The sequence below is a fragment of the Cellulomonas sp. NPDC058312 genome (genome assembly GCF_042880135.1).
Classification (GTDB): domain Bacteria; phylum Actinomycetota; class Actinomycetes; order Actinomycetales; family Cellulomonadaceae; genus Cellulomonas.
Map to the genome: position 1 here is coordinate 1 of NZ_JBHVZE010000005.1, position 55,584 is coordinate 55,584.

At 75.8% G+C, this 55,584-nt stretch carries 54 protein-coding genes, 1 tRNA gene and 1 other RNA gene (1 of these 56 only partly in view); 21 read left to right on the plus strand and 35 right to left on the minus strand.

Features of this window, described 5'->3' with window-relative positions:
• Window positions 1–145: 145 nt before the first annotated feature.
• From ACFVXN_RS15045 to ACFVXN_RS15090, 10 genes are all read right to left on the minus strand, one after another.
• Window positions 146–1,249 carry a diguanylate cyclase domain-containing protein gene (locus ACFVXN_RS15045; RefSeq protein ID WP_389234082.1) on the minus strand — a complete coding sequence of 368 codons (1,104 nt, stop codon included), beginning with the start codon at window positions 1,247–1,249 and terminating at the stop codon, window positions 146–148.
• Between the two features lie 62 nt (window positions 1,250–1,311).
• Window positions 1,312–2,082, minus strand: coding sequence for an ABC transporter permease (locus ACFVXN_RS15050; RefSeq protein ID WP_389234085.1), 771 nt, complete (start codon window positions 2,080–2,082; stop codon window positions 1,312–1,314).
• Between the two features lies 1 nt (window position 2,083).
• Window positions 2,084–3,031, minus strand: a complete 948-nt coding sequence (locus ACFVXN_RS15055; protein WP_389234088.1) for an ABC transporter ATP-binding protein — start codon at window positions 3,029–3,031, stop codon at window positions 2,084–2,086.
• 25 nt (window positions 3,032–3,056) lie between these two features.
• Entirely contained in the window at window positions 3,057–3,848 is a 792-nt protein-coding gene (locus ACFVXN_RS15060; RefSeq protein WP_389234091.1) for a hypothetical protein, read from the minus strand.
• Window positions 3,845–4,753, minus strand: a complete 909-nt coding sequence (locus ACFVXN_RS15065; protein WP_389234094.1) for an ABC transporter ATP-binding protein — start codon at window positions 4,751–4,753, stop codon at window positions 3,845–3,847. Before ACFVXN_RS15065 ends, ACFVXN_RS15060 begins: the two co-directional genes overlap by 4 nt.
• Window positions 4,750–5,148: a GntR family transcriptional regulator gene (locus ACFVXN_RS15070; RefSeq protein WP_389234097.1), complete on the minus strand. Its 399-nt coding sequence runs from the start codon at window positions 5,146–5,148 to the stop codon at window positions 4,750–4,752. Before ACFVXN_RS15070 ends, ACFVXN_RS15065 begins: the two co-directional genes overlap by 4 nt.
• A gap of 160 nt (window positions 5,149–5,308) precedes the next feature.
• The gene (locus ACFVXN_RS15075; protein ID WP_389234100.1) at window positions 5,309–6,379 is read right to left on the minus strand and encodes an aspartate-semialdehyde dehydrogenase; all 1,071 of its coding nucleotides are present in this window, start codon (window positions 6,377–6,379) and stop codon (window positions 5,309–5,311) included.
• Window positions 6,376–7,653 (minus strand): aspartate kinase, encoded by a 1,278-nt coding sequence (locus tag ACFVXN_RS15080; RefSeq protein ID WP_389234103.1) that lies wholly within the window; start codon window positions 7,651–7,653, stop codon window positions 6,376–6,378. Before ACFVXN_RS15080 ends, ACFVXN_RS15075 begins: the two co-directional genes overlap by 4 nt.
• Before the next feature lie 136 nt (window positions 7,654–7,789).
• Complete coding sequence (locus ACFVXN_RS15085; RefSeq protein WP_389234106.1) at window positions 7,790–8,569, minus strand: sulfite exporter TauE/SafE family protein; 780 nt, start codon at window positions 8,567–8,569, stop codon at window positions 7,790–7,792.
• Window positions 8,566–9,183 (minus strand): TetR/AcrR family transcriptional regulator, encoded by a 618-nt coding sequence (locus ACFVXN_RS15090; RefSeq protein WP_389234109.1) that lies wholly within the window; start codon window positions 9,181–9,183, stop codon window positions 8,566–8,568. The genes ACFVXN_RS15085 and ACFVXN_RS15090 overlap by 4 nt, the downstream gene beginning before the upstream one ends.
• A gap of 107 nt (window positions 9,184–9,290) precedes the next feature.
• Between ACFVXN_RS15090 and ACFVXN_RS15095 the strand changes: the two genes are divergently transcribed.
• Entirely contained in the window at window positions 9,291–9,716 is a 426-nt protein-coding gene (locus tag ACFVXN_RS15095; protein ID WP_389234112.1) for an organic hydroperoxide resistance protein, read from the plus strand.
• Window positions 9,717–9,867: 151 nt separating this feature from the next.
• Here ACFVXN_RS15095 and ACFVXN_RS15100 read toward each other — a convergent pair whose 3' ends face one another.
• The 3 genes from ACFVXN_RS15100 to ACFVXN_RS15110 all read right to left on the minus strand — a co-directional run bounded on the left by ACFVXN_RS15100 (window position 9,868) and on the right by ACFVXN_RS15110 (window position 13,844).
• A complete protein-coding gene (locus tag ACFVXN_RS15100; RefSeq protein WP_389234836.1) occupies window positions 9,868–10,437 on the minus strand; it encodes a DUF5063 domain-containing protein in 570 nt (189 codons plus the stop codon).
• Between the two features lie 127 nt (window positions 10,438–10,564).
• Window positions 10,565–11,164, minus strand: a complete 600-nt coding sequence (recR, locus tag ACFVXN_RS15105; RefSeq protein ID WP_389234115.1) for a recombination mediator RecR — start codon at window positions 11,162–11,164, stop codon at window positions 10,565–10,567.
• Window positions 11,165–11,207: 43 nt separating this feature from the next.
• Window positions 11,208–13,844: a DNA polymerase III subunit gamma and tau gene (locus ACFVXN_RS15110; protein WP_389234118.1), complete on the minus strand. Its 2,637-nt coding sequence runs from the start codon at window positions 13,842–13,844 to the stop codon at window positions 11,208–11,210.
• Window positions 13,845–14,271: 427 nt separating this feature from the next.
• Between ACFVXN_RS15110 and ACFVXN_RS15115 the strand changes: the two genes are divergently transcribed.
• From ACFVXN_RS15115 to ACFVXN_RS15130, 4 genes are all read left to right on the plus strand, one after another.
• Window positions 14,272–15,186, plus strand: a complete 915-nt coding sequence (locus ACFVXN_RS15115) for a MetQ/NlpA family ABC transporter substrate-binding protein (RefSeq protein ID WP_389234121.1) — start codon at window positions 14,272–14,274, stop codon at window positions 15,184–15,186.
• A 528-nt stretch (window positions 15,187–15,714) separates the two neighbouring features.
• Window positions 15,715–16,614, plus strand: a complete 900-nt coding sequence (locus tag ACFVXN_RS15120; RefSeq protein WP_389234124.1) for a MetQ/NlpA family ABC transporter substrate-binding protein — start codon at window positions 15,715–15,717, stop codon at window positions 16,612–16,614.
• Between the two features lie 43 nt (window positions 16,615–16,657).
• The gene (locus ACFVXN_RS15125; RefSeq protein ID WP_389234127.1) at window positions 16,658–17,701 is read left to right on the plus strand and encodes a methionine ABC transporter ATP-binding protein; all 1,044 of its coding nucleotides are present in this window, start codon (window positions 16,658–16,660) and stop codon (window positions 17,699–17,701) included.
• A 59-nt stretch (window positions 17,702–17,760) separates the two neighbouring features.
• Complete coding sequence (locus tag ACFVXN_RS15130) at window positions 17,761–18,360, plus strand: methionine ABC transporter permease (RefSeq protein ID WP_389234840.1); 600 nt, start codon at window positions 17,761–17,763, stop codon at window positions 18,358–18,360.
• Window positions 18,361–18,477: 117 nt separating this feature from the next.
• Here ACFVXN_RS15130 and ACFVXN_RS15135 read toward each other — a convergent pair whose 3' ends face one another.
• The 5 genes from ACFVXN_RS15135 to ffs form a co-directional block, all read right to left on the minus strand.
• The gene (locus tag ACFVXN_RS15135; RefSeq protein ID WP_389234130.1) at window positions 18,478–19,881 is read right to left on the minus strand and encodes an FAD-binding oxidoreductase; all 1,404 of its coding nucleotides are present in this window, start codon (window positions 19,879–19,881) and stop codon (window positions 18,478–18,480) included.
• A 114-nt stretch (window positions 19,882–19,995) separates the two neighbouring features.
• Window positions 19,996–21,585: a protein kinase gene (locus ACFVXN_RS15140; protein ID WP_389234133.1), complete on the minus strand. Its 1,590-nt coding sequence runs from the start codon at window positions 21,583–21,585 to the stop codon at window positions 19,996–19,998.
• Between the two features lie 113 nt (window positions 21,586–21,698).
• Window positions 21,699–23,075: an FtsX-like permease family protein gene (locus ACFVXN_RS15145; protein ID WP_389234136.1), complete on the minus strand. Its 1,377-nt coding sequence runs from the start codon at window positions 23,073–23,075 to the stop codon at window positions 21,699–21,701.
• Window positions 23,072–23,794 (minus strand): ABC transporter ATP-binding protein, encoded by a 723-nt coding sequence (locus ACFVXN_RS15150; RefSeq protein ID WP_389234139.1) that lies wholly within the window; start codon window positions 23,792–23,794, stop codon window positions 23,072–23,074. Before ACFVXN_RS15150 ends, ACFVXN_RS15145 begins: the two co-directional genes overlap by 4 nt.
• A gap of 130 nt (window positions 23,795–23,924) precedes the next feature.
• Window positions 23,925–24,021: signal recognition particle sRNA small type (ffs, locus tag ACFVXN_RS15155), an RNA gene on the minus strand.
• Window positions 24,022–24,240: 219 nt separating this feature from the next.
• Between ffs and ACFVXN_RS15160 the strand changes: the two genes are divergently transcribed.
• From ACFVXN_RS15160 to ACFVXN_RS15170, 3 genes are all read left to right on the plus strand, one after another.
• Complete coding sequence (locus tag ACFVXN_RS15160; protein ID WP_389234142.1) at window positions 24,241–24,606, plus strand: hypothetical protein; 366 nt, start codon at window positions 24,241–24,243, stop codon at window positions 24,604–24,606.
• Window positions 24,607–24,674: 68 nt separating this feature from the next.
• On the plus strand, window positions 24,675–25,052 hold the full coding sequence (locus ACFVXN_RS15165; RefSeq protein ID WP_389234145.1) for a roadblock/LC7 domain-containing protein: 378 nt from the start codon (window positions 24,675–24,677) through the stop codon (window positions 25,050–25,052).
• A gap of 100 nt (window positions 25,053–25,152) precedes the next feature.
• Window positions 25,153–25,237 (plus strand) — tRNA-Ser (locus tag ACFVXN_RS15170).
• A 581-nt stretch (window positions 25,238–25,818) separates the two neighbouring features.
• Here the strand turns inward: ACFVXN_RS15170 and ACFVXN_RS15175 are convergent.
• From ACFVXN_RS15175 to ACFVXN_RS15185, 3 genes are all read right to left on the minus strand, one after another.
• Window positions 25,819–26,193, minus strand: a complete 375-nt coding sequence (locus tag ACFVXN_RS15175) for a VOC family protein (protein ID WP_389234148.1) — start codon at window positions 26,191–26,193, stop codon at window positions 25,819–25,821.
• Window positions 26,194–26,281: 88 nt separating this feature from the next.
• Window positions 26,282–27,196: a glycosyltransferase family 2 protein gene (locus ACFVXN_RS15180; RefSeq protein WP_389234151.1), complete on the minus strand. Its 915-nt coding sequence runs from the start codon at window positions 27,194–27,196 to the stop codon at window positions 26,282–26,284.
• 267 nt (window positions 27,197–27,463) lie between these two features.
• A complete protein-coding gene (locus ACFVXN_RS15185) occupies window positions 27,464–28,291 on the minus strand; it encodes a DUF5926 family protein (RefSeq protein ID WP_389234154.1) in 828 nt (275 codons plus the stop codon).
• 102 nt (window positions 28,292–28,393) lie between these two features.
• Between ACFVXN_RS15185 and pgm the strand changes: the two genes are divergently transcribed.
• The gene (gene pgm, locus ACFVXN_RS15190) at window positions 28,394–30,067 is read left to right on the plus strand and encodes a phosphoglucomutase (alpha-D-glucose-1,6-bisphosphate-dependent) (RefSeq protein WP_389234156.1); all 1,674 of its coding nucleotides are present in this window, start codon (window positions 28,394–28,396) and stop codon (window positions 30,065–30,067) included.
• A gap of 121 nt (window positions 30,068–30,188) precedes the next feature.
• Entirely contained in the window at window positions 30,189–30,350 is a 162-nt protein-coding gene (locus ACFVXN_RS15195; RefSeq protein WP_389234158.1) for a hypothetical protein, read from the plus strand.
• A 16-nt stretch (window positions 30,351–30,366) separates the two neighbouring features.
• Here the strand turns inward: ACFVXN_RS15195 and ACFVXN_RS15200 are convergent, their stop codons facing one another.
• Together ACFVXN_RS15200 and ACFVXN_RS15205 are read right to left on the minus strand one after the other, a co-directional pair.
• Window positions 30,367–31,014, minus strand: coding sequence for a DUF998 domain-containing protein (locus tag ACFVXN_RS15200; RefSeq protein ID WP_389234160.1), 648 nt, complete (start codon window positions 31,012–31,014; stop codon window positions 30,367–30,369).
• 117 nt (window positions 31,015–31,131) lie between these two features.
• On the minus strand, window positions 31,132–31,428 hold the full coding sequence (locus tag ACFVXN_RS15205; protein ID WP_389234162.1) for a GNAT family N-acetyltransferase: 297 nt from the start codon (window positions 31,426–31,428) through the stop codon (window positions 31,132–31,134).
• An 81-nt stretch (window positions 31,429–31,509) separates the two neighbouring features.
• Between ACFVXN_RS15205 and ACFVXN_RS15210 the strand changes: the two genes are divergently transcribed.
• The gene (locus ACFVXN_RS15210) at window positions 31,510–32,799 is read left to right on the plus strand and encodes an MFS transporter (RefSeq protein WP_389234164.1); all 1,290 of its coding nucleotides are present in this window, start codon (window positions 31,510–31,512) and stop codon (window positions 32,797–32,799) included.
• A gap of 18 nt (window positions 32,800–32,817) precedes the next feature.
• Here the strand turns inward: ACFVXN_RS15210 and ACFVXN_RS15215 are convergent, their stop codons facing one another.
• Entirely contained in the window at window positions 32,818–36,963 is a 4,146-nt protein-coding gene (locus tag ACFVXN_RS15215; RefSeq protein WP_389234167.1) for an SCO7613 C-terminal domain-containing membrane protein, read from the minus strand.
• Window positions 36,964–37,201: 238 nt separating this feature from the next.
• Here ACFVXN_RS15215 and ACFVXN_RS15220 point away from each other — a divergent pair, with 238 nt between their 5' ends.
• Entirely contained in the window at window positions 37,202–38,974 is a 1,773-nt protein-coding gene (locus ACFVXN_RS15220; protein ID WP_389234170.1) for a pyruvate dehydrogenase, read from the plus strand.
• Between the two features lie 97 nt (window positions 38,975–39,071).
• Here ACFVXN_RS15220 and ACFVXN_RS15225 read toward each other — a convergent pair whose 3' ends face one another.
• Window positions 39,072–39,764: a FadR/GntR family transcriptional regulator gene (locus ACFVXN_RS15225; RefSeq protein WP_389234173.1), complete on the minus strand. Its 693-nt coding sequence runs from the start codon at window positions 39,762–39,764 to the stop codon at window positions 39,072–39,074.
• Between the two features lie 240 nt (window positions 39,765–40,004).
• Between ACFVXN_RS15225 and ACFVXN_RS15230 the strand changes: the two genes are divergently transcribed.
• Together ACFVXN_RS15230 and ACFVXN_RS15235 are read left to right on the plus strand one after the other, a co-directional pair.
• Window positions 40,005–40,568 carry a gluconokinase gene (locus ACFVXN_RS15230; RefSeq protein WP_389234176.1) on the plus strand — a complete coding sequence of 188 codons (564 nt, stop codon included), beginning with the start codon at window positions 40,005–40,007 and terminating at the stop codon, window positions 40,566–40,568.
• Window positions 40,568–41,965 (plus strand): gluconate:H+ symporter, encoded by a 1,398-nt coding sequence (locus tag ACFVXN_RS15235; protein ID WP_389234179.1) that lies wholly within the window; start codon window positions 40,568–40,570, stop codon window positions 41,963–41,965. The genes ACFVXN_RS15230 and ACFVXN_RS15235 overlap by 1 nt, the downstream gene beginning before the upstream one ends.
• A 67-nt stretch (window positions 41,966–42,032) precedes the next feature.
• Here the strand turns inward: ACFVXN_RS15235 and ACFVXN_RS15240 are convergent, their stop codons facing one another.
• Window positions 42,033–42,356 carry a YtxH domain-containing protein gene (locus tag ACFVXN_RS15240; RefSeq protein ID WP_389234182.1) on the minus strand — a complete coding sequence of 108 codons (324 nt, stop codon included), beginning with the start codon at window positions 42,354–42,356 and terminating at the stop codon, window positions 42,033–42,035.
• A 136-nt stretch (window positions 42,357–42,492) separates the two neighbouring features.
• Here ACFVXN_RS15240 and ACFVXN_RS15245 point away from each other — a divergent pair, with 136 nt between their 5' ends.
• From ACFVXN_RS15245 to ACFVXN_RS15260, 4 genes are all read left to right on the plus strand, one after another.
• The gene (locus ACFVXN_RS15245) at window positions 42,493–43,866 is read left to right on the plus strand and encodes an APC family permease (protein ID WP_389234185.1); all 1,374 of its coding nucleotides are present in this window, start codon (window positions 42,493–42,495) and stop codon (window positions 43,864–43,866) included.
• Window positions 43,863–44,684 (plus strand): polyphosphate kinase 2, encoded by an 822-nt coding sequence (gene ppk2 / locus ACFVXN_RS15250; protein ID WP_389234188.1) that lies wholly within the window; start codon window positions 43,863–43,865, stop codon window positions 44,682–44,684. The genes ACFVXN_RS15245 and ppk2 overlap by 4 nt, the downstream gene beginning before the upstream one ends.
• A gap of 37 nt (window positions 44,685–44,721) precedes the next feature.
• Entirely contained in the window at window positions 44,722–45,207 is a 486-nt protein-coding gene (locus ACFVXN_RS15255; RefSeq protein WP_389234191.1) for a GNAT family N-acetyltransferase, read from the plus strand.
• A gap of 97 nt (window positions 45,208–45,304) precedes the next feature.
• Window positions 45,305–45,790 carry an ATP-binding protein gene (locus ACFVXN_RS15260; RefSeq protein ID WP_389234194.1) on the plus strand — a complete coding sequence of 162 codons (486 nt, stop codon included), beginning with the start codon at window positions 45,305–45,307 and terminating at the stop codon, window positions 45,788–45,790.
• Window positions 45,791–45,830: 40 nt separating this feature from the next.
• Here the strand turns inward: ACFVXN_RS15260 and ACFVXN_RS15265 are convergent, their stop codons facing one another.
• Both ACFVXN_RS15265 and ACFVXN_RS15270 read right to left on the minus strand, forming a co-directional pair.
• Window positions 45,831–46,346: a hypothetical protein gene (locus ACFVXN_RS15265; protein ID WP_389234197.1), complete on the minus strand. Its 516-nt coding sequence runs from the start codon at window positions 46,344–46,346 to the stop codon at window positions 45,831–45,833.
• A 91-nt stretch (window positions 46,347–46,437) separates the two neighbouring features.
• A complete protein-coding gene (locus tag ACFVXN_RS15270; protein ID WP_389234199.1) occupies window positions 46,438–47,361 on the minus strand; it encodes a pseudouridine synthase in 924 nt (307 codons plus the stop codon).
• 384 nt (window positions 47,362–47,745) lie between these two features.
• Here ACFVXN_RS15270 and ACFVXN_RS15275 point away from each other — a divergent pair, with 384 nt between their 5' ends.
• The 3 genes from ACFVXN_RS15275 (at window position 47,746) to ACFVXN_RS15285 (ending at window position 49,764) form a co-directional block, all read left to right on the plus strand.
• A complete protein-coding gene (locus ACFVXN_RS15275) occupies window positions 47,746–48,108 on the plus strand; it encodes a PadR family transcriptional regulator (protein WP_389234202.1) in 363 nt (120 codons plus the stop codon).
• Window positions 48,105–48,653: a hypothetical protein gene (locus tag ACFVXN_RS15280; RefSeq protein ID WP_389234205.1), complete on the plus strand. Its 549-nt coding sequence runs from the start codon at window positions 48,105–48,107 to the stop codon at window positions 48,651–48,653. The genes ACFVXN_RS15275 and ACFVXN_RS15280 overlap by 4 nt, the downstream gene beginning before the upstream one ends.
• Before the next feature lie 76 nt (window positions 48,654–48,729).
• The gene (locus ACFVXN_RS15285) at window positions 48,730–49,764 is read left to right on the plus strand and encodes a S41 family peptidase (protein WP_389234208.1); all 1,035 of its coding nucleotides are present in this window, start codon (window positions 48,730–48,732) and stop codon (window positions 49,762–49,764) included.
• A gap of 4 nt (window positions 49,765–49,768) precedes the next feature.
• Here ACFVXN_RS15285 and ACFVXN_RS15290 read toward each other — a convergent pair whose 3' ends face one another.
• The 7 genes from ACFVXN_RS15290 to ACFVXN_RS15320 form a co-directional block, all read right to left on the minus strand.
• A complete protein-coding gene (locus ACFVXN_RS15290) occupies window positions 49,769–50,437 on the minus strand; it encodes a response regulator (protein ID WP_389234211.1) in 669 nt (222 codons plus the stop codon).
• Entirely contained in the window at window positions 50,434–51,672 is a 1,239-nt protein-coding gene (locus ACFVXN_RS15295; protein WP_389234214.1) for a sensor histidine kinase, read from the minus strand. The genes ACFVXN_RS15290 and ACFVXN_RS15295 overlap by 4 nt, the downstream gene beginning before the upstream one ends.
• Window positions 51,673–51,750: 78 nt before the next feature.
• Window positions 51,751–53,400, minus strand: coding sequence for an ABC-F family ATP-binding cassette domain-containing protein (locus ACFVXN_RS15300; protein WP_389234217.1), 1,650 nt, complete (start codon window positions 53,398–53,400; stop codon window positions 51,751–51,753).
• Window positions 53,401–53,417: 17 nt separating this feature from the next.
• Window positions 53,418–54,050: an FtsX-like permease family protein gene (locus tag ACFVXN_RS15305; protein WP_389234220.1), complete on the minus strand. Its 633-nt coding sequence runs from the start codon at window positions 54,048–54,050 to the stop codon at window positions 53,418–53,420.
• A 127-nt stretch (window positions 54,051–54,177) separates the two neighbouring features.
• Window positions 54,178–54,753 (minus strand): dienelactone hydrolase family protein, encoded by a 576-nt coding sequence (locus ACFVXN_RS15310; protein WP_389234223.1) that lies wholly within the window; start codon window positions 54,751–54,753, stop codon window positions 54,178–54,180.
• Window positions 54,754–54,800: 47 nt separating this feature from the next.
• Window positions 54,801–55,394 (minus strand): pyridoxamine 5'-phosphate oxidase family protein, encoded by a 594-nt coding sequence (locus tag ACFVXN_RS15315; protein ID WP_389234226.1) that lies wholly within the window; start codon window positions 55,392–55,394, stop codon window positions 54,801–54,803.
• A gap of 51 nt (window positions 55,395–55,445) precedes the next feature.
• Window positions 55,446–55,584 carry the end of a type II toxin-antitoxin system HipA family toxin gene (locus ACFVXN_RS15320; RefSeq protein WP_389234229.1) on the minus strand. The gene runs 1,097 nt beyond the window's last position, so 139 of the gene's 1,236 nt are visible here — the last part of the coding sequence; its start codon lies beyond the right edge, outside the window; its stop codon occupies window positions 55,446–55,448.

The following is a 55,584-nucleotide window of genomic DNA, read 5'->3' on the forward strand; positions in this document are numbered from 1 at the left end:
TACGAGAGGTCACGACCCGCTGGCCGACGCAGCCGGCGACCCGCGTGTCGTGACCTCTCGTCGGGTGCAGGTGCAGGTGCGGGTGGGGGTCAGGGGCGGGGGCGTCGGGGCGGGGTGGGGTGGGGTCGGGCGGGGTCGGGCGGGGTCACGGCCCCGCGGCGGGGGCCTGCGCGCGGGGGCGGGGGACGATCCGCTCGGTGGCGATCCGGGACCGGTCGCGACCCGCGTTCTTGGCCCGGTACAGGGCGACGTCGGCGGCGGCCAGGGCGCTGCCGGGCGGCGTGCCCTCGGTGATGAGCGCGATCCCGGCGGAGAACGTGACCCCGTGCCCCTCCTCGGCCCACTCGGTCCGCAGCGCCCGCAGCACGTTCACCGCCTGGACGGGCTCGGTGCGCGGCAGGATCAGCACGAACTCCTCGCCGCCGTAGCGGGCGGCGTAGTCGCGCCGGCGCAGGTGCTGGGCGATCGCGTGGCCGAACCGCTCGAGGACGACGTCGCCGGCGGCGTGGCCGAGGGTGTCGTTGACGCGCTTGAAGTGGTCGAGGTCGGCGATCACGACGGTGTCGCCCGGGACGGCCTCGGCGAGCCGCTCGTCCAGGTCGCGGCGGTTCGCCAGCGAGGTGAGCTGGTCGGTGCGGGCGTCGGCGTAGAGCCGGCGGCGCAGGGACCGCTGGTACGCGGTGGTCACCGCGAGGGTCTGCGCGATCGCCCACCAGGTCATGCCGTACACGCCCAGCCGGATCCACGAGGCGGCGTCGAACACCGGCAGGATCGCGAGGTACGCGGCCCACGCGACCGGGAGCACGGCCAGCGCGGTGCGGCCGTGGTGGAACAGCCCGAGGTAGACGAAGCACAGCGGGATCAGGCCGATGAACGCGCTGGCGGTGCCGGTCGTGGTGAGCGCCAGCACGCCGAGCAGCACGAGCACGCCGACGGGGTACGCGACGGTCGCCCGGGGTGACCGGGGGCCGCGCCGGCGGAGGCTGAGGACGACCGCGGCCGCGAGCGCGCCCACGGTGCCGAGCAGCACGCGCGCCTCGTGGGCGTCGACGCCGAGGGCGACCGCGCCGACGACCAGGACCGCACCGCTGAACACCAGCAGCACCCGGCCCGCCGTCGCCGCCTCCCCGCCGACCCGGGCCCACGCCGGGACGCGCGCGGCGAGCCGCACGACGACCGGCGGCCCGTCGGGCGCACCGTCGCCGGCGCGGGGTGAGTCGTCCCGGGCGGCGTCCATACCCGTTGTCATCGGCCGAAGGTCCCGGTTCCTTCAGCCCTCCCGCAGAACTCTCACGTCATCTGCGCGTCCGGTCAGCGCCAGCGGAAGATCCTCGCCGACAGCGGCACGAGCACGACGGTCCAGCCCGCCAGCACCAGCAGCTCGCGGGTGGGGACGCCGGCCCCGACCCACGCGTCCAGCATCGCCTGCGAGCCCGCACCGAGCGGGGTCCACGCGGCGATCTGCTGGATGACGTCCGGCATGATCGGCAGCGGCAGCCAGACCCCGGCGAAGAACAGCGACACGAAGTACGCGGTCATGCCGAACCCGGTGGCCGAGCCCGCGGTGGGCGCCCTCGCCGCGATCAGCGAGCCGAGGCCGAACGTCGCGGTCGCGCACAGCAGGAACGCCAGCAGCGCGACGCCGGGGTCCCGCGGGGCGGCCACGTCCACGACCAGCATCCCGAGGGCGAGCGTCAGCGCGGCCGCGACGAGCAGCGCGACGACGTTCACGGCGATCTGCGCGATCAGCAGCCGGGACGGCGGCAGCGGCGTCGTCGACAGCCGGCGCAGCACGCCCTGGCCGCGGTAGGTGGCGATCGTGATCGGGTACGACGACAGCGCGACCGTGCCGATCGCGAGCGCCAGCACGACGGGGGTGTACCCGGTGATGCCGTTGATCTGCGACAGCAGCGGGTCGTCCTCGCTGAACGGCATCGACCCCCACGGCATCAGCAGTCCGAGGACGGTCAGCAGCACGGGCGGGAAGAGCACCGCGAAGAAGAAGTTCGACGGGTCGCGCAGCGCGAGCCGCCCCTCGACGGCGGTGACCCGGGCGAGCGTGCGGGCACTGGTGGCGGACATGTCAGACCTCCACGGGGAGCGGGGCGTCGGCATCGGCGCCGGTCAGGCGGACGAACGCGTCCTCGAGCGTGCTGCGGTGCACGTGCAGGTCGTCGGGGCGCACCCCGGCCGCGGCGAGCGCGACCATCACGTCCTGCACGACGTTGCCGGTGCCGCGGACCTCGACCGCGCCGTCCGGCCGGGCCTGCGCGGTCGCCACGGGGCCGAGGGCGGCCAGCGCCGCGAGGTCCACCGGCGCGGACGGCCGGAAGACGAGCGTCTGCTCCGCGCCGACCCGGGCGGCCACCTCGGCGGGCGTCCCCTCGGCGACGACCCGACCGGCGTCGATCAGGACCACCCGGTCGCAGAGGCGCTCGGCCTCCTCCATGAAGTGCGTGACCAGGACGACCGTGACCCCACGGGCGCGCACCCCCTCGACGACGTCCCAGGTGTCCCGCCGGGCCTGCGGGTCGAGGCCGGTGGTGAGCTCGTCCAGGATCGCGATCTCCGGGTTGCCGACGAGGGCGAGCGCGATGGACAGCCGCTGCTTCTGGCCGCCCGACAGCGCGGCGTACCGGGTGCCGGCCTTGTCGACCAGCCCGAGGTCGTGCAGCAGCCGGTCGGGGTCGGCGGGGTCGTCGTAGAACCCGGCGTACTCCTCGACGGCCTCCCGGACGGTGATCCGGGCGGGCAGCGCGCTCTCCTGGAGCTGGAGCCCGACCCGGTCGCGCAGCGCGCCGCCGTCCCGCTGCGGGTCGAGGCCGAGCACGGTGACCGCGCCGCCGTCGCGCTCCCGCAGCCCGGCGATCATCTCGACGGTCGTGGTCTTGCCGGCGCCGTTGCGGCCGAGGACGCCCACGATCTCCCCGCGGGCGACCGTCAGGCTGACGTCGGCCACGGCGACCGTGCTGCCGTACCGCTTGCTCAGGTGCTCGACCCGGATCACCGCGTCGTCGTCGTGCGTGGTCATCGGGTCCTCCTCGTCGGTGCGCGGATCAGCCGCGGCGCGGCGGGACGGACCACCGCGTCGCGAGGGCCCAGAACGCGGCGGCCAGGGCCAGGGACAGGACGGCGGCGACGGTGGCGATCAGCGCGAGCGGCGTCCCGCCGTCGGCCGCCGTGCCGAACAGGTGCGAGTACGGCACCCAGTCGTACGGGTTGTCGACCAGGATCATCAGCAGCACGATCGGCCCCACGGTGAGCGGCAGGGTGAGGGTGCCCCACCAGCCGCCGGCGCTCAGGTACACGGTCCCCACCAGCAGGCCGCTGAGGTACGAGACCAGGAACGTCGCGAGGTAGGCGACGAGCACCCCGAGGATGCCGCCGTCGCCGGGCGCGAACCAGCCGTCCTGCAGGCGCCAGCTCCACCCCATCGCGTCGTACCAGGCCCGCTCGGCGAGCAGGCCACCGGACATGATGAGGGCGAACGCCACCGCGCTGACCACGACGGCGACCAGCGCCCCCCGGGCGTAGCTGCGGCGGGTCATCCCGTTGGCGACGTGCACCGCCGGGTACGTGGTGGCGACGCCGATCAGCACCGAGAACGGGAACCAGATCCCGCTCTGCCGCGCGTGCCACAGGATCGACACGTCCACGTCGCCCGCGACGGCGCGCACCAGGAACGGCACGCCGATCACGATGACCAGGACGATCGCCCAGTACCAGAGGGCGACGGCCCAGAACCAGGACAGCAGCGACACCGCGGTCCGCAGCACCGGCCCCTGCCGACGGACCGGGCGGGCGGGGAACAGGGCCGTGCGGCCGCGCTCGGTGGTCGTGGTGCTCATGAGGCCCTCCCCATCTCGCGGGCCGCGTCGGCGGCGCCGTCGGCGGTCAGGTGCACGAACAGGTCCTGCAGCGGCACGGGGCCGATCTCGAGCCCGGCGGCCCGCGCGTCGGCGGCCTCGCCGTCGTCGAGGGTCGCCAGCACCGTCGCCTGGGCGGTGCCGCCGAGCTGCTGGCGGCTGAGCACGGTCCGGCCGACGACGAACCGCTCGACCTCGCGCGTCGGCCCGGTCACCGCGATGCCGCGCGCGGTGACCGCGTCGGTCTCCTGGGCGAGCAGCACCCGGCCGTGGTCCAGCACGACGACGTGCTCGAGCAGCCGCTCGACCTCGCCGATCAGGTGGCTGGACAGCACGATCGTGCGCGGGTGGGCGATGTAGTCCTCGATCAGCGCGTCGTAGAACGCGTACCGCGTGGGGGCGTCGAGGCCGAGGTGCACCTCGTCGAGGATCGTCAGGTCCGCGCGGGTGGCGACCGCGAGGGCGATGCCGAACGCGGACTTCTGGCCGCGGGACAGCTTCTGCGGCTTGCGGGTCGGGTCCAGCTCGAACCGGTCCATCAGCCGCTCGGCCACCTCGCGGGAGAACTGCGGCCGGCAGTCCTCGGTGTACCGCAGGTTGGTGCGCAGGCTCTCGGTGTCGAGCACGTCGCCCGACTCCCGGACCAGCAGCACCCGCGGGACCACGTCCTCGTTCTCCCACGGGTCCTCGCCGCCGACCAGCACCGTGCCCGACGTCGGGCGACGGAACGCGGCGACCACGGACGCGAGGGTCGTCTTGCCGGAGCCGTTGCGGCCCAGCAGGCCGGTGATCGCGCCGGCGGGGAACGTGAGGTCGACGGAGTCGAGCGCGGTCGTCCGGCCGTAGCGCACGGTCAGGCCGCGCACCTCCACACCCAGCGGGTTCATGACGCGGCCCCCTCGGCCTCGGTGGTGGTGGTGGTCGCGCGGGCGGTCCGGGCGCGCAGCCGGGCGACGACGTCCTCGAGCGGGATGCCGAGCGCGCGGGCCTGGTCGGCGACCGGGTCGACGACGTCCGCGAAGAACGACTCGCGACCCTCGGCGCGCAGCCGGTCGGGCGCGCCCGCCGCGACGAACATCCCGACGCCGCGGCGCTTGTAGAGGATGCCGTCGTCCACGAGCTGCGCGAACGCCTTGGCCGCGGTGGCGGGGTTGATGCGGAAGGTGGTGGCGTACTGCGTGGTGCTCATCACCTGCTCCTCGGGCTGGAGGTCGCCCCGCAGGACGTCCTGGCGGATCTGGTCGGCGATCTGCACGTAGATGGGGTCACGGCCGTCGAACACGGGTGACCTCCTCTCGTGCGGGTGCCCGTGGGCTTCTGTGGTTCATTACTCCACTAATGAACCACAGAGCCTCGTACCGCGCAAGACCCCCGGACGCGCGCGAGCCCGGGACCGTGACGGTCCCGGGCTCGGCGTGGTGCGGCGTGGCGCGCTGCGCGGATCAGGCGGTGGCGGCACCCAGCCGCTCGGCGAGCAGCTCCGCGACCTGCACGGCGTTCAGCGCCGCGCCCTTGCGGAGGTTGTCGTTCGAGATGAACAGCGCCAGGCCACGCCCCTCGGGCGCGCCCTCGTCCTGCCGGATCCGGCCCACCAGCGACGGGTCCGCGCCCGCGGCCTCCTGCGGGGTCGGCACGTCGGCGAGCCGCACGCCCGGGGCCCCGGCCAGCAGCTCCTGCGCGCGCTCCGGCGTGATCGGCCGGTCGAACTCCGCGTTGACCGACAGCGAGTGGCCCGTGAACACCGGCACCCGCACGCAGGTCCCGGAGACCAGCAGGTCCGGCAGCCCGAGGATCTTGCGGGACTCGTTGCGGAGCTTCTGCTCCTCGTCGGTCTCCAGCGAGCCGTCGTCGACGAGGTTGCCGGCCAGCGGGATCACGTTGAACGCGATCGGGGCGACGTACTTCACCGGTGCCGGGAACGTCACCGCCGAGCCGTCGTGCACCAGGCCGAGCGTGTCCTGGCCGACCGCCGCGCGGACCTGGTCGTCGAGCTCGCGCGCGCCCGCGAGCCCGCTGCCGGACACCGCCTGGTAGGTCGACACGACCAGCCGACGCAGCCCGGCCTCCTCGTGCAGCACCCGCAGGACCGGCATCGCGGCCATCGTCGTGCAGTTCGGGTTCGCGACGATGCCCTTGCGCACCTCGTCCAGGGCGCCGGGGTTCACCTCGGACACGACCAGCGGGACGTCCGGGTCCATCCGCCACGCGGACGAGTTGTCGACGACCACCGCGCCGGCCGCCGCGAACCGCGGGGCCTGCGCCTTCGAGGTCGCGCCGCCCGCGGAGAACAGGGCGATGTCCAACCCGGTCGGGTCGGCGGTCTCCGCGTCCTCGACCACGACGTCCCGGCCCCGCCAGGGCAGGGTCGTGCCCGCGGACCGCGCCGAGGCGAAGTAGCGGATCTCCGCGACCGGGAAGTCGCGCTCCTCGAGCAGGCGGCGCATCACGGCACCGACCTGGCCGGTGGCCCCGACGACGCCGACCCGCAGGCCGCGCGCGTGCTGCTCGCTCATCGTCCCGACCCCCCGTAGACCACGGCCTGCCCGTCGGCGCTGTCCAGGTCGAACGCCGTGTGCACCGCGCGCACGGCCTCGTCGAGCTGGTCGGCGCGGGTGACGACCGAGATGCGGATCTCGGAGGTCGAGATCATCTCGATGTTGATGCCCGCGTCCGACAGCGCGGCGAACAGCCGGGCCGAGACGCCCGGGTGCGACTTCATCCCCGCGCCGATCAGCGAGAGCTTGCCGATCGTGTCGTCGTACTGCAGCGAGCCGAAGCCGATGTCCGGCTGGTGCTCGGTCAGCGCGGCGGTCGCGGCGGCGCCGTCGGCGGCGGGCAGGGTGAACGAGATGTCCGTCCGGCCGGTCGAGGCCACCGAGACGTTCTGCACGATCATGTCGAGGTTCACGCCCGACCCCGCGACGACCTCGAAGATGCGCGCGGCCTTGCCGGGCACGTCCGGGACGTCGACGATCGTGATCTTGGCCTCGCTGCGGTCGTGCGCGACGCCGGCGATGATCGGCTGCTCCATCGGTGCTCCTTCGACTTCCTCGGTGGCGTCCGTGACCAGGGTGCCCGTGTGGGCGGAGAACGACGAGCGCACGTGCACGGGCACCGCGTACCGCCGGGCGTACTCGACGCAGCGCAGCATCAGCACCTTCGCGCCGCTCGCCGCCATCTCCAGCATCTCGTCGTAGCTGATCCGGTCGATCTTGCGGGCCGTCGGGACGATCCGCGGGTCGGCGGTGAACACGCCGTCGACGTCCGTGTAGATCTCGCAGACGTCGGCGCCCAGCGCGGCGGCCAGCGCCACCGCCGTCGTGTCCGAGCCGCCGCGGCCCAGCGTCGTCACGTCGTTCGTGCTCTGCGTGACGCCCTGGAACCCGGCCACGATCGCGACCGCGCCGCCCTCGACGGCCTGCTGGATGCGGCCCGGCGTCACGTCGATGATCCGCGCGCGGCCGTGCACCGAGTCGGTGATGACCCCCGCCTGCTGGCCGGTGAACGACTGCGCGTCCACGCCGAGGCTGGAGATCGCCATCGCGAGCAGCGACATCGAGATCCGCTCGCCCGCGGTCAGGAGGATGTCCATCTCCCGCGACGGCGGCAGCGGCGTCATCTGCTGCGCGAGGTCGATGAGCTCGTCCGTCGTGTCGCCCATCGCCGAGACCACCACGACCACCGAGTCGCCCGCGCGCTTCGCCTCCGCGATCCGCTTCGCGACGCGCTTGATGCTGTCGGCGTCAGCGACCGAGGAACCGCCGTACTTCTGCACGATGAGGGCCACGAGAGGGAGCTTTCCGGGTGCGGGGTGCGGTCGCGCGCGGCGACCCGCGGGGTCGGGGCGAAGTCTAGGACGCGGGCACGCGGCGACCCCGGGTCCGCCCGCATGGCGGGACCGCCGCCCGGGCACGCGCGCCGGCTCAGAGCAGCTGCCACCCCAGGCGCACGATCAGCACCGCCACCACCACGAGGAACACCACTCGCACGAACCCGCTGCCCCGCGCCACCGCGGTCCGCGCGCCCAGGTACGCGCCGAGCACGTTCGCGGCCCCCATCAGCAGCCCGAGCAGCCACAGCGGCGCCCCCTGCACCGCGAACACGACCAGCGCGCCCAGGTTCGTCGCGACGTTGACGATCTTCGCCTGCGCGGAGGCCTCGAGGAACGCGTAGCCCAGCACCCCGACCAGCGCGATCACCAGGAACGAGCCGGTGCCCGGGCCGAGCAGGCCGTCGTAGCCGCCGATGACGACGCCGAGCCCGAGCGCGACCAGCAGGTGCGTGCGGCCCTGCCAGCGCAGCTCCGTGGCCCGGCCGACCTGCGGGCGCGCGACCGTGTAGCCGGCGACCGCGACCAGCGCGACCAGGATCACCGGCACGAACACGTCCTCGGGCAGCAGCGACGCGAGCGCCGCACCACCCCCCGCACCGGCGAGGGCCGCCGCCGCCATCGGTCCCGCGGTCCGCAGGTCCGGCTGGACGCGGCGGTAGTACGTCGCGGCGCTGACCGAGGTGCCGAGGATGCCGGCGAGCTTGTTCGTCGCGAGCGCCTGCACCGGGCTGATCCCCGGGACCAGCAGCAGCGCGGGCAGCTGCACCAGGCCGCCGCCGCCGACCACCGCGTCCACCCAGCCCGCGGCGAACCCCGCGAGGACGAGCAGCAGGACGGTGCCGAGCGACAGGTCCAGGCCGGAGAGGGTCACGCGCCGGCGGTGCCGGTCGCGCGGTGGGCGGCGACGATCGCCGCGCCCGCGTGCTGCAGCGTCGCGGTGACCACCCGGGCGCGCTCCTGCCCGCCGACGTACCCCGCGACCATCGCGCCGTCCCGGAGCATGACCAGGTCCTCGGCCACGGCGGTGGCGTCGGGGACGTCCAGGTCCGCGAGCAGGTCCGCCGCGGCCCCGACCATCCAGCGCCGGTGCTCGGCGACGACGAGGCGGACCGGGTGCGCGGGGTCGGCGTACTCGGCGGCCGCGTTGATGAACGGGCAGCCCCGGAACCCGGCCGTGCACGACTGCCGCCCGAGCGCGTCGGCGTACCCGCGCAGCACGGCCCCGGGGTCCCCGGGGTGCTCGGCGCGGACGACGTCGAGCGCCGCGCGCTCCGCCGCGTCCACGGCTCCGAGGTACGCCACGACGAGCGCGTCCTTGGTCGGGTAGTGCCGGTAGAACGTCACCTTGCTGACCTCGGCCGCCGCGATCACGCGGTCCGCGCTCACGGCCCGGATCCCGTCCGCGTAGAACAGCCGGGAGGCGGCGTCGAGGATCCGCGCGGCGGCGCCGGCGGGCCGGGGGGCGGCCTCGACGGTGGTCGGCATGCGGGTCCTCCTGGGGTGTGACGTGGTCGACGGCCGCCAGTCTGGCACGGACGCGCGCGGACTCGGCTAGTGTAGACGTACTAGTTCGTCTACCTCTCGGAGGACTCATGAGCGCCATCTACACCGCCACCGCCACCTCGACCGGTGAGGGTCGCCGCGGCGGCCAGGTCACCAGCAGCGACGGCGTCCTGGACGTGACGCTCGCCATCCCGACCGAGATGGGCGGCGCCGGCGGCGGCACCAACCCCGAGCAGCTGTTCGCCGCCGGGTGGGCCGCGTGCTTCCACTCCGCACTCAAGTCGGTCGCCGCCGCGCAGAAGACCGCGATCCAGGACAGCGCCGTCGTCGCCGACATCGGCATCGTCCCCGTCGAGGGCGGCGCGTTCACGCTGACCTCCACGCTGCACGTCGAGATCGGCGGCGTCGACCAGGCCACCGCCGAGGCCCTCGTCGCCCGCGCCCACGAGGTCTGCCCCTACTCCAACGTCACCCGCGGCAACATCGACGTGGTCCTGGAGACCACCGTCGCCTGACCCCCGCCCCCCCTTGCCGGCCGCGCTCTGGCCGGGAGGGCGCACGAGACACCACGAGGGCGTACTCCGCGGAGTACGCCCTCGTGGTGTCCCTGCCGCCCTCGCGGGTGGGGTGCGCGGGTGGGGTGCGCGGGTGGGATGCGTGGGTGGGTCAGGGGTGGAGGGCGTCGTACTCCGCCTCGGCCGCCACGTCGTCCTCGACGTCGAGGCGGAGGTGGGCCAGGAGGGTCTGCAGGGTGCGCAGGACGCTCGACGCCCGCTCGCCCCAGCTCGACAGGTACGAGAACTGCCACCACCACAGGGCCTCGAGGACGTGGCCCCGGTCGTAGTGCCGCAACCCCTGCACCAGCGCGCCGGCGACCGCGACCAGGTCCCCGGACAGCGTCGCCGTCGCGACCTCCCCGCCCAGCACCGGGTCGACGACCTCGGCGTACTCGTCGACGCCCTCGAGCACCCGGCCGAGCGCCACCCGCAGCGGGTCGACGTCCGGGTCGGGCCCGACGTCCGGCTCGTAGCGCTCGCTGGGCACCACGTCGACGATCGCGCCGAGCCGCGCCCCCACGGCCAGCACGTCCGACACCGCGAGCAGCAGCAGCGGGATCGCGGCGTCCGGGTTGCTCCCGGCACCGACCTCCGTGACCGTCGTCAGGTACGCGCGGCACTCGCGGGCCACCGAGTCGGCGACCCCGCGCAGGTCCGCGGACTCCGGGTCCAGCGCCAGGTCGTCCACCCGGGGCGGGCTCGGCTGCTGCGGGAGGTCGTCGGCGCCGGTCACGCCGCCATCGTGCACCGCAGGCTCGCGCGACGCCCGCCGGAGCCTGTCGCGACGCCCTGACCTGCGCGGACGGTCAGGCGCTGATGCGGCGCCGACCCTCGAACGCCCGGCCGAGCGTGACCTCGTCGGCATACTCCAGGTCGCCGCCGACCGGCAGGCCCGACGCCAGGCGGCTGATCGTCAGCCCCATCGGCACCAGCAGGCGCGCGAGGTACGTCGCGGTCGCCTCGCCCTCGACGTTCGGGTCCGTCGCCAGGATCACCTCGGTGACGGTGCCGTCCGCGAGCCGGGTCAGCAGGTCCTTGATGCGCAGGTCGTCCGGGCCGATGCCCGCGATCGGGTTGATGGCGCCGCCGAGCACGTGGTACTTCCCGCGGAACTCCCGCGTGCGCTCGATCGCGACGACGTCCTTCGGCTCCTCGACCACGCAGATCACCGCCGCCGACCGGCGCGGGTCGCGGCAGATCCGGCAGAGGTCCTCCTCGGACACGTTGCCGCACACCGTGCAGAACTTCACGCGGGCCTTGACCTCGGTCAACGCGTCGACGAGGCGCCGCACGTCCGTCGCGTCCGCCGCGAGGAGGTGGAACGCGATCCGCTGCGCGCTCTTGGGACCGACGCCGGGCAGCCGCCCGAGCTCGTCGATCAGGTCCTGGACCGCGCCTTCGTACACCTGTCCAGGGTACGGCCCCCGGCCCGTTCAGCCGGCAGGCGCGTCAGAAGCCCTCGTCGACGAGCTCCTCGACCACGGTGGCGCTCAGCATCTGCACGACCAGCGGCACGCCGGCCAGGCCGTTCGCCCCGATGTCGGGGTCGTCCATCGACGGCTCGTCGTCGGCCCACCGGTTGCGGGCGGGGGCGCTCGGCGCGGCGGACGCACCCGCGCGCGCGGCGGCACGGACCCGGTCGGCACCGCTCGGACGGGCGGCCGGACCAGCACCGGAGCGCGACGCGCCACCGGCGGGCTCGGGCGGGCCGTCCGGGGTGGGCGGCTCGACGGCGGCCCAGTCGTCGTCCGGCGGCGGCTCCGGCGCGCCAGGGACGTCGCCCTCGGGGACGTCCCACGGCGGCGGGACGGCGGACGTCGCGCGGGCGGCGGGGGCGGGGTCGGCCGCGCCCCGGGCAGGGCTCCCGGGGCGGCCGGGAGCGGGGTCGGTCGACGCGCCGGACGTGGACGTGCCGGGCGCCGACGCGTCGGGCCCGGCGTCCGTCGGGGCGGCGGGGGCGTCCGGACGGCGGGCCGGGGCCACGACGCCGACGACCTCGGCGGTGCTCCAGGGATCGACGGCCGCCTCGGGGTCCTCGTCGGGCGACGCGTCGACCGCCACGGCGGCCCCGGGGCCGGAACCGCCCTGCGGCGCCCGCGCGGCCTCGGCCGTGCTGCTGGGCACCGGCGTCGGGCGCGCGGCCGGGGCGTCCCACGACGCGGCGGCCTCGGCGGCGCTGGGCGCACCGGTGCGCGCCGCGGGGGCGGTCGGTGCGCCACCGCGCGGCGCGGCGGACGCGTCGGCGCCCTGGCCCACGAGCACCGGCTCGACCTTGACGGTGAAGCCCAGCGTCTCCCGGACCGCCTGCTGGACGAGGTCCGCGTGCGAGCCGCCGCGGAACGCCGACGCCAGGCCGGGGGCGGCGAACCCGAGCTTGAGGGTGGTCGCGTCGAGCTCGACGACCTGGGCGTTCTGGCTGATCAGCACCCACGTGGTCTTCTTCAGCCGGCCCAGGGTCTCGAGGACCTCCGGCCAGCGACGACGCAGCACCTCGGTGTCGCCGCCGCCGGGCGTGCCGCCGGGGCGCTCGACCGTGGCCTGCGGCTCCGCGGTCGGGACGTCGTGCGGGGCGACGACGGGCTCGGTGGGCTCGGAGGGCGCGACCGGGGCGGGCGCAGCGGCGGCGGGCTCGGCGTCGTCGACGGGCTCGGCGTCGGGCTCGCCGGCCTCGGGGGCGTGCTCAGGCGCCGGCGCCACGAGGCCGGGCTCGGGCGACCCGGGCTCGGCGAGCTCGGGCTCGTCGGCGGCGACCGGCGCGGGCGGCACGGGCGGGGCAGGCGCCGCCACGGCGGGCGTCGACACGGCGGGCGCCGCCACCGCCGGTGTCACCACCGCGACCCGCTCGACGGGCGTCGCGGGCGCGGGCACCGGGGGCGCCGGGGTCACGGCGGCCGCGGCCGCGGGTGCCGTCCCGCCGGTCGCCCCGCGCACGCCCTCGCGCTCGAGCCGGTCGAGGCGCGCCCCGATGCCGGCGGCGGTGTCGTCCAGGGCGGGCAGCAGCAGCCGGGCCATCAGCAGCTCGAGGTGCAGCCGGGGGGAGGTCGCGCCGGTCATCTCGGACAGCGCGGCGTTGACGAGGTCGGCGGACCGGGAGAGCTCCGCGGCGCCGAGCTGGCGGGCCTGGGTCTGCATCCGGGTCATCTGGTCGCCGGGCACGTCGCGGAGCACGGCCGCGGCGGCGTCGCCGGAGGCCGCGAGCACGATGAGGTCGCGCAGCCGCTCCAGCAGGTCCTCGACGAACCGGCGGGGCTCGTGGCCGGTGGAGATGACGCGCTCGACGACCCGGAACGCGCTGGCGCCGTCGCGGGCGGCGACCGCCTCGACCAGGTCGTCCAGCAGGGAGGCGTGGGTGTACCCGAGCAGCGCGACGGCGTCCTCGTACCCGAGGCCCTCGGGCCCGGACCCGGCGATGAGCTGGTCGAGCACCGAGAGGGAGTCGCGGACGGACCCGCCGCCGGCGCGGACGACGAGCGGCAGCACGCCGGAGCCGACCTGCACGCCCTCGGCGGTGCACAGCTGCTCGAGGTAGCCGACCATCACGTCCGGCGGCACGAGCCGGAACGGGTAGTGGTGGGTCCGGGAGCGGATGGTGCCGATGACCTTGTCGGGCTCCGTGGTCGCGAAGATGAACTTCACGTGCTCCGGCGGCTCCTCGACGATCTTGAGCAGCGCGTTGAAGCCCTGCGGCGAGACCATGTGCGCCTCGTCGAGGATGAACACCTTGTACCGGTCGCGCGCGGGGGCGAAGGTGGCGCGCTCGCGCAGGTCGCGGGCGTCGTCGACGCCGCCGTGGCTGGCCGCGTCGATCTCGACGACGTCGAGGCTGCCGGGGCCGCCGCGGGCGAGCTCGACGCAGGACGCGCAGCGCCCGCAGGGGGTGTCGGTCGGGCCCTCGGCGCAGTTCAGGCAGCGCGCGAGGATCCGGGCGGAGGTCGTCTTGCCGCAGCCGCGGGGGCCGGAGAACAGGTACGCGTGGTTGGTCTGCCCGCTGCGCAGCGCCTGCCGGAGCGGCGCGGTGACGTGGTCCTGCCCGACGACCTCGGCGAAGGTCTCGGGCCGGTAGCGGCGGTACAGGGCTGTCGTCACCCCAGAACTGTAGAGGGGGACACCCACACCGCGGGACGGTCCCGGGACACCCCGTCTCACCAAGTGGACGTCGCGTTCCATCAACCGAGACGAATGCGCTAGGTTCCCCGCACAGCGCCGACCGACCGGGTCCGGCGGACCGCCGCACGGGAGGAGGCCGACCGATGCACCACCGCACCGCGCGCCCCGCCGTGACCCTGGTCGCCTGTCGCTGTACCCCCGCGGTCTGACCCTCCCGCGACGACGAGGTGGCCCACGGCCGCCCGCCCGCCGGTCCGACCGCCGCCGCCCGCGCCGACCCGCCGCACCCGCGGCCGCACGGCGCCGGGCGCCACCGGTGCGGCCCGCGCCGCACACCCGCACGTCCCACCCCACCCGCTCCCCGGCACCCCGCCGGGATTCGCACCCCCCGAGAGGCACTCCCCCCATGAAGCGCAGACTGACCGCCTGGATCGCCGCGATCGCCGCCACCGCGTCCCTCGCCGCGTGCGCGTCCGGCGGCAGCACCTCCGCGGGCGACGCCACCGCGCCCGCCGACGCCGACAACCCCGTCACCGTCCGGGTCGGCGTCACCGACAAGGCCCAGGAGTACTGGACGACGTTCACGGACCTCGCCGCCGAGGAGGGGATCGAGGTCGAGCTGGTGAACTTCACCGACTACGCCCAGCCGAACCCGATCCTCAGCTCCGGCGACCTCGAGCTGAACCAGTTCCAGCACCTGCTGTACCTGGCCAACTACAACGTGGCGTCCGACGACGACCTGCAGCCGATCGGCTCGACCGCGATCTACCAGCTCGGCCTCTACACCACCAAGGGCTACGCCTCCCCGGAGGACGTCCCGGACGGGGCGGAGATCGCCATCCCGAACGACGTCGTGAACCAGGCGCGTGCGCTCCTGGTGCTCCAGTCCGCCGGGCTGATCGAGCTGGCCGGCGGCGGCAACGCGTTCTCGACCCCGGCCGAGATCGACGAGGCCGCCTCGCGCGTGAAGGTCGTCCCCGTGGACGCCAACCAGACCGCCGTGCAGCTGCAGAGCCTGGACGGCGCCGTCATCAACAACAACTTCGCCACCGACGCGGGCATCGACCCGACCACGGCGATCTACTCCGACCTGCAGGACACGGACACGGCCCGCCCGTACCTGAACCTCTGGGTCGCCCGGGCCGAGGACGCCGACAACCCGGTGTTCGCGCAGCTCATCGAGATCTACCACTCGAAGGCGGTCACCGACCAGCTCCTGGAGGAGAACGGCGGCACCGCCGTGGTCGAGGACGTCCCCGCGGAGGAGCTGCAGTCCGACCTCGCGGACCTCGAGGAGCTGGTGCGCACCTCCGGCGCCTGATCCACGACCCGCACGCCACCGACGGCGCCGGCCCCTCCGCGGGGGCCGGCGCCGTCGGCCGCGCTGGCGGGGCCCTCGCGAGGGTGGGACCGTGGAGCGCGGCACCCGCTCGTGGAGCCGTGAGACCGCCGGACGGGCCGTCGCAGCCGGGTGCTACTGTCGCCGCCGTCCGCCCCCTCCCGGGACAGGAGTCCTGCTGTGAGCACCCACGCCGCCTCCGAGCGCCGCGCGCCGTCCGTGCGCGCCCTCGACGGGTCGTGCCGCGGTCTCCTGTGCTGTCGTCTCCGAATGTGCTGACGCTGCTCCCACGCAGCTCGGCCACCCCCGGCGGAACCCGCCCCCGTCCCTGACGCCGCCCGCGCCCCGCGCGGCCGGCCCGCGGGTGGGGCGCACCCCCGGACCCCCGACGCACGTCGCACGGGCCCGGACCCCCGCCGGTCGGCCCCGGCGCCGCGCCCCTCGCCGCGCCACCCGTCACCGCCCGCACCACCGGTCCCGACACGGACCGCACCTGGAAGGCACTCCCCCATGAAGCGCACCCTGACCGCCGCGTTCGCCGCCCTCACCGTCGCGGCGCTCGCCGCCTGCTCGTCGGGCGGGCCCGCCGCCGCCCCCACGGCCGCCAGCACGGACGACCCGGTGACGGTGCGCGTGGGCGTCACCGACATCAGCAAGGAGTACTGGACGACGTTCACGGATCTCGCCGCCGAGGAGGGCATCGAGGTCGAGCTCGTGAACTTCACCGACTACCAGCAGCCCAACCCGGTCCTGTCCGAGGGCCAGCTCGAGCTCAACCAGTTCCAGCACCTGCTGTTCCTCGCGAACTACAACGAGAGCGCCGGCGACGACCTCGCGCCCATCGGCAGCACCGTGATCTACCAGCTCGGCCTCTACACGACCCAGGGCTACGCGACGCCGGACGACATCCCCGACGGCGGCGAGATCGCGATCCCGAACGACCCGACCAACCAGGCGCGCGCGCTGCTCGTGCTCCAGTCCGCCGGGCTCATCGAGCTGAAGGACGGCGGCAACGCGCTGTCGTCGCCCGCCGAGATCGACGAGGCCGCCTCGCGGGTGAAGGTCGTCCCCGTCGACGCCAACCAGACCGCGATCCAGCTGCAGGACCTCGACGGCGCCGTGGTGAACAACAACTTCGCCGCCGACGCGGGCATCGACCCGACCACGGCGATCTACTCCGACCTCGAGGACACGGACACGGCCCGCCCGTACGTGAACATCTGGGTCGCCCGCGCCGAGGACGCCGACAACCCGGTGTACGCGCAGCTCATCGAGATCTACCACCGCGACGAGGTCATCGGGCAGCTGCTCGAGGAGAACCAGGGCACCGCCGTCGAGCAGAACCTGACGCCCGAGGAGCTGCAGACCAGCCTCGACGAGCTGCAGACCCTGGTCGCCGACAACGCCTGAGCCACGTCCCCCCTCCCACCACCCCACCCAGGACGGTGAACCGATGACCGCGATGGTCTCCCTGCGCGACGTCACCAAGGTGTTCGACGGCTCCTCCGGGCCCGTCCGCGCCGTCGACGGCGTCTCCCTCGACATCGAGCGCGGCGACGTGTTCGGCGTGATCGGCTACTCCGGTGCCGGCAAGAGCACCCTCGTGCGGCTCATCAACGCGCTCGAGCTGCCGACCTCCGGTCAGGTCGTCGTCGACGGCGTCGACCTGACCGGCCTGAACGAGCGCGGCCTGCGCCCCGCCCGGGCCGGGATCGGCTTCATCTTCCAGCAGTTCAACCTGCTGCGGTCCCGCACCGTCGCGGCCAACGTCGCGTACCCGCTGCGGGTCGCGAAGTGGTCGCGGGAGGACCGCCGGAAGCGGGTCGCGGAGCTGCTGGAGTTCGTCGGGCTGTCCGACAAGGCCAAGCAGTACCCCGACCAGCTGTCCGGCGGGCAGAAGCAGCGCGTCGGCATCGCCCGCGCGCTCGCGACCTCCCCCGCCCTGCTGCTCGCCGACGAGGCCACCAGCGCCCTCGACCCCGAGACGACCAAGGACGTCCTCGACCTGCTGCAGCGGATCAACCGCGAGCTCGGCATCACGATCGTCGTCATCACCCACGAGATGTCCGTCGTCTCGTACCTGTGCAACCGGGTCGCGGTGATGGAGGACGGCAAGGTCGTCGAGTCCGGGGACGTCTACGACGTGTTCGCCCAGCCCGAGCAGCACGTCACCCGGCGGTTCATCGGCGCCGCGCTGCACGACCGGCCGCGGCCCGACGTGGTCGCCCGGCTGCGCGAGCGGCATCCGGGGCGGCTGGTCACGGTCGCCATCCGGGAGGTCGCCGGCGAGCCCGGCATCCAGATCACCGAGCGCCTGCAGGCCCACGGTGTCGACGGCTCCGTGGTGTTCGGCGGGATCACCGAGGTCGGGTCGCGGCCGCTCGGCTCGCTCACGTTCGCGCTCACCGGCCCGGACGCCGCAGTCGAGGCGCTGCTGGCCGACCTGCGCGCGCACACCGAGGTCATCGACCACACGGCCGAGGAGGTCTCCGCGTGAACAGCAACGGCACCAGCCTCTGGCCCGAGCTCTGGCAGGCGCTCGGCGAGACCCTGCAGATGGCGATCGCCGCCCTGGCGATCGGCGGTCTGGCCGGGCTCGTCCTCGGCATCGCGCTCTACGTGACCCGCAAGGGCAGCATCCTGGCGAACCGCCCGGTGTTCTTCGTCCTGAACGTGCTGGTCAACATCGTCCGGCCGATCCCGTTCATCATCTTCATCACCGCCGTCCGGCCGCTGACCCAGGCGCTCACCAACGCGTCGTACGGCGTCGAGGCGGCGATCCCTGCGCTGGCGATCATGGCGACGTTCGCGACCTCGCGGATCGTGGAGCAGAACCTCGTCGCCCTCGACCCGGGCGTCGTCGAGGCGGCGCGCGCGATGGGCGCCGGGCCGCTGCGGATCATCGCGACCGTCATCGTGCCCGAGACCCTGGGCCCGCTGATCCTCGGGTTCACGTTCCTGTTCGTCGGCATCGTCGACATGACGGCGGTCGCGGGCGCGATCGGGGCCGGCGGCCTCGGCGACTTCGCGATCGTGTACGGCTACCAGCGGTTCAACGACGTGGTCACGTGGACCGCCGTCGCGGTGATCGTGGTCATGGTCCAGCTGGCCCAGTTCCTCGGCAACTTCCTGGCCCGCCGCGTCCTGCGCCGCTGACCCGGACCCGGGCGCGAGGTCGAGGTCGAGGGTTTCGCGCGAGGTCGAGGGTTTCAGCCCGCGATCTCGAACAAGACCCTCGACCTCGAGCCCGGCTCGGGGGGGAGGGAGGGGGAGCTAGAGCTTTTTGCCGGGGTTGAGGATTCGTTTCGGGTCCAGGGCCGCCTTGATGGCCTGCTGGATCGACAGGACGCGGTCTCCCAGCTCGCCGCGGAGGGCCGCGCGCTTCTCGGTGCCGATGCCGTGCTCGCCCGTGACCGTGCCGCCGAGCTCCACCGCGAGCGCGAGGATCCGCCCGTGCGCGTCGGCCGCGGCCGCGACCTGCGCGGGGTCCGCCGGGTCGTACGCGATCACCGGGTGCAGGTTCCCGTCGCCGACGTGGCCGCCGGTGCCGATCGGCAGCCCCACGGCCGCGGCGACGTCCGCCAGCCGTGCCAGCAGCTCCGGGAGCCGGGTGCGCGGCACCGCGACGTCCTCGTTGACGCTGCCGCCGCGGACCGCGCGCATCGCCTGGTTGAACGAGCGGCGGGCGCGCATCAGGGCGTGCAGCCGCTCGGGGTCGTGCGCCTCGTCCACGCGCACGGCCCCGTGGTCCCGGGCGACCGCCGCGTACGCCGCGACGTCCTCGACACCCCGGGCGCCCGGCTCGTCGGTGATGACCAGCAGCATCGCCCGGGCCCCGACGGGCAGCCCCGCCCCGGGGTCGTACGCGGCGAGGGCGGCGAGCACCACGTCGTCCAGCAGCTCCAGCGTGGAGGGCCGGTGCGGGCTCGCGACGATCGCGTTCGCGGCGTCCAGGGCGTCGGCCACCGAGGCGAACGTCGCGCACACCCCGCGGTCCGGGCCGGGCGCGGGCAGCAGCCCGAGCGTCGCCTCCGTGACGACGGCGAGCGTCCCCTCCGACCCGACCACGAGCCCGGTGAGGTCCAGCCCGGCGACGGCCTTGACGGTCCCCGGGGCGGTGCGGATCACGGTGCCGTCCGCCAGCACGACCTCCAGCGCCCGCACGAAGTCCCGGGTCACGCCGTACTTCACGCACCGCATCCCGCCGGCGTTGGTGGCGATGTTGCCGCCGATCGTGCTGAGGGCGTACGACGCCGGGTCGGGCGGGTAGAACAGCCCGCGGGCCGCGACCGCGTCGACGAGGTCCTTCGTGATGACGCCGGGCTGCACGACGGCGACCTGGTCGACGGGGTCGATGCGACGGATCGCCGTCATCCGGGCGGTCGAGAGCAGGATCGCGCCGGGGACCGCGTTGGCGCCGCCCGCCAGCCCGCTGAGCGACCCCTGCGGGACGACCGGCGCGCCGTGGGCGTGCGCGACCCGAAGGACGGCGGAGACCTCGGCGGTGGTCGACGGCAGGACGAGCGCGAGCGCGTCGCCGGTGGGCGGCGTCGCGGACCCGTCCTGGCCCCGGGCCCGCAGCGCGGCGACGTCGGTGACCAGCGCCTCGGGCGGCAGCGCCGCGGCGAGGTCGGCGAGCAGGTCGGCGGGGAGGTCGGCGGGGGTCTCGGCGGTCACGGCGGCCTCAGGCGCTCCTCGGTCGGGTCGGCCCGGCGGCTCCGGGCACGCCCGCGCACCGTAGCCCCGCGCGGCGGGGGTCGGCGGTGGCGTCTCAGCGGACGAGGCGCCGCGTCAGCCCTTGTCCTTGCCCTTGCCCTTGCCGGGACCGGCAGCAGGGCCGGTGCCCGGGTCCGCGCCCGTGCCGCTGCCCTGCGCGGCGCGCTCGGCCGCGTTCGCGTGCGCCCGCTCGTTCGCGTTCGCTGCGGGACCGGCCTGCCCGGTCGCCGCGCCGTCGGCAGGAGCAGGGTCGCCCGCGGGCTCCGGCTCGGCCGCGGGCGCGACCTCCGCCACGACGGGCTCCACGGACGTCTCCCCGGCTGCGGGCTCCTCGGTGGCGGGCTCCTGCGCGGTGCCGAGGTCGGCCACCTGCTGCTCGACGGGCTCCCCGGTGGTCGGCGTCTCGGCGGTCGTGGAGCCGGTGGTCGGGTCGGTGGCCACGGTGGGACCGGCCTGCGGGGCGTCCTGCCCGAGGGCCGCGCCGACGCCCAGCACGACGGCCATGACGCCCACGGCGGCGACCGCCACGACGGCTACCCGCGCGCCCCGGCGGCGGGTGTGGTCGCGCCGCGCCGGACGCAGATCGCGGCGGGTGGTCGGCGCGTCGGCCCGGGTCCCGGCTGCGGGCAGCGCGACCGGCGGCAGCGCGGCGGCGGGCAGCGCCACCGTGCCGACGGGCACCGACGCGGGAACCGGCACCGGCACCGTCGCTGCCCCGACCCCACCCACGGCCGGCCCGAGCCCGACGGCGCCGGGCCGCAGCAGCGCACGCAGCTCCTCCGCCGCGCCGGCGGCGGTCAGCCGGTCGAGCGGGTCCAGCGCGGTCATCGCGCCGACGAGCTCCGCCCACCGCGCGCCGAACCGCTCCGGGACGGGCACGGGCTGGTGCAGGCGCGCCACCGCCGAGGTCAGGGCGTCGCCGGGGAACGCGCGCTCGCCCGTCAGGCACTCGACGAGCACGAGCCCGAGCGCGTAGACGTCGGACTCGGCGGTGAGCCGGCCGCCGATCGCCTGCTCGGGGCTGAGGTACGGGGGGGTGCCCAGCAGCTCGCCGGTGGTGGTCAGCGACTCGTCGGACCGCGCGCGGGCGATGCCGAAGTCCGCGAGCTTGGTCCACGGCCCGGCGGTGCCGGACAGGTCCTGCGCCGGCATGAGGATGTTCGCGGGCTTCACGTCCCGGTGCACCACGCCCTGGTCGTGGATGTACGCGAGCGCCTCGGCCACGTGCAGGGTGACGAGCGCCGCGTCCTCGACGGGCATCGGGCCGGCGGCGATGCGCTCCGCGAGCGACGGTCCGCGGACCAGCTCCATTACCAGGAAGTCCTGCAGCTCGCCGTCGGGGAGCTCGGTGGTGCCGGCGTCGAGCATCGTGACCAGACCGGGGTGGTTCAGGCGGGCGAGCAGGCGCATCTCCGCGCGGTGCCGGGCGTCACCGGCCTGGCCCGCGGCGGACGGGTGGAACACCTTGACGGCCACCTCGCGCCCGAGGACGCGGTCGTCGGCGCGGTAGACCTCGGCCATCCCGCCCTGGCCGAGCCGCTCCGCGAGCAGGTACCGGTCGCCCAGGACGGTCCCCTCGGGGAGCGGGACGTCCCGCGGCCGGGGTCCGTGGCCGGGCGGGGTGCCGAACGCGGGCGCGGTCGCCACCTCGGGCTGCTCGCTCACGCTGGACCTCCTGGACGACGAGCCTCCAGGATCACCGGGGTGGGCGGGTTCCGCGCGTCGAGACGACCCGGCGTGCCCGACTTCACCCCGACGGGTGCGGCGCCCCGGGCGGGTCAGTCCGGCCGCACCTGCGTCTGCGCCAGCACCGACCGCAGCAGCGGACGGCTGGACTCCGTGGCCCCCAGCACCAGCAGGCAGCCTCCCGCCAGGCAGCCGACCAGCAGCAGCAGACCCGACGGGTCCGTCACCCCGGCGAACCCCAGCACCGGCGACATCATCACCACCGCGGCGGCCGCCGACCCGACGCCCACGGTGAGCATCGGCACCAGCACCTCGCGGCGGCGCACCGAGTCGAGCAGCTCCGCCGGCGTGCCCGCCAGCACCTGCAGCGCGTACTCGCGCCGCCGGTCCAGCACGGACGCGGCCTGGGTGATCCCCGCCGACGCCGCCGCCACCAGGAACGTGATCGTCAGCGTCAGCAGCGCGCCGCGCATCAGGTCGCCGGACAGGGTCTGCGCGGCCGCGCGCTCGGCGGCGGTCGCGTCCTGCGGCATGGTCGCCGACGTGATCGTGGGGATCACCGCGAGCGCCCCCGCGACGAACCCCGCCAGCCCGAGCCCGCCGACCACGCGCCAGATCGCGCGGGGGTCGTCGACGAGCCGCCGGGCCGCGAGCAGCTGCGCGGGGGTCCGCGCCAGGCGCGCACGCCACCGGCCGAGCAGCCCGAGCACCCACGGGCCGATCAGGTTCAGCGCGCCGAACCCGAGCGCCAGCGACCCGACGCCGAACGCCGCGGCCGCGGCCCCGAACGCCCCGAGCGCCGCGGTCACCACCATGAACGTCCCCATCGCCGCGACCGCGACGACCGCCCGCACGGCCCGCATCGCCGGCGGCGTGTGCCGGCGCGCCACCCCGAGCGGGGAGACGACCACCCGACGCAGCGACACGACCCCGCTGACCACGGCGAGCAGCGGCACGACGACGCACGCCGCGAGCAGCACCGGCCAGCCGACCCACAGCTCCGCGACCGAGAACGTGCTGCCCTGGAACGGCACCCGGGTCCACACCGGCAGCAGCACGGCGTAGCCGACCATCCCCGCGAGCGCCCCGACCAGTCCCTGCCACGCGGTCTCGACGACCGTCAGCGCCACCACCTCGCGCGGGGTCACCCCCAGCAGGCGCAGCGTGGACAGCCGGGCGTCGCGCCGGGCCACGCCGAGGCGCGCCGCCGACCCCCCGAGCGTCACCAGCGGCACCACCAGCAGCACGACGGCGATCCACGCGAGGATCACGTAGAACTCGGCGTTCTCCCGCTGGTACGCCCCCACCGGCGCGTCCGCGCGGCCGAGGAACCCCAGCAGTCCGCCGACCACCGACAGGGTCAGCGCGGTCATCACCGCGAACGCCGCCACCGCGAGCCCGGTGATCAGCCGCCCGTCGCGCCCGCCCGCCCGGCGCAGCCCCGGGGCGAGGGCCAGGACCGCCCTCACCGCGCACCGCCCGTGCGGACGTCGGCGACGACCCGGCCGTCCCGGACCTCGATCCGCCGGTGGCACCACGCGGCGACCCCGGCGTCGTGCGTCACCACCACCAGGGACGCGCCCGCGAGCCGGGTCGTCTCCGTGAGCACCCGCATCACCTCGGCGCCGGTCGCCTGGTCGAGGGCGCCCGTCGGCTCGTCCGCGAACACGACCTCCGGCCCGGTGATGAGCGCACGCGCCACCGCGACCCGCTGCGCCTGGCCGCCGGACAGCTCGCCGGGACGACGCTGCTCCATCCCCGCCAGCCCGAGCGACGCCAGCCACCGGCCCGCCAGCTCCGTGGCCTCCCTGCGCGGGGTGCCGAGCAGCATCGGCGCGAGCGCGACGTTCTCGATCGCCGGCAGCTCGGCGAGCAGCTGCCCGAACTGGAACACGAACCCGTACTGCCGCCGCCGCACCAGCGAGCGGGCGCGCTCGTCCAGGTCGTGCAGCCCGCGGCCGGACAGCGCCACCGTCCCGGAGTCCGGCACGAGGATGCCCGCCAGGCAGTGCAGCAGCGTCGACTTGCCCGAGCCCGACGGCCCCATCACGGCGACCGACTCCCCGGCCGCGACGTCCAGGTCGACGCCCGCGAGCGCGACGGTCGGGCCGAACCGCTTGACCAGGCCACGGGCGGACAGGCGGGCGGTGGTGGCGGGCGGTGGCGGGGCGGGGGTCTGCTGGCTCATGCGACCAGCGTCCGCCGGGACCCGCGGGCGGCGCGTCGGCCCGCGGTCGCGTCCGTGCGCGTCACGCCGTGCGACCGGGGGTGGACCGGACCGGGGGCGTCCGCCCGTGGGGGGAGCCCGGGTGCGGGCACGGAAGGACCCCCCGCACACCCGCCAGAGCTCACCTGCCCTTGCTGCCTTCCGGCCCTGGGGGGGTTCAGCGAGATGACGCCGCACGAGGGGTCGGGGACCAGCGTAACGCAGCGGCGGCACCGGTCCGGCACGGCCACGGGCCCGTCCCGGTCACGGGTCGCGCGACCAGGGGAAATCGCTCGCTCGGGGCGCGGATCACCCGTCCGCGCCGTTCAGACGCCTGCCGCGCCTGTCGATACGGGTCAGTGCGACCGGACGACCGGCGCCACCCCGACATCCCGGCGGCCACGAGCCGCCCCTGCGAAAGGCTCCTCGTGGCTAACGTCGACTCGACCCTCACCGCCGCCATGTCGATCGAGGGCGCGATCGCCGTCGCGCTCGTCGACTACGACAGCGGGATGACCCTCGGGTCCGCGGGCTCGGGCCTCGACATCGACATCGCCGCGGCGGGCAACACCGAGGTCGTCCGCGCCAAGATGCGCACCCTCCAGGCGCTCGGCCTCACCGACGGCATCGAGGACATGCTCATCACGCTGTCCTCGCAGATGCACCTGATCCGGCTGCTGCAGAGCGAGCACGGCAAGGGCCTGTTCCTCTACCTGGCCCTGGACCGCAGCCGCGCCAACCTCGCGATGGCCCGCCGCCAGCTGCTCAACCTCGAGCGCGACCTGACGATCTGACGACCCGACCGCCGCACGACCCGACCGCCGCACGTGCGGCCCGTCCGAGCGAGGAAGAGCGACACCCCGTGATCATCCGCCAGAACGCGCAGCAGGCTGCCGCCAGCCTGCGGCACGCCGTCACCGGCATCCGCCGCGTGATGCTCGTGCAGCGCGACGGGACGCCGTTCAGCGACGACGGCCCCGAGGACACCCGCGACCACCTCGCGTCCCTCGTCATCGCGGGCATGGAGATGGCGCACCACACCGCCGCCGGCGCCGACCTCACCGGCCTCGCGACGTTCACGGTCAGGACCGACGACGGCGCCGTCGTCGCGACACCGGTCGGCGACCGGTACGCGCTGGCCGTGGTCGTCGACGCCGGGGTGAACCTCGTGCTGCTGCAGCGCGCGATGACCCCGCAGGTCGACCAGCTGCTCGCGCTCGACGGCGGTGCGGTCGTCTGACCGGCGCGCGGGACCGGGAGGGGCGCCGAGATCGCCCGGACAGCCCCCCTCAGCGCCGGATTCGGTGCAGGCCCCCGGCTCGGGTACCCTCTACAGGCCGGGAGGATTCGCCTAGTGGCCTATGGCGCACGCTTGGAAAGCGTGTTGGGTTAACGCCCTCGGGGGTTCGAATCCCCCATCCTCCGCAGGTCGAAGGGCCCGTCACCGCGTTCGCGCAGGTGGCGGGCCCTTCGTCATGCCCGGGCGTGGCGCTGCACACCGTCGGGTGTGACGCGGAAGGACGTGCGCCCGGGTGGGCGGGTGGCGGTAGGAACGAGGCGCCGTTCTGCCCGACTCCGGGTCGTATCGGAACACCCCGGAGACGACGAGAGCCCGCGGGGATCCCGCGGGCTCTGTCCACACCTAACGGAGTGACCTGCCTCCGCCTTCACGAAAGAAGTTATCAGCATGGCCGCACCGCCACCAGCGCCTGCCGTCCCGGCGGCGGTCCTCACGGGCATCTCACCCGCACGCCTGGCGCCGTACCTCGCGGCCTCGCACGGGAGGCAGCACGAGGCGTTCCGCCTCTACCGGTGGAACGTCCTCATGTCGGGCGCGCTCCACGAGGCGCCCGGATCGCGATGCAGCGGATCCTGGCCGACATCGACCCGGCGCACGCAGCGTGGCTCGGTGGCGCCCAACGCATCACGAGCGTCGAGAAGACGCGCCCGTCACCCGGCCACGCAGCGCCGCGGCCCTAGCACGGTGTCACACCCTCGTCGGCGACCTACTCCGGCTGCTCCCCCTCGCCGGTCGACTCGTACAGCCCGAGCTCGTTGCCCTCGGTGTCCACGAAGACCGCCCACCAGCTCGTCGGGCTGATCTGCGTCCGTGGCATCACGACCCGGCCGCCGAGCTCGGTCACCTTCCCGAGCGCGTCGTCGATGGAGTCGACCTCCACGTAGCTGCGCGGGGCCTGGAGCCGCTCGTCGCGGGGCGCGAGGCCGCCGCCGCTGATCTGGTTCGGGGCCCGCCACATGGGGTAGCCCTCGAACCCCGGCATCTCCTCGATCGACCAGCCGAACACCCCGCCGTAGAACCGCTTCGCGCGGTCCACGTCGTCGACGGGGATGTCGGTGTGCGTGATGTCGCCGTGTGCCATCGCTGCCCCCAGGAACCCGGGCGGCCCCGCGCCGGTGCGGGGTCGACTCCGGTCATCGTCCCGCACGCGGTGCGCCCGGGGCCAGGGGTCAGCGCTTCGGCCTGCCCCCGCCGACCGTGCGGAGCTTGCGGGCCGCGACGGCGAGCTGGACGTCGCGGTACTGCGCAGCACGGTGCATCTGGCCGCGCAGGTCGCTGCCCGAGGGCCGGTGCCGCAGGTCGCACGGCACCTCGACGGCGACGAACCCCTTGCGGAGCAGGTCGATCGTCATGCCGGTCTCGACACCCCAGCCCCGCGCGAGCGGCGTGGCCGCCTCGAACGCCTCCCGGGTGAGGCAGCGCATCCCGGACAGCGGCTGCGTGGGCGTCCAGCCGGTCATCGACTGGATGGCGCGGCGCGCGGCCCCGACGACGATCCCACGACCACCCGCGCCGGGCTGCGGCGGGAGCAGCGCGATCGACACGTCGGCGGTGCCCTCGAGCACCGGCGGGACGAGCGGTGCGGTGTTCACCGCGGTGTCGCCGAGGTCGCCGTCGATGAACAGCAGCAGGCGCGGCGGGCGGTCCGGGGCGTCGCGCATGGCGACGACGGCGGCGCCGGTCTCCATCGCGGCGGCCTTGCCGCGGTTGTGCGAGTGCCGCACGACGACGGCGCCGGCCTCGCGGGCGACGTGCTGGGTGTTGTCCTCCGACCCGTCGTCGACCACGAGCACGAGGTCGACGTGCGGGATCGCCCGGGCCGAGCGGACGGTGGCGGCGATCCGCCGGGACTCGTCCTTGGCCGGGATCACGACGGCGACGCGCTGCCGCGTCCGGCCGGTGCGGGCGGTCGTCGTCGGGGTGTCGAGCGGGGCCGGCGGCTGGGCCTTGGGGCGCCGGGGCTTGCGGGCGGGCTTGTGCCCGGCCTCGGCGGCGGCGTCGGGGGTGCCGGAGGCGTCCTCGCCCTGAGCAGGGCGGTCCTCGCCCGGTCGCGCCTCGGTGGTCTCGTCCGCCTCGCCTGTCACCTGGCACAGCCTAACGACGTGGCGGGCCACCCGCGTCCTGCGGGGGCCGGACACGCGGATGCTGCACAGGACGGCCACGACCGGGGCGCGTCCCCGTCACCTGCGGGGACGGCGCCCGCCCCACGGGGACGGCGCCCGCCCCACGGGGACGGCGCGGGGCCCGCGGGGACGGCGCGAGCCGGGGGACGACGCGGGGCGCCCACCCGGGGACGACGCAGGCCGCCCGCCCGGGGTCTCCCGGGGGGCGGCCTGCGGGGCGTCACGTGGTCAGCGGAGCGTGACCTGCCGGGCGACGATGCCGGCGCGGGCGCGGCGTGCGTTCGCGTCGAGCGGCTCGGTGCTGGCCAGGGCCTCGGCGAACTGCGGGGCGAACGCGGCGAGCGGCGCCTCGACGTCCTCGGCCTCGCTGCCGCGGGCCAGCTCCCAGACGGGGACGACCAGGCCGTTGGACCGGAAGTAGCCGATGAACTTCGCGCCCTCGAACCCGGACTCGCGGCGGCCGTGCAGGCGGGCGAGGCCGTCGATGACCTGCTGCTCGTCGTGCGGCTGCGCCCAGCGCAGGTACTCGCGGGCGCCCATGCGGACCCAGTACGCGGCGTCGACGGCGGCGACCTTGTGCGTGTCGACGACGCCCGCGTCGGCCTCCTCGATGGCGGCCTTCAGCTCGGGCGTCATCTCGGTGTCGGCGGCGACCCAGTACGCGAACGACTCCTCGACGGTGACGTCGAACGGCACGGTCAGGTCGAGGACGTCCTGCAGGCGCGGGCCGGGGCCGGGGAGGCCGACCTGCTGCACGGCGGTGCCCGGCTCGGACTCGAGCGCCTCGACCAGCGCGGCGGCGAGGTCGCGGCTGGCGTCGCCGGAGCTGCTGACGGTCTGGAGGGCGAGCAGGACGACGCCGTCGGCGCGGTGCAGCGCGGCCCAGCCGTCGGGCAGGACGGTGGTGACGGTGATGTCGCGGGCGCCGTGCTCCGCGGTGGTGCGCGCGGTCGCGGTGGCGGCGGGCACGAGCTCGCGCAGGGCGACCCAGTCGGGCTCCGAGGGGAGCCCCTCGAAGGGGCGCAGCACGAACTCGACGGAAGATGCGGTGGCCATGCGCCCCAGGCTACCGGCCGCCGCACGGGACCCGCGGACCGTCGTCCACAGGTTCGCCGCACGACCCGTCGGGAGGTCGGCTTCGGTGGCAGGATCGGGGGCATGGACCCGCGCGCCGGAACCCCCGCCCAGCCCTCCGACCTGGTCGACGTCGAGGCGATGCTCGCCGCGTACGTCGACCGTCGCCCCGACCTCGACGACCCCGCCCAGCGCGTGGTGTTCGGCACCAGCGGCCACCGGGGCTCCAGCCTCGACGGCGCGTTCAACGAGGCGCACATCGTCGCGATCACCGCCGCGATCGTCGAGTACCGCCGCGCGCAGGGCACCGACGGCCCGCTGTTCATCGGCCGGGACACGCACGGCCTGTCGCTGCCGGCCTGGCAGACCGCGCTCGAGGTCCTCGCGGCCGCCGGGGTCGAGGTCCGCGTCGACGCCCGCGCCTCGTGGACCCCGACGCCGGCCGTCTCGCACGCGATCCTCCTGCACAACGGCGCTGCGACCTCCGAGGGCGTGCGGGCCGCCGGCCCCGGCCTCGCGGACGGCATCGTCGTCACCCCGTCCCACAACCCGCCGCGCGACGGCGGCTTCAAGTACAACCCGCCGCACGGCGGGCCCGCGGGGTCCGAGGCGACGTCCTGGATCGCGAACCGCGCGAACGACCTGCTCGCCTCCGGGGTGGACCGGGTCCCCCGGGTCGGCCTCGACGCCGCGCTCGCCGCGGACACGACCCGCAAGCACGACTTCCTCGGCGCGTACGTCGACGACCTCGTGCACGTGCTCGACCTGGACGCGATCCGGTCGGCCGGCGTGCGGATCGGCGCGGACCCGCTGGGCGGCGCGTCCGTCGAGTACTGGGGCGCGATCGCCGAGCGGTACGGCCTGGACCTCACCGTCGTGAACCCCAAGGTCGACCCGCAGTGGGCGTTCATGACGCTCGACTGGGACGCGAAGATCCGGATGGACTGCTCGTCGCCGTCCGCGATGGCCTCCCTGGTCACCGCGATGCAGGGCGACGCGCCGTTCGACATCGCCACGGGCAACGACGCGGACTCCGACCGGCACGGCATCGTCACCCCCGACGCCGGGCTGATGAACCCGAACCACTACCTCGCGGTCGCCATCCGGTACCTGTACTCCGGCGCGCGCCCGGGCTGGCCCGCCGACGCGGCCATCGGCAAGACGCTCGTGTCGTCCTCGCTGATCGACCGGGTCGCCGGGAGCCTCGGACGCCGCCTGCTCGAGGTGCCCGTCGGCTTCAAGTGGTTCGTGCCCGGCCTGCTCGACGGCTCGGTCGGGTTCGGCGGCGAGGAGTCGGCAGGGGCGTCGTTCCTGCGCACCGACGGCAGCGTGTGGACGACCGACAAGGACGGCATCATCCTGGCGCTGCTCGCGTCGGAGATCCTCGCCACCACCGGGAAGTCCCCGTCGCAGCACCACGCCGAGCTGGTCGGCGATTTCGGGCAGTCCTGGTACGCCAGGGTCGACGCGCCGGCGACGCTCGAGCAGAAGGCCACCCTCGGCAAGCTGTCCCCGGAGCAGGTCACCGCCACGACGCTCGCCGGCGAGGACATCACCGCCAAGCTCACCGCGGCGCCCGGCAACGACGCCCCGATCGGCGGGCTCAAGGTCACGACCGAGAACGCCTGGTTCGCGGCCCGGCCCTCCGGCACCGAGAACGTCTACAAGATCTACGCCGAGTCGTTCGTCAGCCCGGAGCACCTGACCCAGGTGCAGGCCGCGGCGAAGGACGTCGTCTCCGACGCGCTCGGCGGCTGACCCGACCGGGGCCGGTGGTCGCGCGTCCGCCGCGGACCGCGTGACCACCGGCCCCGGCGCGCGTGCCGTCGGCACCGCACCTAGCGTGGGCGGGACACCCCGCACACCCCAGGAGGACGTGATGAGCACCGACGCACCGCACCCCGAGGGCGCACCCGACACGGTCGCCGACCCGCAGGTCGACGAGGTCCGCGACGACGAGATCTCCGACGACGAGGTCGCCCGCTCGATGCCCGACGCGGCGACGAGCGACCAGGACCCCGCCTCCTACCTCAACCCCTGACGGCCGGCGCGCGCGGTCAGGACGCGGCCGCGCGGCGCAGCGCCACCACCAGCGCGAGCGGGGCGACCGACTGCGCCCCCGCGACCAGGCGCTCCGTCAGCCCGACCAGCTCGCCGTCTCCGGTGAGCTCGACGACGAACCAGCCGAGCAGCGCCAGCAGGGCCGCGCTCGTGGGCAGCACGACGCCGGGCCGCAGCGGGCGCGCGCCCCGTCGCCGGGCCGCTGCCGCGGGCCACAGGGCGAGCGCGCCGAACGCGATCCCGGCCGCCACCGCGTGCGCCGTCGGCACCCGGTCCACCGGCAGCAGGCCGACCGCCGCCGTGCCCGCGCCCCCGAGCGCCAGCAGCAGCCGCCCCGGCAGCGGCACGCCGCGCGACCCCGCCGCCGTCACCAGGTGCGCGGCACCCGTGACCAGCAGCCCCGCGGTCATCACCCCGGGACGGTCCACCGCGGCGGTCGCGAGCTCGCTGATCGTCGCGCGCACCGGGTCGAACCCGTCCTGCAGCGCCGCCGCGAGGGTCCAGCCACCGATCATCGCGACGGGAGCGGCCACCGCGGAGACGAGCGCCCAGGCCCGGGGCGTGGGCTCGGCCCGGGGCGTGGGCTCGGCCCGGGGCGTGGGCTGGGCCCGGTTCGGGGGCTGGGGTCGGTCGGCGGTCGGCACCGCGGCACCGTAGCCCCGGGGGGTCGGCCGCGCAGGGTGGAAGATTCGGCCCGACACGCCGGGCGTGTCGGACAGCATGGATCCACGCCCCCCGGGGGGCGACGAGTCCGGGGCGGATCAGCGGGCGTCGGGGGTGACGAGGTCGGCGTAGTCGGGGTGGTCGTCGACGAAGGCGCGGACGAACGGGCACTGCGGGTCGATCCGGTCGCCCGCCGCGCGCACGGCGTCGAGGGCCGCCCGCACGAGCGCCGAGCCGACGCCGTGGCCCTCCTGACGCGGGTCGACCTCGGTGTGGGTGAAGACGACCACGCCCGGGCGGCGCCGGTACTCGGCGACACCGAGCACGGCGCCGTCGACGTCGCGGGCCTCGAAGCGGTGCTCGTCGGGCAGGTCGGTGACGGTCGGTGCGCTCATGCGACCGAGTATCGGCGGCGGTGCAGCGGCCCGCGCGATATCGGTGCGGGCCGTGTCGGCGGGGGGTGCGAGACTGGCCGGGTGCTGGGGCCCTACCGTGACGTGCTCGCCCGGCCGGGGGCGCTGGCGTTCTCCGCCGCCGGCGTGATCGCCCGGCTCCCGATGTCGATGGTGGGCATCGGGATCGTGCTGATGATCGAGGCGGTGCACGGCTCGTACGGACTGGCCGGCAGCGTGTCCGCGGTGTCGGTGCTGGCCCAGGCCGTCTGCTCGCCGCAGCTGGCCCGCCTCGTCGACCTGCACGGCCAGGCGCGCGTGATGCGGCCCGCCATCGCGGTGTCGGCCACCGCCCTGGTCACCCTCGTGCTGTGCACCGTCGGCGGTGCGCCCGTGTGGACGCTCTACGTGGCGGCGGGCGCCGCGGGCGCGACGATCGGGTCGTTCGGCGCGCTGGTCCGCGCACGCTGGTCGCACCTGCTCGACGACCCCCGCTCGGTGCACACGGCGTACTCCCTCGAGTCGGCGCTCGACGAGCTGGTGTTCGTCGTCGGACCGATCCTCGCGACGACCCTGGCGACCTCGGTGGCCCCCTCGGCGGGACTCGTCGTCCCGGTGGTGGGGATGCTGGTCGGCGGGTTCTGGTTCCTCGCGCAGCGGGCGACGCAGCCGCCGCCGCACCCCCGACCCGCCCCGACCGGGAGCGACGGCCGCCCGCAGGCGCGCCGCTCGGTGATGCGGTCGTGGGGCATGGTCGTGCTCGCGGTCGTGTTCGTCGCGATGGGCGCGATCTTCGGCGCGACCGACGTCAGCACCGTCGCGTTCGCCGAGGAGGACGGCCGGCCCGGGCTCGCCGGCGTCGTCCTGGCGGTGTTCGCGTGCGGGTCGATGATCTCCGGCCTGCTGTACGGCGCCAGGCACTGGACCACGCCGCTGTGGCAGCGGTTCGCGGTCGGGATGGTCGCGCTCGCCGTCGGGGCCTCGCTGTTCGTGCTGGTCGACACGATGGTGGTGCTCGCGGTCGTCATGTTCGTCGCGGGGTTCGCGATCGCGCCCACGCTGATCAACGGCAACGGGCTGGTGCAGCACTTCGTGCCCCGCGAGCGGCTGACCGAGGGGCTGACCTGGGTCGGCACGTCGCTGGGCGTCGGGGTGTCGCTGGGGTCGTGGCTCGCCGGGACGCTGATCGACCGCCAGGGGTCGCACGGCGGGTACCTCGTGGTGGTCGGCGCCGCGGTGCTGGCCGTGCTCGCGGTGGCCGCGTCGCTGCGCGCCCTGCGGTCGGGGACCGCGGACCTCGGCGAGACCGAGACCGGGGTCGCCGCCACGCCCGAGGGCACCGCGGCGGAGTCGGCCCCGTCGCGCGAGGCGTAGCCACCCCGCGCGACGTCGTCAGCGCAGCACGCCCCGCCGCGCGGCCTCCCCGTCGGCGCCCGCCGCGGACCGCCGCTCGGCGAAGATCCCCAGGACCAGCAGCAGCCCGCCGGCCGCGAGCAGCGTGAGCAGCCACGGCCCGGCGGAGATCGTCCGCCCGATCTGCGCGGCGAACACCGACACCACCGCGACCGGCAGCGCCGCGGCGCCGACGACCAGCGGGGCGCGGAGCATCTGCCGCGCGCCGACCAGCATGAACCCGAGCGCCAGCACCACGACGAGGATCGCCCGCCACGTCATGGGGTCGGTCCAGATCGCCAGCATCGACGGGCCGAGGGTGGCGAGCACACCCGGCGTGAGGGTGGCGACGCTGCCCGCCCGACCGGCGGGCCAGCTGAGCCCGGTCATGTCGGTCGGGCTGATCGGCCCGGTCGGCCCGGTCGGGTGACCGGTGGGCCCGACCGCCCGCGCCGTTGCCGCGAGCGCGACCGCGCCCATCGCGGTGAGCGCGAGCCCGAGGGGCAGCGCGAACACCTCGACCCGCAGCTCGCGCGGGCTCCACGCCCCGATGGCCCACGCCAGCGCCACGCACCACAGCGCCCAGCCGGGCGGAACGGCGGTGGCGAGCGCGTCGCCCGTCCGGCGGGCCTCCGACCGCACGGCCAGGACGGCGAGCGCCAGCAGGGCGAGCTCGACGACCCAGCCGGTCCAGGTGAGCGCCCACGACGGCCGGGCCGCGGCGAGCGTGCCGACGGTCCCGGCGACGAGCGCGGGGGCCAGCGACCAGCGGCGGAGCAGCGCGGCGCGACGGAGGCGGGTCGCGATCGGGTCGACCGGGACGGGCCACCGGCCACCCGGGGCACCGGGCTGACCCGGCGCACCCGTCGGACCCTGCGCACCCGTCGGACCGGGCGCCGCCGGCGGGGTGGCAGCCCGGACGGTCGCCGCCGCGCGGGCCACGCGGTCCGCGTGCAGCCGTCCGAGCGCGCCGAGCAGCACCGCGCCGAGCAGCGACCAGAGCAGCGCCGCGCCGAGCAGCCGGGCGTTGGCCACGCCCGAGCCGCTGGGGGTGGTCGCGGCGAGGTGCACGGCCCTCACGGTCCCGGCCAGCGCGGCAGCGCCGCCACCGAGGACCGACGGGCCCGCGAGCGCCCGCAGCGTCCCGCGCTCCCCGAGGGGGCTGCGGGCCCGTCGGGCGGCGAGCAGGCCGACGGCGACCGTCGCCGCGGCGAGCCCGAGCAGCACCGCCGAGCGGACGCCGACGGCGCGGCCCGACGCCGCCAGGAGCAGCGAGGGCACGACCGCGAGCGCGACGCCCGCCCCGACGAGCCCGCGCCACCGGTCCGAGCGGCGGGCCAGCAGGGCCCCGACGAGGATCGCCGCGGCAGCGGGCGGTGCGGTGTACGCCTCGACCAGGCCGACGTCCCGCCACGCGAGCGCGGACCACACCACGCCGCACCACAGCAGGGCAGCGCCCCACCAGACGGGTCGGCGGTCGGCCTGCCGGGCCACGACGGAGGCACCGGCGGCGAGCACGGCGCAGAGCACGAGCACGGTGTCCGCGCCGGTGGTCGAGCGACCCACGCCCAGGAGCAGGGCCAGCGTGCCGGTCCCGGCCGCGGCGAGCTCGACGACCGGGCGCACCTGCTCGGACGTGACGCCCGGGGCCCGGCGGCGGACGCGGTCGGCGACGGCGGGTGCGGCCACCGCCGCGGCAGCGGCCAGCACGGCGACGACGGGCAGCAGCACCGGGGAGCCCGAGCCGGGCAGCAGCAGGGCGCCGGCGGTGATGACGACCACCGCCACGGACGGCAGGACCAGGCCCGCCGCGACGAGCCGCAGCCACGCCGGCACCTGGCGGGCGCGGGTGTCGAGGAGCAGCACCTCCAGCAGGACCAGCGCGGCGGCGACGCCGGCGCCCCACCACGTGCGCTCGACGGCGACCGACCCGATGCCGAGCACCGCCGGGAGCGCCGCGACGACGAGGACGCCGGCCCAGGTGGCGTCGGTGACCCGCCGCAGCACGGTGAGCAGCGCGCCGAGCGCCAGCAGCACGACCGCGACGGTCCCGATCACGCCGAACGCGTCCCAGCCGTCGGCCCCGAGCAGCACCGCGAGGACCGCGGCGCCGTAGCCGGTGGCGACGCCGACCAGCACGCCCCGCAGCTCGGCGGCGACCAGCGCCCGCGCCCGCAGCACGAGCAGGACCACGACGACCGCCCCCACGGCGATCGTCGGGCGGGACGACCAGGTGAGCAGGCCCAGCAGCGCGACCTGCCCGGCGGCCACGCCCGTGAGCGTGCCCCGCCACGGACCCGGCAGCGGGTGGTCGGCGCGCAGCGCACGACGGGGCGGCACCCGACGGGCGACCTCGACCAGGGCGACCGCGACCAGGGCCTCGGCGACCAGCAGCGGGACCGCCCACGGGCGCAGCAGACCGGCACCGAGCACGACGGCGAGCACCGCCGTCAGGGGCAGGCACGCCAGAGCGACCCGCACCACCGCGGGCGCCCGCCGCGGCGCCACGGGAGCGGGCGCACCCGCCGCACCGGCGACCGGCGTCAGCGACCCGAACCGGGGCGCGGCCGGCAGCGCCGACCCGGACGCGGGGGCGAGGGGCAGCGCCGGCGCCGGCACCGCCGCCAGCCGCAGGCGCGCGGCCCCGGCGCACGCCCCGGCGAGCACGACGGCCGCCAGCGCCGGTCCGAGCCCCGCGCCGGGCACCGACGCGGCGTACGCGTCGCCGGGGAGGGTCGTCGGCAGGGTCAGGTCGACGGCGCCGAGCAGGGCCAGCGTGGCCACGCCCCCGGCCAGGACGCCCGGCAGCGCCACGACGACGAGGGCGACCCAGCCGCCCGAGACCAGCGCCCGGTACCGGGCACCGGCGTCCCGCTCCCGCCCGCGGCGTCGCGGGACCAGGACCAGGACCGCCCAGACCGCGGCCGCGGCCAGCGCCGCCACCCCGGACGCGGCCTGGACCGATCCCACCGGGGCGAGCCCGCCCGCGAGCACCGCGAGCGCCCCGGCCGACGCGGTCCACGCGGTGGCACCACCGGCGACGGCCTGGGCGCGGGCGACCCCGGCCGCGAGCAGCAGCGCGATCGCCGTCCCGCCGGCGACCCAGGCCCGCGCGGGCGGGTCCAGGGACACCGACTGCGCGACGGCGCCGGCCAGCAGGCCGACGGCCGCGACGGTCAGCAGCGCGTCGACCACGTCGGTCGTGCCACCGAACCGCTCGTGCACCCGACGTCGGTGGCGGGTGCGGACCAGGGTCGCGAGGGCCGCGCCGAGCAGCCCGAGGTTCCACGCCCAGCCGGACCCGACGGCCCCGGCGACGGAGAGCGGCACCACCGGCAGGACCAGCACGAGCGTCGTCCACGAGCGCACCCGCAGGGCGAGTCCCGCCACGGGGACCCCCACACCGACGACCAGCAGCAGCACGGCGAGCACGACCCACCGCCACGAGCCGTCCGCGAGGTAGGCGGCGACCCAGGCGTCGACCACGCACAGCGCGGCGACGAGCCCGCCGACCGCCTCGGCCGACGAGCCGATCCCGGTGCGGCGGAGCATGAGCGTGCCCGTCGCGGCGAGGCCGGTCGCGAGCAGCAGCACGAGCACGCGGGCGCCGGGCTGGTCGGCGAGCACGAAGAACGCGAACACGAGGGCGGCCGCGGCCACGAGCCCGGCACCTGCGAGTGCGAGCAGCCGTGCGACGTCGACCGTCGGGGCCGCCGACGGTCCGGGGTGGCCGGGGCCGGCCGGGTACGGGCGGGCCGGGGACGGGCGCGGCTGGAACGGGCCGGCGACGGGGGCACCAGGGCGACCGACGGGCGGCGGTCCCCAGCCGGGCCGGGCCGGCGCCACCGGGGCGGGTCGCCCGACCGGCGGACCCGCGGGTGCCACGAACCAGCCGACCCCGGCGACGGGCGCGGGTGCCGCAGAGCCGCCGGACTGCGCCGCGCGCGCCTGCTCGATCACCGCGTGCCGCGCGTCGAGCGCGCGCACGGCCTCCCGGGAGGCGTCGGCGATCCGGACGCCCACGGGTCCGTCGAGCGCGAGCCCGCAGGCGGCGCACCGGGGCCCGGTGAGGGTCGCGCCGCACGCCGGGCAGCGGGAGAAGTCGGTCAGCTCGCGGCGGGCGGCGTCCGCCGAGGTCGGTTCCACGCTCCGTAGCGTGCCAGCCCGCGGGTACTCAACCCCCGTCGTCCACAGGACCTACCTCGTTCTTCACCAGGTCGGACCCGCTCCCGGGGTGCCGACGTCCGCGCACCGGGTGACGCTGGGGGCGCCTCGGCGTGCGACCGGGGCCCGTCCCGCGTGACCGACGAGACACCGCCCACCGGTGGCCGGTCGCGATTCATGGGATGAATATAGACCCGAGGATCGACGTGAGGAGCACGGCATGGCACGCAGCAGCACGGTGGCCGACCAGCTCGTCGCCCAGGTGATCGCCGCCGGGGCACGACACATCTACGGGATCGTCGGGGACAGCCTGAACCCGGTCGTCGACGCGATCCGCCGGGCGCGGGCCGCGGGCGCCGACATCGAGTGGGTGCACGTCCGCCACGAGGAGGCCGCCGCGTTCGCCGCCGCCGCCGAGGCCGAGATCACCGGCAACCTCGCCGTCTGCGCGGGCTCCTGCGGCCCCGGCAACCTGCACCTCATCAACGGCCTCTACGACGCGAACCGCAACCGGGTCCCCGTGCTCGCCATCGCCTCGCACATCCCGAGCGCCCAGATCGGCACGCAGTTCTTCCAGGAGACGCACCCCGACCGGCTGTTCCTCGAGTGCTCGGTGTACTCCGAGATGATCTCGTCCGCCGAGCAGGCCCCCCGGGTCATCCGCAGCGCGATCCACCACGCCTACGGCGCCCCCGGCGTCGCCGTGCTGACCATCCCGGGCGACGTCGCCGACCTCGAGGCACCCGCCGCCGGGACCGACACCCTGACCCGGCCGAGCCGGCCTCGCGTCATCCCGGCGACCTCCGACGTCACCGCGCTCGCCGACGCGATCGACGCCGCGAAGAAGGTCACGATCCTCGCCGGCGCCGGTGTCCGCGGCGCGCACGACGACGTCCTCGCGCTCGCCGACGCGATCGCCGCGCCCGTGGGCCACAGCCTGCGCGGCAAGGAGTTCATCCAGTACGACAACCCGTTCGACGTCGGCATGACCGGCCTGCTCGGGTACGGCGCGCTGCAGTCCGCGATGGACGAGGCCGACCTGCTGGTCCTGCTCGGCACCGACTTCCCCTACGACCAGTTCCTGCCCTCGGGGGTGCGCACCGCGCAGGTCGACATCGACCCCACCCACCTCGGACGCCGCACCCGGACCGACCTGGCCGTGGTCGGCGACGTCGGCGAGACCGTGCGCGCGCTGCTCCCGCTGGTCACGCGCAAGAAGTCCCGGCGGTTCCTCGACTCGATGGTCAAGAAGCACGAGAAGGCCATGTCGGGCGTCGTCGGCGCGTACACGAAGGACGTCGAGCACCACACGCCGATCCACCCCGAGTACGCCGCGGTGCTGCTCGACGAGGAGGCCGCCGACGACGCCGTGTTCACGGTCGACACGGGCATGGGCAACGTCTGGGCGGCGCGCTACCTGACCCCGAACGGCCGCCGCCGGGTGATCGGGTCGTTCCTGCACGGGTCGATGGCGAACGCGGTCCCGCACGCCATCGGCGCGGCGTTCGCGGCCCGGGAGACCGGTGCCCCGCAGAAGCACGTCGTCGCGATCGCGGGCGACGGCGGCCTGTCGATGCTCCTGGGCGAGCTCATCACGCTGGTCCACTACGACCTGCCGGTGAAGATCGTCCTGTTCGACAACGCGACGCTCGGGATGGTCCGCCTGGAGATGCTGGTCGACGGGCTGCCGAGCTACGGCACGGACTCCCCGTCGATCGACTACGCGGCGGTGGCGCGCGCGGTCGGCATCCCGTCGGTCCGCGTCGAGGACCCCACGCAGATCCGCACGGCGCTGCGCGAGGCGTTCAGCCACGACGGCCCCGCGCTGATCGACCTGGTGACCGACCCGCGCGCGCTGTCGCTGCCCCCGAAGATCACGCGGGCGCAGGTCAGCGGCTTCACGGCGGCGATGAGCAAGGAGATCCTCGGCGGCGGCATGGGCGAGGTCATGGCGATGGCCCGCAGCAACCTCCGCAACATCCCGCGCCCCTGACCGACGCGCCCGACCCACCGCCCCGCCGAGACAGGGCCTCCGCCGCGAGACAGGGCCGCCGGACGCCCTGTCTCGGCGCCGCGGTCCTGTCTCGGCGTCAGTGCAGGTCGCCGAGGGCGGCGCGGATCTCCGCCGTGATCGTCGTCATCGCGCGCTCGGCGCCGTCGGGGTCGCGGCGCCGGACCGCGTCGGCCACGGCCTCGTGGGCGTCGAGCGCCTCGGCGCGGGGGCGGCTCGGCATCAGGCCGTGCCGGGTGCGTCCGGCCAGCACCTCGGCGACCACGTCGGTCAGCGCGGCGAACATCTCGTTGCGGCCGGCGCGCAGCAGCAGCGCGTGGAACTCGACGTCGCAGGCCAGGAACTCGTCGAGCCGGCCGGCCTCCCCGTGCTCGCGCATCTGCGCGACGAGGGACAGCAGGCGGTCGACCTCGGCGGCGTCGGCGTGCCGGGCGGCGGCCGCGGCGGCGACGGGCTCGACGGCGGCGCGCAGCTCGGTGAGCGACCTCAGCTGCCCGAGGCGCCCGGGGCCGGCGAGCCGCCAGCGGATGACGCGGGCGTCGAACACGACCCAGTCGGCGGCGGGGCGCACGACCAGGCCGACGCGGCGGCGCGAGGTGACGAGGCCGAGGTGCTCGAGCATCCGCATGGTCTCGCGCGCGACGGTCCGGGAGACGCCGAACCGCTGCTGCAGCTGCTCCAGCGTGAGCACCGACCCCTCGGCGAGGACGCCGGAGGTGATCTCGGCGCCGATCACCTCGAGCAGCCCGTTGTGCAGCACCTCGACGGCCACGCCCACTCCCTCTGCCCCCGGCGGTGCGTCCCCTCGACGCGCGGCCCCCGGAGGGCCGTGCCAGGGTCGCACACAGGCGTGGCGACGGCGGCACGGCCGCCACGACCAGCGACGACGCGTTAGGTGCGACCTTTGGCTTTCAAAGATCGCACCTTTGTGCCAGAGTGTCCGTCACCTCGGGGCGATCCGGGGTGGCCCGGACGCTCGCCGCCCGGACAACGACGTCAAGGAGGGGCAGCGATGCCGGAGGTCCAGCACCTGGTGGTGATGGGGGTCTCGGGGTCGGGGAAGACCACGACCGCCCAGATCCTCGCCGAACGCCTGAACTGGCCGTACGCCGAGGCCGACGAGTTCCACCCGCAGAGCAACATCGACAAGATGTCGGCCGGCACGCCGCTGACCGACGAGGACCGCTGGCCCTGGCTGCGCGCGATGCGCGACTGGCTGACCGAGCAGTCCCGCGCCGGCCGGTCGACGATCGTCACCTGCTCCGCGCTGCGCGTCGTCTACCGCGACGTGCTCCGCGAGGCCGAGGGCCGGGTCCGGTTCGTGCACCTCGACGGGACGATCGAGTCCATCGGCGACCGCATGTCCGGCCGCGCCGGGCACTTCATGCCGCCGTCGCTGCTGCCCTCGCAGTTCCAGACGCTCGAGCGGCTGACCGACGCCGAGGACGGCGTCGTCGTCCCCGTCGAGGTCTCCCCGCACTCCGTCGCCGACGCCGCGCTGCGCGAGCTCGGCATCGACGTCACCACGGCCCGCGCGACGACGCCGGCGCCCTCGACCCCCGCCCAGGAGTCCTGATGTCCCTGCTCCCCACGGCCGGCGCACTGCTCGCCGCCGCCGACGACGCCGCCCCCGCGGTGTCCGACACCCGCCTGATCGTCGCCGCCGTCATCGGCATCGCCGTCATCGTCGCGCTGATCGTCTGGGTCAAGCTGCACCCGTTCCTGTCGCTGATGCTCGGCGCGGGCGTGCTCGCGGTCGCCGCCGGCCTGTCCTACGTCGACGCGTTCAGCAGCTTCACCGAGGGCCTCGGGGACACGGTCGCCGGCGTCGGCATCCTCATCGCGCTCGGCGCGATCATCGGCAAGATGCTGATCGACTCCGGCGGGGCCGACCAGATCGTCGACACCGTGCTCGCGAAGACCCCCGCGAAGCGCCTGCCGTGGGCGATGGCGTTCGCCGCGTTCATCATCGGCATCCCGCTGTTCTTCGAGGTCGGCGTCGTCCTGCTGATCCCCGTCGTCATGCTGGTCGCCCGGCGGTCCAAGCTGTCGATGATCGCGGTCGGCATCCCCGCCCTGGCCGGCCTGTCCGCGCTGCACGGCCTGGTGCCCCCGCACCCCGGACCGCTGATCGCCATCGACGCCCTCGGCGCCAACCTGGGCCTCACGCTCGGCCTCGGCCTGCTGGTGTCCATCCCGACCGTCGCCATCGCGGGCCCGCTGCTCGCCAAGCCGATGGCCCGCTGGGTCCCGCTGGAGCCGCCGACCGACATCATCGGCGGGGCCGACCGCGACGACGACGCCACCAAGCCGTCCTTCGCCGTGGCGATCACCGTCGTGCTGCTGCCCGTCGTCCTCATGCTGGCCCGCACGCTGGCCGAGACCATCGGGTTCCAGGACTCCGGCGCCGGCCAGGTGCTCGACTTCATCGGCACCCCGCTGGTCGCGCTGCTCATCACGTCGCTGGTCGCGCTGGTGCTGCTCGGCACCGCGCAGGGCCGCACCCGCAGCCAGGTCAGCAAGCTCGTGGACTCCTCGTTCGCCCCGATCGCCAGCATCCTGCTGATCGTCGGCGCGGGCGGCGGGTTCAAGCAGACGCTGGTGGACTCCGGCGTCGGCGACGTGATCGCCAAGGGCCTCGCGGACGCCCCGATCTCCCCGCTGCTCGCGGCCTGGCTGGTCGCGGTCCTGATCCGCGTCGCCACGGGCTCCGCGACCGTCGCGACGGTGACCGCCGCCGGCATCGTCGCCCCGCTCGCCGAGGGCCTGCCGGCCACCCACGTCGCGCTCATGGTGCTGGCGATCGGCGCCGGCTCGGTGTTCCTCAGCCACGTGAACGACGCCGGGTTCTGGCTGGTCAAGGAGTACTTCAAGATGACCGTCGGCCAGACGTTCAAGACCTGGTCGCTCATGGAGTGCGTGCTGTCCGTGACCGCGCTGATCGTGGTGCTGCTGCTCAGCCTCGTGATCTAGCGGTCCCCCGCACGCGACAGCAGGGCCCCGCCGGTTCGTCCGGCGGGGCCCTGCTGCGTCCGTGGCGTCAGCCCGCCGGCGGCGGGCTGACCGGCGTCGTCGGCGCCGGAGCGCCCTGGGCCGACGGGGCCGGCGTGGCCGGCTCGTCGTCGCCCGAGCGGGACACGGCGCTCTTCACCGCGTCCACCGCCTTGTCCTTCAGCGCCACGCCCTGGTCCTTGGCGAACTGCGCGGCCGTCGACTCCAGGTCGTCCACCCGCGACTGCACGCGCGGGTCGTGCCAGGCGTCGGACGCCCAGCCCTTGATCTTCTCGAACTGCGCGCGACCTGCGCGGGTGCCGAGCACGTAGCCCACCCCCGCGCCGAGGACGAATGCGAGCTTGCCCTTCATGCGTGACCTCCGGTTGTCGGTGCCTGGTGGTCCGTCCGACAGTAGGCGCGGGTCACGGGCCGTGCCCGGTGAGCGGGCGTTCCCCGCGCGCGGTCGTCCCGACAGGGCCACAGTGGGCGCCGGAGGGGGTGGTCCGATGGCCGAGGCCGTGCAGGAGACCGACCAGCAGCCCGCGCTGAAGCGGACGATCGGCCGGACCGTGCTGCTGCTGTTCGTGGTCGGCGACATCCTCGGTGCGGGCATCTACGCCCTGACCGGGACGGTCGCCGCGGAAGTGGGCGGGGCGATCTGGCTGCCGTTCCTGCTCGCGTTCGGGCTCGCGGCGCTGACCGCGACGGCGTACGCCGAGCTGGTGGCCCGGTACCCGCAGGCCGCCGGTGCGGCCCTCTACGCGAACCGCGCGTTCGAGCGGCCGTTCCTCACGTTCCTGGTGGCGTTCGCCGTGATGATGTCCGGCATCACCAGCGCGTCGGCGGCGGCGCGGGCGTTCGGCGGCGACTACCTCGCCGAGCTGCTGCCGTTCGGGGTGCCGGTGGTCGTCGCCGCGTGGGTGTTCCTCGGGCTCATCACGGTCGTCAACGTGCTCGGGGTGTCCGAGTCGGTGCGGGTCAACGTCGTCCTCACCCTGGTCGAGGCCAGCGGGCTGCTCGTCATCATCGGCATCGGCGCGTGGGCGCTGCTGCAGGGCGACGGCGACCCGGGACGCGCGCTGCAGCTCGAGACGCAGGGCCCGGCGTGGATGGGCGTCCTCGGCGGGACCGCGCTGGCGTTCTACGCGCTGCTCGGGTTCGAGGACTCGGTGAACCTCGCGGAGGAGGCCCGGCACCCGCGGCGCGACTTCCCGCGGGCGCTGTTCGGCGGGCTGCTCGTCGCCGGGCTGATCTACCTGGCGGTCGCGTTCACGTCGTCGATGCTGGTGGAGACGGACGTGCTCGCGGACTCGACCGGGCCGCTGCTCGAGGTGGTCAACGTCGCGGGGCTGGCGTTCCCGCCGTGGCTGTTCGCGCTGATCGCGCTGCTCGCGGTGATGAACACCGCGCTGATCAACATGATGATGGCGTCGCGGCTGGTCTACGGGATGTCGCGCGAGGGCATCGTCCCGGCGTTCCTCGGCCGGGTGCACGCCCGTCGCCGCACGCCGGTCACGGCGATCGCGTTCACCGTCGCGCTCGCGCTGACCCTGACCGCGACGGGGGACCTGGGCGACCTCGCCGACACCACCGTGCTGCTCCTGCTGCTGGTGTTCGCGGTGGTCAACGTCGCGGTCCTGGTCCTGCGCCGCCGACCGGTCGAGGACGACGAGGCCGAGCGGCCCGAGGGCGACGCGCGCCGGTCGTTCCGCGCGCCGACCTGGGCCCCGGTGCTCGGCGCCGTGGTGTCCCTGGTGCTCGCATCGCCGCTGACCGGGCGCGACCCGGGCGTGTACGCGCGGGCCGGCGTGCTGCTGGCGATCGGCGTCGTGCTGTACCTGGTGAACCGGGTCGCGCGCGGGCGTACGGTCCCGTCATGACGACGCGCAAGGTGCCCAAGGACGTGTACGAGGCCGAGCTGTTCCGCCTGCAGTCCGAGCTTGTGACGCTCCAGGAGTGGGTGCGCGCCACCGGGTCGCGGGTGGTCGTGGTGTTCGAGGGCCGCGACGCCGCCGGCAAGGGCGGCACGATCAAGCGGATCACCGAGTACCTCAGCCCCCGCGTCGCCCGGATCGCCGCGCTGCCCGCGCCCACGGACCGCGAGCGCACCCAGTGGTACTTCCAGCGGTACGTCGCGCACCTGCCCGCCGCCGGGGAGATCGTGCTGTTCGACCGGTCCTGGTACAACCGCGCCGGGGTCGAGAAGGTGATGGGGTTCTCGACGCCCGCCGAGCAGGAGCGGTTCCTCGACCAGGCGCCCGGCTTCGAGCAGATGCTCATCGACGACGGCATCCTGCTGCGCAAGTACTGGTTCTCGGTGTCCGACGAGGTCCAGCTCAAGCGGTTCCGCTCCCGGCTGGACGACCCGGTGCGGCGGTGGAAGCTGAGCCCGATGGACCTGGAGTCGATCGCCCGGTGGGAGGACTACTCCCGGGCGAAGGACGAGATGTTCGCGCACACCGACACCCCGGCGAGCCCGTGGTTCGTCGTGGAGTCCGACATCAAGCGGAACGCGCGGCTCAACATGATCGCGCACCTGCTGTCGACGATCCCGTACCGGCCCGTCCCGCACGAGCCCGTGCACCTGCCCGACCGGCCACCGGCCGCCGACGACTACCGGCGCCCGCCGCGCGAGCTGTTCACCTCCGTCCCGGACCACGCCGCCCAGCTGCTCGGCGACCCGGAGGCGGACGCCTGAGCGACGGGTCCGGGCACCGGGGGTACCGTCCTGGGCGATGACGACGACCTCCCCGCCCACGATCGCCCCCGACGACCCGCGCGCGCCCGACGTGCTGGCGCTGCTGACCCGGCACCTCGAGCTCATGCACGAGCAGAGCCCTCCGGAGGACGTGCACGCGCTCGACGTCGACGCGCTGACCGCGCCGCACATCACGTTCGTCAGCGCGCGCGACGCCGACGGGACGCTGCTGGGCGTCGGCGCGCTGGCGGAGATCGCGCCCGGGCAGGGCGAGCTGAAGTCGATGCACACCGCCGCGGCCGCCCGGCGCCGCGGGGTCGCCGGCTCGCTGCTCGCCCACCTGGTGGACCTGGCGGTCGACCGCGGGTACGCCCGGGTCAGCCTCGAGACCGGCCCGGAGGACGGGTTCGCGGCGGCCCGCGCGCTGTACGCGCGCGCCGGGTTCGTGGCGTGCGGGCCGTTCGCGGAGTACCTGCCGAGCCCGCACTCGACCTTCATGACGCTGGACCTGACGGCCCGGTGACGCGCGAGGACGCCCGGCGGCGACCGCGTCGGCTGGCGTCCCGACGCACCCCGACCTACCGTCAGGTCGGCCCTTCCTTCGAGACCCAGGAGATGACGTGGCTCAGGACGACCCCACGGGCCCGCGCCCGCAGACCGACAGCGGTCTGGAGTCGTCGCGACCCCCGCAGCGGTTCACGACGGTCCGCCGGTGGGAGCTGGACACGGTGACCGACCTGGCCCGGGTCCGCCGCGAGCTGCTGGCCGAGGTCACCGCACCGCACGCCACCCCGCAGCTGGAGCTCGGCCGCGTGCCGGAGAACATGGTCCTGGTGGCCTCCGAGCTCGCCACGAACGCCCTCGACCACGGCCTGCCCCCGACCGTCCTGTCCCTCGGGACGGACGGGCGGGACTACCTGCTCGACGTCTGCGACAGCGACCTCGAGTCGGTCCCGATGATCGCCGGCGAGCGCGCGGTCGGCGCGGGCGGGTTCGGCCTGCTGATCGCCCGCCGGCTGTCGCAGGACGTCGGCTGGTACACCGACGAGCAGACGAAGCACGTCTGGGCGGTCTTCCCCGCGCAGGGCCGGCCCGCCGGGACCTGACGACCCCGCCGGGGCCGGACGACCCCGGCGGGACCGGACGTCAGGCGCCGGTCCCGTCCTGCTCCTCGGGCGGGTCGGGCACGAGCAGCATGCCCGCGGACACCAGCCCCCAGACCACCGCGGCCCGGGTGTGCGGCCACGACCGACCCGCCGCGCGGCGCACCTCGCCGCGGCGGAAGATCCAGCGCTCCCCGGCGACGGTCATGGCGACGGACCCGGCGACCAGCGCGGCCGCGGTGGCACCGACGACGACGCGGGCGCGGGGGGACATGCCGTCCAGCGCGTCGCGCAGCCCGACCGGCTCCTCCGGCGGCTCGGCGGTGCTGGCCGCCCGTCGGGCCTCCTGCTCGCGGCGGACGCGCCGGGCCGAGGCGTCCGCCCGGGCCTTGCGCAGGTCCGGCACGGCGGCGGCGGCCACGACGGCGGCGCACCCGGCCTTGGCCCAGCCGCGCGCGGTGCGCGACCGGATCAGGTCGGGGGTGGCGTAGTAGGCGGTGGTAGCGGCCCCGGTCACCGCGGCGACGAGCACGCGGGAGGCCGGCGGGGTCGTCGGCATGACGGTCCCTCCTGGTCGGCTGGTGGGTCCGTGCCACGCTAGCCCGGCCCCCGGGCGCGGGCATCCGCCTCCGGGTGGAGGTCGTGCGCCGTCAGGCGGAACCGGTCAGCGGCAGGGCACGGACGGACCGGAACCGACGCGGCTGCCCGTCGACCGGGTCCGTGAACGCCACCTCGGCGGCCAGCAGCTGGAGCGGGTGCCGGAAGTCGTCGACCTCGACGTCCCGGACCTCGGGGTACAGCGGGTCGCCGACGATCGGGATGCCGAGCCCCAGCAGGTGCAGCCGGAGCTGGTGCGTGCGGCCCGTGCGGGGCGACAGCCGGTAGACCCCGAGCCCGTCGACCTCCTCGACCAGCTCGACCCGGGTCTCGGCGTTCACCGGCGCCCCCGGCACGACCTCCGCCTGCCACGAGCCCCGCTCCTTGCGGATGTGGTCCCGCACCACGACCGGCAGCTCCAGGTCCGGGCGCAGCGGCGCGAGCGCCCGGTAGGTCTTCTCGACCGCCCGCCGCTCGAACGCCGTCTGGTACGGCGCGCGCCAGCTGGCCTCGGTCGCGAGCAGCAGCAGGCCGGAGGTCACCCGGTCCAGGCGGTGCAGCGGCGACAGCTCGGGCAGGCCCAGCTCCTCACGCATCCGCACGACGACGCTCTGCCGCACGTGCCGCCCGCGCGGGATCGTCGACAGGAACGGCGGCTTGTCGACGACCACCAGGCGCTCGTCCCGGTGCACCACGTGGACCTCGCCGGGGACCTCCGGCTCCTCGCGGAGGTCGCGGTGGAAGAACACGAACAGGTGCGGCAGGTACGGGTCGTCCTCCCGGAGCGCGCGGCCGTCCTCCGCGACGAACCGCCCTGCCGCCAGCATCGCCGGCACGTCGACGTGCTCGGGCAGGCGATCCCGCAGCCACGCGCCCATCGTCGACCAGGCCACCGGGTGCGCGCGGTCGCGGTCCGGCGTCCGGACCCACGCGGCCCCCAGCCCGTGGCGCGGCGGGAGCGGGGAGCGGGGAGGCACCGGGCGATCGTACGGGCGCCCCCCCCCCCCCCCCCCCGCGGGCCCCACGGCCCCCCGGGGCGCCGCCCGCGGGCGGGGGGCCGCGGCGCCGGCGGGGCCGGCCGCGGGGGGCCGGGCGGGGGGCGGGGCCGGGGGGGTCCCGGGCGTGCCGCCGGGGGCCCCCCCCCCCCCCCCCCCCCCCGCCCCCGCCCCCCCCCCCCCCCGCGCCCCCTCCCCCGCGCCCCCCTCCCCCGCGCCCCCTCCTCCTGCCTCGCCGAGACAGGTCCGGCGTGCCGAGACAGGGCGCGCGGGGGCCCTGTCCCGGCGCGGAGGTCCTGTCTCGGCGACGCCGGCGCGCCCCGCCGGTAGTTGGCGATACCAGGTAGCAGGCGCTACCGTGGAGTCATGCCCCCACCCGTCCGCGACAGCCAGCTCCTCAAGGGCGTCCTGCCGATGCTCGTCCTCGCGGCGCTCACCGAGCAGGAGTCCTACGGCTACCAGCTCGTGAACCGCCTCCACGACGCCGGGCTCACCGACCTCACCACCGGGACGGTGTACCCGGTGCTCAACCGGCTCGAGCGCGACGGCCAGATCCGCTCGCGCCTCGTGCCGTCCACCTCCGGCCCGGCCCGCAAGTACTACCGACCGACCGACGACGGCGCCGACGAGCTGACCGCCGCCTCCGCCGCCTGGGACGCCCTCGACCGCACGGTCCGCACGGTGCTGTCCGCCGCCCGCACCCCCCACGACCCCGAGGAGACCCGATGACCTCCCTGCGCGACCGCCTGCACCGCGACCTCACGATCACCCGGTTCTCCTGGGCCGTGCAGGACCACCCGCAGTCCCGGCACCTCACCCGCGAGCTGCGCCGCGAGCTCGACACCACCGCCGCCGAGATCGGGATGGCCCGGGCGATCGCCGACCTCGGCAGCCCCCGCGCGCTCGCCGACGGCCACCTCGCCGAGCTCGACAGCCCGGCGCCGCGCTGGACGGCGGGCGCGGTCTGGGGCGGGATCGTCCTGGCGTTCGTGCTCTACACGCAACTGGCCTACGCGTTCGGCACCCTGGACGCGCTCGCCGGGCTCGCCGGGACCGACACCCTGACCGCGCACCGCGAGGTGCTCGGCGCCCGCATCACGTTCGAGGCCGGCCCCGACGGGCTGATGTCGACGCTGCGCCCGTCCTGGGGCTGGCTGCTGCTGCACGTGCTCGCGTTCGCCGTGCCGTTCCTGCTCGGCGCACGGGCCTGGCGGGTCCGGCCGGCGCGGCGGCGTCCCCGGGTCCGACCCGCGACCGGCGACGCTCGGGCCTGAGCACGACGCCGGGGACGGACCGGTCCCCCCGGAGGCTGACGCATCACGGACCTGGGCGTCCGTAGCGTCGGGACCCGTGAGCCGCCCCCGCACCCGACCCTCGTCCACCCGCGCCCGACGCCGGCGCCGCGCCTGGACCGCCGCCACCGCGGTGGTCCTGGTCGTGGCCGGCGCCGCCGTCTGGGGGGTCGGTCGCTACGGCCCGCGGTTCGGCGTGTACCTGCTGCCCCCCAGCCCGCAGCAGTACGCGGACGTCGCCCTCGACCTGATGTCCGGTGGGTACCGCGCGACCGGGCCCGCGTGGGACGCCGCCCGGCAGGCGGTCCGCACCGCGGCGGCCGACGCCGACGACTACGCCGACCTGCACGCCGCGCTCGCCGAGGCCGTGCAGGTCGCGGGCGGGCCGCACTCGGCGCTCCTCACCCCCGACGAGGCCGCCGCGTCGCAGTCCGCCGCCGACGAGGCACCCGGCCCGACCGTGACCACCACCGGCGACGTCACGACCGTCGTCGTGCCCGAGCTGGCCGGCGGCTCCCCGCAGACCCAGCAGCGCTACGCCGACACCCTCGCCGACGGGATCGCGGCCGCTGCCCCGGCGACCTGCGGCTGGGTGGTCGACCTGCGGGGGAACACCGGCGGCACGATGTACCCGATGCTGTCCGGCGTCTCCGCACTGCTGCCGGACGGCCCCGCCCTGTTCTTCAGCGACCGGCACGACCGGACGACCGCCCAGGTCACGATCCAGGACGACGGCGCCGGGCTGAACGGGCGGACGACGACCCGCGTCCGGCCGGACCCCGGCGTCTCCGGCTCCGTGGCGGTCCTCCAGGACGAGCGCACCGCCTCGAGCGGGGAGGTCGTGCTCACCGCGTTCCGCGGGCTCGACCACGTCGCGACGTTCGGGGCGCCCAGCGCGGGCTACACCTCCGCGAACACGCCCTACCGGCTGTACGACGGCGCCGAGCTCGTCGTGACCGAGAGCGTCTACGTCGACCGCGACGGCGTCGTCCTCGACGAGGTCCCGCTCCCGGCCGCCCACCCGACCGCCGGGCCCGACGCCGAGGCCGCCGGGCGCGCGTGGCTCGCGGAGCAGGGGTGCGCCGCGGGGTGACGGGTCAGCCCGCGGTGGTCCGCTCGCCCGGTCCGACCAGCCCGCCCTCGTAGGCGGCGACGACCAGCTGCACCCGGTCGCGGCACCCGAGCTTGCGCAGCGCCTCCGACACGTGCGACTTGACCGTGGCCTCGCCGACGAACAGCTCGCTCGCGATCTCCGCGTTGGACAGGCCGCGCGCGACCACCGCGACCACCTCCCGCTCGCGCGGGGTCAGCACCGCGAGCCGTGCGGCGGCCGCCGGGTCGCCCGGTCGCGCGGCGAAGTCCGCGACCAGGCGACGCGTGACCGTCGGACCCAGCAGCATCGACCCCTCGGCGACCAGCCGCACCGCCTCGACCAGCCGCGCGGCGGGCACGTCCTTCAGCAGGAACCCGGACGCCCCGGCACGCAGCGCGTCGTGCACGTGCTCGTCGAGGTCGAACGTCGTCAGGACCAGCACCCGGGTCGCGGGATGGTGCAGGGCGAGGTGGCGGGTGGCGGCGATGCCGTCCAGCACGGGCATCCGCACGTCCACGACCGCGACGTCCGGCGCGTGCTCCGCGACCAGGGCGACCAGCTCGCGGCCGTCTCCGGCCGCGCCCACCACGTCCAGGTCCGGAGCGGAGTCGAGGATCGCGGCGAAGCCCGCCCGCACCACCGCCTGGTCGTCCGCGACCACGACCCGCGTCACGCGTCGACCCCGTCGGGCAGGTCGACCCGGAGGACGAACCGGCCGGCCTCGACCCCGCTGGTCAGGGCGCCGCCGACGGCGTCGACCCGCTCCCGCATCCCGATCAGCCCGCGACCCGGCGGACCGGACGGGGTCACGCCCGCCCACGGGTTGCCCATCACGAAGCCGACCCTGCCGTGCGCGCGGGTCCGTGTCACGTCGACGGTCGCTCCGGGCGCGTGCCGTCGCGCGTTCGTCAGACCCTCCTGGAGCGCGCGGTAGAGCACGTACCCCTGCGCCGCGGCGATCCCGCCCCAGATGTCGTCGCCACCGGCGTCGCCGGTCGGGTCGGTGACCTCGACCCGCTGCCCCGCGCCGCGCGCCTCGGTGAGCAGCGCCCCCACGTCCGCGGCACCGGGCTGCGGTCGCCGCGCACCCCTGGCGTCGGTCCCGTCGTCGACCTCGGTGCGTCGCAGGACGCTGAGCGCGTGCCGCAGCTCGCCGATCGCCTGCCGGGCGTCCTCGGCGACCGCCGCCAGCACCTCGCGCGCGGCCGGGTCCAGGTCCGGGTGCTGGTAGGGCGCGCTCTCCGCGCGGACCGCGATCAGCGACACGTGGTGCGCGACGACGTCGTGCAGGTCCCGGGCCATGCGCGCCCGTTCCTGCGCCACGCTCGCCACCTCCAGGGCGTGCCGCTCCTGCGCCGCGGCCGCGCGCTGCACCCCGCCGGTGCGCCCGACCGCTCCCAGCGCCGCGACGGCGGCGAGCACGCCGGTGATCCACAGGACGTACAACCCCAGGACGAGGATCCGCCCTCCGGACGTCGACCCGGCGTCGACCAGACCGATCGGCAGCACCGCCCGCACCCCCGAGCCGCAGTACCAGGCGGCGACGGCGACCGAGGCGCCCCACGCCGGGAGCGCGGCCCGCCAGCTGCGGGCGGCCGCCACCGCCATCACCGCGATCAGCCCGAGCAGCCAGCCCCAGACGAACAGCCCTGTCCACGGCTCGCCGGCCAGCGGCAGGAGCCCTACACCCGTCGCGACCGCCGGGTGCCGGTGCGCGAGCACGACCGCACCGACGCAGGCCGCACCCGAGACCCACAGCAGGGGCAGTCCCTGCCCGGGCAGGCCCACGGGCAGCACCTCGGGCGGCGTGGCGAGCAGGAACAGACCCACGACGGCGGCAGCCAGGGCGGCGCCGAGCCAGCCGGGGGCACGGGTGCGCGCCGGCTCGGCGGCGGAGGCGGTCGTCATGTCCCGATCGTCGCGCGGGCACGACCGGCCGGGCCACCGCCGTGCGGCCGGTTCCCCCTCCGCCGGGGGGCGGACCCGTCAGCCGTCGGCCTCGACCTCCGCGACCTGGCCGTCCTCGACGTGCCACCGCCGGGTCAGCCGGACGCTGTCGAGCATCCGGCGGTCGTGGGTCACCAGCAGCACGGTCCCGTCGAACGCCTCGAGCGCCTGCTCCAGCTGCTCGATGGCCGGCAGGTCGAGGTGGTTCGTCGGCTCGTCGAGCACCAGCAGGTTGACCCCGCGGGCCTGGAGCAGCGCCAGCGCGGCCCGGGTGCGCTCGCCCGGCGACAGCGACGACGCCGGGCGGGCGACGTGGTGCCCGCCGAGCCCGAACTTCGCCAGCAGGGTCCGCACGTCCGCCGTCGTCCAGTCCGGCACGACGCGGGAGAACGCGTCGGCGAGCGGGGCGTCGCCCTCGAACGCCGCGCGCGCCTGGTCGACCTCCCCGACGAGCACGCCGGAGCCGAGGTCGACCCGGCCGTCGTCCGGCGCGAGCCGGCCCAGCAGCAGCCCGAGCAGCGTCGTCTTCCCGGCGCCGTTGGGTCCGGTGATCGCGACCCGGTCCTGCCAGTCCAGCTGCAGGTCGACGGGCCCGAGCACGAACGCGCCCCGACGGACCGTCGCCGCCCGGGCCGCCGCGACGACCGTCCCGGACCGGGGCGCCGCGGCGATGGTCATCTGCAGCTGCCACTCCTTGCGGGGCTCGTCGACGACGTCCAGGCGCTCGATCAGCCGCTCCGTCTGCCGGGCCTTCGCTGCCTGCTTCTCCGAGGAGTCCGCGCGGAACTTGCGGCCGATCTTGTCCTTGTCCGTCGACTTCCGCCGGGCGTTCTTCACGCCCTTGTCCATCCACGCGCGCTGCATCCGGGCACGCGCCGACAGCGCGTCGCGGCGGGCGGCGTAGTCCTCGTAGGCCTCCCGGGCCTGGCGGCGGGCGGTCGACCGCTCCTCCAGGTACGCGTCGTACGAGCCGCCGTACACCGCGACCCGCTGCAGGCTCCGGTCGATCTCCACGACCGAGGTCACCGTGCGGCTGAGGAACTCCCGGTCGTGGCTGACCACGACCACCGGGGCGTCCACCCGGTCGACGAACTCCTCGAGCCGCGCGAGCCCGTCGAGGTCGAGGTCGTTCGTCGGCTCGTCCAGCAGGTACAGGTCGTACCGGGACAGCAGCAGCGCCGCGAGCCCGACCCGGGCGGCCTGCCCGCCGGACAGCGCCGTCATCGGCAGGTCCAGGTCGACGTCCAGCCCGAGGTCCGCGAGCACGGACCCGGTCCGGGAGTCCAGGTCCCCGCCGCCCAGGCCCATCCACCGCTCCAGCGCGTCACCGAACGCGTCGTCCGCGCCCGGCTCGCCCGCGGCCATCCTGTCTGCCGCCGCGTCCATCGCCACCTGCGCGGGCCCGACACCGGTCCGCCGCTCCAGGTGCTCGCGCACCGACTCGTCCGCGCGCCGCTCGATCTCCTGCGCGAGGTACCCGAGCCGGGCGTCCTGCGGGGACACCGCGACCGACCCCGCGTCCGGCGCGCGGTGCCCCGCGAGGATCCGCAGCAGCGTGGACTTGCCGGCGCCGTTCGGGCCGACGAGCCCCACGACGTCCCCGGGGGCGACCACGAGGTCCACCCCCGCGAACAGCTCACGGTCGCCGAAGCCGGCCCCGACTCCCCTGGCCTGCACGGTGGCGCTCATGGGGCCATTGTCGCGGGTCACGGCACGCGCAGGATCCGCACCGGGTCACGACGGGCGGCGAGCACGGCGGACGGCACCGCGCCCACGACCCCGACCACGCCGCTGAGCACCACCACCCCCGCCGCGAACCCCCACGGCAGCACCCGCCCCGACGTCTGGAGCACCAGGAGCGTGCCGGCCGCCGTCCCTGCGACCGCACCGGCTGCCCCGGCCACGGCGCTCTGCAGCACGACGAGCGCGACGATCGCGCTGCGCGACGCCCCGAGCGCGCGCTGCCGACCCAGGTCGCGTCGGCGTCCGGCGACCCCGGCCGCGGTCGTCAGCGTCTCCGCGGTCAGCGGCTCGGAGACGAAGGACGTGTCGATCCCCTGCTCCACCAGGCACGCGTCCCGGTCCGCACCGGCGCGCTCGGCCTCTGCCTGGGACGCGAACGGCTCCGCGAACCCGGCCGACTCGTCCACCGTCAGCTGCCACCCCCGCCCGTCCATGCAGGCCTGGAGCCGGACGACGAACTGCTCGGCGCGCTGCGCCTGCTCCGCCATCCAACCCGGCTCGGACCACGACGCGTCCGGCGCCGGGGTCGTCGGGCTCGGTGCGCACCCGGCGACCACGAGGGCGACCAGCGCCGGCGCGGCGAGGTGGTGTCTCACGTCGGATCCTCTCGGTGCGCGGTCCCCCGGGCGTTCGAGGGCGCAGCACAGTCCTAGCCCGTCGAGGACCACTCACCCGGGGCGCGCACCCGCCGCCCCGGACCTGGGTAGGTGGTGACCCGCCCCGTCAGCCGACGGCGTCCAGCGCCGCGAGGAACGCCAGCACCCGCTGCGTCGCGACCGCCGCGGCGGCGGGCTCGTGGTCCGGGTGCCCGGGCTCGGCGAAGAGGTGCCCGGTCGCCGGGTACACGAACAGCTCGGCACCGGGGACGTCCGTGCTGAACTCCTGCTCGGCGTCGACCTCGCGCCACGGGTCGCCGTCGGCGACGTGCGCCTGCGCCGGCACGCCCGGGGGCCAGGTCGCGCCCCACCACGACGGCGCGACGGCACCGGAGAGGAAGAAGGCCCCGCGCGCGCCGGGTCGTGCGAGCACCTGCTCGGCGGCCCGGGCCGCACCGAACGACACCCCGCCGTAGACGACGTCGACGGGCAGGTCCTCGACCGCCTCGGCCGCGCGCCGCGCGAACACCGCCTCGCCGAGCGCCTCGACGTGCGCCACCCCGTCGGCGACGTCGGCGAACGTCGCCCCGTCGAACAGGTCCGGCGTGTGCACCGTGCGGCCGGTGACCCGCAGCAGGTCGGCGAACGCGTGCACGTCCGGGGTGAGCCCGCCGGAGTGGTGGAACAGGACGACGTCGACCATCCGCCGAGGCTACGCGGGGCGCTCGCAGCCGGCCCGCCGCAGCGCGCTCACGGGGTGACCGGCCCGCCCGTCCACGCGTCACCGTCCCGCGTGAGCAGCACCCGCTCCTGCGGGTCGGCGGAGACGTCGAGCCGGTCGACGGCGTCGACGCGCACCTCGACCCAGGCGAACCGGTCGAACCAGGCGTCGTCGGGTTCATCGACGCGCGCGGCCGTCGTTGTCGCGTCCGGCGCGAGCGGCGTGCCAGGGGGCGTCGGGGACGCGTACGCGCGGCGGGTGTGCGCGCCGAACCCGGCCCACCGGCGGCGCCGCTCCTCGGGATCGGTCGCGACCGTGGCCCGTCCCGCCAGCCGCAGCTGCACGCCGGTGGCGTCGTCGTAGACCGTCACCGCGACCCGCGGCTCCACCCGCAGCTCGTGCACCTTCGCGGAGCGGACGTCCGTGGCGAACGCGACCGTGCCCCGGTCCGGGTCGCACGCCCGCAGGATCACCGACCGCACCTGCGGGGCGCCGGTCGGGTCGACCGTGGCGAGGGCCGCGAGGGTCGAGCCGGTGCGGCGGGAGGTCGCCTCCGTCAGGGTCCGCCACGTGGCCGCGAGCGTCGCGGGCACGCCGGGACCGGTCGACTGCGCGGTCGTCATGCGTCCAGCATGCCCGGGTGCGCCACGTGCCGCGTCCTCGGGAGCGGCAGCTCAGCCGATGACGTCTGCGGCATCCAGGGCCGCTCGCGCTCGCCCGTCGATCACCTCCGCCACCGGTCCCGTGTCGATCCCGGCCGCCGTGACCTCGCCCAGCGCGTCGCGCACACGCGCGGCGACTCCTGCGACGACC

Excerpts from the sequence above, each read along its gene's own strand:
- ACFVXN_RS15115 (WP_389234121.1), top strand. The coding sequence starts at position 14,272 with ATGAAGCGCAGACTGACCGCCTGGATCGCCGCGATCGCCGCCACCGCG.
- ACFVXN_RS15045 (WP_389234082.1), bottom strand. The coding sequence starts at position 1,249 with ATGACAACGGGTATGGACGCCGCCCGGGACGACTCACCCCGCGCCGGC.
- ACFVXN_RS15195 (WP_389234158.1), top strand. The coding sequence starts at position 30,189 with ATGAGCACCGACGCACCGCACCCCGAGGGCGCACCCGACACGGTCGCC.
- ACFVXN_RS15055 (WP_389234088.1), bottom strand. The coding sequence starts at position 3,031 with ATGACCACGCACGACGACGACGCGGTGATCCGGGTCGAGCACCTGAGC.
- ACFVXN_RS15130 (WP_389234840.1), top strand. The coding sequence starts at position 17,761 with ATGGCGATCGCCGCCCTGGCGATCGGCGGTCTGGCCGGGCTCGTCCTC.
- ACFVXN_RS15280 (WP_389234205.1), top strand. The coding sequence starts at position 48,105 with ATGACCTCCCTGCGCGACCGCCTGCACCGCGACCTCACGATCACCCGG.
- ACFVXN_RS15240 (WP_389234182.1), bottom strand. The coding sequence starts at position 42,356 with ATGAAGGGCAAGCTCGCATTCGTCCTCGGCGCGGGGGTGGGCTACGTG.
- ACFVXN_RS15205 (WP_389234162.1), bottom strand. The coding sequence starts at position 31,428 with ATGAGCGCACCGACCGTCACCGACCTGCCCGACGAGCACCGCTTCGAG.
- ACFVXN_RS15295 (WP_389234214.1), bottom strand. The coding sequence starts at position 51,672 with ATGACGACCGCCTCCGCCGCCGAGCCGGCGCGCACCCGTGCCCCCGGC.
- ACFVXN_RS15050 (WP_389234085.1), bottom strand. The coding sequence starts at position 2,082 with ATGTCCGCCACCAGTGCCCGCACGCTCGCCCGGGTCACCGCCGTCGAG.
- ACFVXN_RS15065 (WP_389234094.1), bottom strand. The coding sequence starts at position 4,753 with ATGAACCCGCTGGGTGTGGAGGTGCGCGGCCTGACCGTGCGCTACGGC.
- ACFVXN_RS15265 (WP_389234197.1), bottom strand. The coding sequence starts at position 46,346 with ATGCCGACGACCCCGCCGGCCTCCCGCGTGCTCGTCGCCGCGGTGACC.
- ACFVXN_RS15230 (WP_389234176.1), top strand. The coding sequence starts at position 40,005 with ATGCCGGAGGTCCAGCACCTGGTGGTGATGGGGGTCTCGGGGTCGGGG.
- ACFVXN_RS15075 (WP_389234100.1), bottom strand. The coding sequence starts at position 6,379 with ATGAGCGAGCAGCACGCGCGCGGCCTGCGGGTCGGCGTCGTCGGGGCC.
- ppk2 (WP_389234188.1), top strand. The coding sequence starts at position 43,863 with ATGACGACGCGCAAGGTGCCCAAGGACGTGTACGAGGCCGAGCTGTTC.
- ACFVXN_RS15220 (WP_389234170.1), top strand. The coding sequence starts at position 37,202 with ATGGCACGCAGCAGCACGGTGGCCGACCAGCTCGTCGCCCAGGTGATC.
- ACFVXN_RS15315 (WP_389234226.1), bottom strand. The coding sequence starts at position 55,394 with ATGACGACCGCGCAGTCGACCGGTCCCGGCGTGCCCGCGACGCTCGCG.
- ACFVXN_RS15255 (WP_389234191.1), top strand. The coding sequence starts at position 44,722 with ATGACGACGACCTCCCCGCCCACGATCGCCCCCGACGACCCGCGCGCG.
- ACFVXN_RS15310 (WP_389234223.1), bottom strand. The coding sequence starts at position 54,753 with ATGGTCGACGTCGTCCTGTTCCACCACTCCGGCGGGCTCACCCCGGAC.
- ACFVXN_RS15185 (WP_389234154.1), bottom strand. The coding sequence starts at position 28,291 with ATGGCCACCGCATCTTCCGTCGAGTTCGTGCTGCGCCCCTTCGAGGGG.
- ACFVXN_RS15175 (WP_389234148.1), bottom strand. The coding sequence starts at position 26,193 with ATGGCACACGGCGACATCACGCACACCGACATCCCCGTCGACGACGTG.
- ACFVXN_RS15095 (WP_389234112.1), top strand. The coding sequence starts at position 9,291 with ATGAGCGCCATCTACACCGCCACCGCCACCTCGACCGGTGAGGGTCGC.
- ACFVXN_RS15060 (WP_389234091.1), bottom strand. The coding sequence starts at position 3,848 with ATGAGCACCACGACCACCGAGCGCGGCCGCACGGCCCTGTTCCCCGCC.
- ACFVXN_RS15120 (WP_389234124.1), top strand. The coding sequence starts at position 15,715 with ATGAAGCGCACCCTGACCGCCGCGTTCGCCGCCCTCACCGTCGCGGCG.
- ACFVXN_RS15235 (WP_389234179.1), top strand. The coding sequence starts at position 40,568 with ATGTCCCTGCTCCCCACGGCCGGCGCACTGCTCGCCGCCGCCGACGAC.
- ACFVXN_RS15275 (WP_389234202.1), top strand. The coding sequence starts at position 47,746 with ATGCCCCCACCCGTCCGCGACAGCCAGCTCCTCAAGGGCGTCCTGCCG.
- pgm (WP_389234156.1), top strand. The coding sequence starts at position 28,394 with ATGGACCCGCGCGCCGGAACCCCCGCCCAGCCCTCCGACCTGGTCGAC.
- ACFVXN_RS15125 (WP_389234127.1), top strand. The coding sequence starts at position 16,658 with ATGACCGCGATGGTCTCCCTGCGCGACGTCACCAAGGTGTTCGACGGC.
- ACFVXN_RS15300 (WP_389234217.1), bottom strand. The coding sequence starts at position 53,400 with ATGAGCGCCACCGTGCAGGCCAGGGGAGTCGGGGCCGGCTTCGGCGAC.
- ACFVXN_RS15245 (WP_389234185.1), top strand. The coding sequence starts at position 42,493 with ATGGCCGAGGCCGTGCAGGAGACCGACCAGCAGCCCGCGCTGAAGCGG.
- ACFVXN_RS15150 (WP_389234139.1), bottom strand. The coding sequence starts at position 23,794 with ATGAGCCAGCAGACCCCCGCCCCGCCACCGCCCGCCACCACCGCCCGC.
- ACFVXN_RS15090 (WP_389234109.1), bottom strand. The coding sequence starts at position 9,183 with ATGCCGACCACCGTCGAGGCCGCCCCCCGGCCCGCCGGCGCCGCCGCG.